We start from the raw sequence: 57671 nt of genomic DNA, 5'->3' as shown, positions 1-57671 counted from the left end.
CCGTAGCGGTGACTACACGGTCCTCGCCGCCCGGGGCTGCTCCCCACGTGAGAGCGCCGACAACGGCAGGGAGCGCCCAGAGAGCCAGTGCGATCTGCCAGCCCGCACTCTGGGACACCGGGACCGCGATACCGGCCGCCGCCGCTCCTGAGAGGGCCATCAGCATCATGGCCAGCCCGGTCATCGTGCCGAGGCGGGCGGCGTAGTGGCGTTTGATGACGGCGACGATCAGGACGTTGCCCAGCGCGATCCCGCTACCAGCCAGGATCGTTCCCGCATACAGCGCCACCGGCCACGGGAGGGCGCGCAACGCGGCCCCGGTGGCGATCAGGCCCAGCGCACAGCTGACAGCGCCCCGTTCCCCGGTCCGCCGGGCGAGGCGGGGCGCGAGGAAGGAGAAGAGGCCCAGGCACAGCACGGGCAGCGTGGTGAGTACATCGACGGCTGTCGCCGACAGTCGTAAGGCGTCCTTCAGGGCTGACAGGATCGGCGGGACTGAGGTGATCGCCGCCCGTAGATTGACGGCCAGCAAAATGACACCGGCCAGCAGCCACACCTGTCTTCGCCGTTCGGACACGGAGCGCATGGTCATGGGTTCCCCCCGGGAAAGGGCGACGGCCCCCGCCCCATCCGCGGGAATGGATGAGGCAGGGAGCCGCCGGGTCTTACGGAACGGTCGTAGAGGGTCAGACGGCGACGGAACGCATGGCCTGCTGTGCCTTCAGCTTGGAGTGGAACGGACAGGCCGCCAGGGACGCTGTGGACGCGGTCGCACCGGTGTCACCCAGCAGCTTCAGGAGTTCCTGCGAGAGCAGGTCGGGCCTGCCCTTGAGGGCGTCGGCCAGCTGCTGGTCGGTGGAGAACACCATCTGGGCCGCAATGTTGTCCTGAACGATACGGGCGAGGTTGTCGAGGGCCACGTCGACCGCGTTCGCGATCGAGGGAGCCTGACAGGGCAGGTCGATCAGGTGGCTGTCGGCCATCCCGGCATCCATGAAGTGCTTGATGATGATCGAGTTCTGGTTCAGCTCGCTGGTGGTCCACATCGACAGGACCACCACATACAGCTCGTGCCAGCGGTCGGCGCCGACCTTGGCCTTCCAGCGGGTGAAGAGATCCTTGACGGCCGCGATCTGGACCTTCGCCGCCCAGTACATGTTCTGCTTGATGTCGTCGCCGACCTTGCCGGTGAAATCCTCGAAGCCCTTCATGTCGAAGGTACGGCGCCGGATGATGTCGTTCGCGTACGTCATGCCCGCGTCCAGGATGTGCGCGCAGGACACCTGCAAGTCGGTGGGGAGCCCGGCCTGTTCGAGGGTGCGCCGTGCGGTGTCGAGGTCGGCGACGAACTTCGTCAGCGGGTCGACCCAGTCCGTCTTGCCCGGCCCCACGTACGCGGTCATCGCCAGATCCCGGGCGTACATGTCCTTCTGCCCGGCCGGCACGCGGGGGTCAAGGTATGGCGCGATGACGGAGAAGATCCCCAGCGGGACGTGTGCGATGGACTTCGCGAGTTGGAATATCTGGTCGATCGGTTCCTCAACGAACCGCTGACCGTCCAGGACCAGGGTGTACTTACCGCCCTGCATGCCGTTCTCCACCACGATGACCGGCGTCAGCTGCTGCGTCACCCCGACCCGCAGCTTGTCGTAGTTGGTGCGCATGTCGGTGTCGACCTGAAGGATGTTGCCGCGCGCGGTGACCTGGTCGCCGGCCGCGTCCCCGTTGCCTGCCGGAGCCGCCGCATCCGGAGCCGCCGCATCCGGAGCAGCCGCTCCGGCCGGCGAGGCTCCCGCGCCGGTCAGGAAAGTCGCCGCCGCCGCTGCGGTTGTGGTCGCCGCAATGAAGTTTCTTCGCGTGCTCATGCTCCCGTTTCCCCCCTGGGAATAGGACTGTTTTCCGGGTGATGCCGCCGCTGCTGGGCTCACAGGGACGCAAAAAAGACGATCGCCAGGAAAGGGCGATGGGTGGACCGGGCCGTACAAAGATCCCCAAGACCCCAGACCAGATACTTCCGTTATGCGGAAGATGTTTTCCGGACTGTGGCGGCGAGAGCGAGATTAATGGCCCGAACCGATCGTTCGATGCTCGAAAACAGCTGGATCTCCTGAATGGGAGGAAATGTCGAGTAAATCTCCACAAGTGGAGCGTTACGTCCCGCCATCGGCACGCCATATTCCGCTTCGTGGAATAACGTCTGGCCTTTTTCCGGTAAAAACGCCCACGCTGGTCCGTGCATGGGATAGGCAGCTATTCGAACATGCTCTACAGCTTCCACAGGTATGTGGCTGATCCTCGCCAGGAGTGCCGCACCCCTTCCACCACACGGCAAGACCGCTCCACGGAGAACCCCCGTTCCGAAGAACGGGGGTCCACGAGTGGCGGACGACGACAGCCAGGCCCCTCGCACGACCTCCGCGCCGGCCCTTCTTGGTGACCGCCGGGCCCGGCTCCTTCCTGTACGCGGCGACGACCGTCGTCCGGATGGGATGCCTTGGGGCGGGTTGCTGTTCGGGGCGATCAACGTCCTTGCTGCACAGCCCTGTCAGTGCTGCATGGCAGCATCCGCCTGATGACGAGAGAACATGAAGGACGCGGACTGGGTCTGCTCCGAGGTGACTTTCCCTTCTATACGCTCACGTTCGTGCGAGCCCTGGGGCCGTACGAGGTGCTGATGCGCCTGGGGGCAGACCCCGCGACCGTCGCCCTGCGCGAGGCGCATGAACTTGCGGACGCCTTTGGGGACGATCTCTACGACGAGGATGAGCCGGTGGTCAGGGCCGGTGTCACGGGGCCGTGGACGTGGGTCTGGGAGCAAGGTGGCGTCCACGGCCTTCATGAGCCGCTGCTCCAGGCTGTGTCCGTCGGCACCGAGGCCGTCGTACTGCATTACAACGAAAAGCCCATGTACTCCTTCATCCATGCCGTCGACGGTCAAGTCACCGTCGCCTTCGACACCTTGCAAGACGTCCACCCCACAGGGACCGACCCCCGGAGACTGGACGAACACATGCTGCCGCTCGGGCTCGGGCCCGGACTGCACCACGACGTCTACGGCGTCCTGGAGTTGGTGGAGAACGCCTTCGGGATCCGCCTCACCCGCGAGCATCTGGACGACGCGCCCCTTCTGAGCGGCCTGCTCCAGCCCTTGTCCGACTCGCCACCGGGATGAGAGGCGAGACGTGTAGGGCTACGCAGCAAGTCGCGGGTAGATGAGGCGCGGCACTCCGGCCAGAAGCATTTTCAGAGGAGCCCTGTCAGCGGCGGGCGAGGTTTTCGCCATGAGTGGCGCCCGTCCCGCAGCGGATTCCGCGCCTGCCGTGACTCACCGTACGGCGGTCCAGCGCCGACTGGGCTCGTGATCCTGAGGTCGGCCGCCCGCCTCAGGAGGTCTCACCTGGAGGCCGGCGGCGGAGCCGGGCTGCCGAACACTCCCACTGGCCGTGAGGACGCCCCTTGCCGGGTATGACCGCAGGCGGGGGAGTGCCGCCGGGTTTACGGTGAAGCGGAGCGCCCCCGAGGGTGCTCTTGAGCGGCCGGTCGTCTCCCGCACGTTGGCGACCGGCCGCAACGCTGCGCTGCCGTGCCACTCGCCCGCTGCCAGGGTGCCCCCGGCACGAATGGGGCGACGGGAGGAAGCCTCATCGAACCTGCTGATGATCTGCCGACGTTCACCGCAGTGTGCTGAGCCGTTGCCAGGCGCTCCCGGCGTCAACTCCCGGAATCACCAGCAGGTCGACCATGCGTAATCAACTCCATCGGAGAGATTCTTGGCCGGGACGGAAAGCCTCCGGAGAGAATGCCGAGTCACACACCCGGATTTCGGAGGGGATCAAGTGGGAGCAGTTGACCAAGCCGTGAAGCCTGCTCAGGTGAGGTTGCCGGAGATGCGGGCCGAGGTCATCTCGGCTCTCAGGGCGCTGTCGGACCCGGATTACCAGCGGCGGGTATGGATCGACCGGATCTACCCGAAGCTGAACTTCTACGACGACTTCACCCTCAACGTGAACATCCTCTACGACGACACCACCGTGCTTGCCGACCCTGACGGCGCCCTCGGCTACACGCTGGCGTCGGAGGCAGAGGTACGGGCGATGGGGGTGATGGCCGCCGCTCTGGACTCCGCGCTCAACACCGTCGGCCGCGGTGCATCGGATGCCGAGTTCATGGCCTCCGGGTCCTGGCCCGGCGTCGTAGCGTCCGCTCGGCACGCGCTGGCCACGCTGACTGAGTAGGAGCGAATTCGCTCGGCTCGCCCGCCACGAGCAGGCGGCCAAGCGGCTTCGCCCCGGTCTGGAACTTCCACGCGGTCGCGTCGATCGTCTGCCGGTGATCCCGCCACCGCGCGCCCCGCTTCGGCGGCACGTCCGAGGGGGTCAATGTTGCCTGACGCGGCACCGCCTGGGGCCGCCGACCCATCGGGCGGGCAGATGTCCCTGCGCGGGCCCGCGGAGCGTCCCGGTGCCGGACGATCCTGACACTCACCGCAGCAGAACCCGGATTCCGCGACAGCCTCGGGTCCTCGGCATCCGAGGCCAGACGCCTTCGCTTGGCCGCAGCCATCACCGAGAAAGGGACGGCGGTTTGAAGAACGGACCGGCCCACTGGCCTGGCTGGCCCAACTGACAACTCGTAGGGGTGAGCACACGCGGCCTCTCGCGGGACCGCGAGTCCGGCGCGGTAGGTGTCCAGGCGTCATATCCCTACCGTCAGGAGTTCACTAATGCGTACATTCGTCAGTCGCGCTCTGGCCGTCGCCGCTCTCGCCGCGGCGACGGTCGTCCCTCTCAGTGGTGTGGCCCAGGCGGCCACCCACTCGCCGACCGTTGCATCCGCGGGCTACATGCACGGTCAGGACCGCTGCGACCGCGGTCGTGGGGCCGAGCTCGCTCGGGGCGACCACGGACGCCGCTGCTCGCATGGCCGGGACGACCATCGCGGTGGCCTTCTTGGCGGGCTGCTCGGTGGGGTGCTCGGCGGCATCCTGTAGAGCCAAAGGACCGCACCTGCGTCCCGCGCGGCAGTTGTTCTGCGGCCACCGCGCGGGACTGTGCTGCGGGGCACCTTCCGCAGGCACTGGGGATATGGACCGTGCTCGCCCTTCAGCAGGCGCCGATCCGAAGTCCGTCGCCGCTCTGTATTGCGTGGCGGTGTCAGAAGTCCCGGTCGAGGCGCCCGTCGTCGACGACCGGACGCTCAACCTTCCGGCGAGCGCATGGTTGTCCCGGCGGTCAGTCGCCAGAGCCCGGCCACCTCGTAGTAGACGCCGTTGACCAGTTGTAGAAGCACCAGCGTGACCGGCCAGAGCAGGGCGCCGAGACCTGGCACCAGGTCCATCGGCAGGGTGTAGGCCATCACGACCCGCACGACGGCGTCGAGCAGCATCGCTACGCCCCAGATCGCAGTCGAGACCCGCCAGATCCGCCGGAAGGCCGGCTCTCGTTCCCACAGCACGTCCCAGGAGGTGCCGTCGGATCGGAACCGCCCCTCCAACAGCGGACGGCCGCCGTGGAAGAGCAGCGGGCGCCTGGCCCTGATCGAGATCAGGAACCAGAGCCCGGCCACGCCAGTCAGCCAACCGTCCTTGGCGAGCAGGAACCGGGGGCTGCCGCTGACCAGCGCGGCTGCGATGCCGAGCAGCATGGTCCCGGCGACGAACCCCGCCATGCCCTCGAGGCTGCGGGTGTGCAGCCACTGCACCACTGTGGTGAGCGCCGGCAGGAAGGCGCCGGCCAGTAGCGCAACGAAGACGCTGACGTCGGCGGCACGCAGGCCGTAGTACAACGCGATCGGAACCACGATGTCCCAAACAACACCGAGCAGCAGACGTCGTCCGCTCGGCCGCGGCGGCGCCTCGGAGGTCGTCGCCGCCGACGCCTTGCGCGTGGTCATGACGTTCTCCCGTCGCGAGTAGGGCCGAGGGGGCGACTCACCGACATCGCCGTCCATGTCCGAGCGTGGCGGCTGCGCCATCCGCACGACGGCGCCGATCGCAGACTTCAGGGTGATTCCGTGCTGGTCAACCGCTAAACCTGCCCAGGCCGTCGCAGATCTCGTCCTCCTCGCGCCCACAGTGCGCGGAGAGTTCAGCGATCGTGGCTTCCTGGGCTGGCTGGGCTGCAGTTGGCCTCCTCGGCCGTCGCCGACGGGGGTACTGACCAGCGGCAGGCGGGCCAGAGGCCTGCGCGCCGGTCGGGGTTCGTCACTGCGCGCGCTGCCGCCTGTCCAGGGGCATGCAAGCGGTGCTGCTGCTCAATGGCGGAACCGGACCGTTGAGGCTCGCCTACGCGGACAACGGGTCACTCGTGGCCGACTTCGAGATGATGGCATCACCGGAGTGTCAGCTGCTCTCCGATCGACTGCTCGCGGGCGGCGGCGACGACCAGGGCCGTGGCCGCGGCGTCCTGCGCTGCCACGCCGACCGACTTGTAGAGGGTGATCTGGTCAGGCGTGCTGCGTCCCGGTCTGCTGCCGGTGATGAGTTCGCCGAGCTCGGCGTGCACGTGATCGGCGGTGATGAGGCCGTCGCGGATCGGCACGAGCAGGTCATTGCTGCCCGCAGGAAGGGGGGCGAGTACGGCCTGGCGCGATTCGACGCACACCAGGGCCTCGGTGACCGTGGCGTCGTCGATCTCGCGGCCGGCCGGGTTGTATCCCACGGACGTGATGTGCACCCCGGGTGTCAGCCAGGAGCGGCGGATCACGGGTTCGACGGCGTGGGTCGTCGCGGCGGCGATGTCCGCGCCGTCGAGCGCCGCAGCGTAGGTGGGCACCGCCCGGACTTCGCCCTCCAGTACGGCTGAGAGCTCCGCGGCCAGGACAGCGGCTTTCGCCGGGTCCCGGCCCGCGACGCGGATCTGCTGGATCGGGCGGACCCGGCAGATCGCCTGGGCGTGGGACCGGGCCTGGACGCCGGTGCCCAGCACCGCCAGCACGGTCGCGTCCTCGCGGGCCAGCAGCCGCGCCGACAACGCGGAGCAGGCTGCGGTGCGCGCTGCGGTGATGGCCGTACCGTCCAGCAGTGCGGCGGGCTCGCCGGTGTCCGGGTCGAACGCCACGATCAGCGCCTGGTGTGTGGGCAACTGTGCCCCGTCGTTGTGGGGGAAGAGTGACACCAGCTTGGTCATCAGTACCTTGGCCGACGGGAGGAAGCCCGGCATGGCCGCCAGGAATCCATCGTGTTCGGGCACCAGGGCGGCGACGCGGTCGGGTACCGAGGCGCGGCCTGTGCTGAGGTCTGCCATCGCCGGGGCCAGGGCATCGATCAGCGAGTCCATGTCGAGCAGGGCCTCGACCTGCGAGCGGCCCAGAACAAGCATGCGCGCCTCAACCTTCTGAGTCCGGTCGTCCGGCCGACGACTCCACGGCCAAAGCGTCAACCGCAGCCCCTCATTGCCCCGGCTCCGACACGCCGTTGCTCGTGAGCACGTTGATCCGCTCGCGGCTGAGCACACAGGACCTGGCAAGGTTTCCGTGAAGCCGGGCTGTGCCACCGTGCACCGGTGACGCTCCGTCATGGGTGGCGGCAGGGCCAGCCAGTGTGAGGGCCTCGTACGGATGGTGGCTCCGCACTTGACGACGCTCCGCGCCTCACCTTCAGCCGGATTCAGCCGGGCCGGGCCGCCTGGGCCGGTCGTGCGGTGGTCCAGGCGGCCCGGTGGTGTTCAGGGGCTGACCGTGTTCCAGCGTTCGGCGGGGATGTCCTGACATGTGTAGAGGTTGGCGCGGCCGTGGTTGGCGTCCGGGGCCAGCAGGCACAGGTGGTTGGCTTCGTTGCGGTAGCGGATGCTGCCGTCCGGGTACGCCACGGCGAGCCAGCGCTGGCCGGCTCCGGCGACGCCGCGGGCGTCGTCACACCCGTACAGCAGGGCAGTCGTCTGCGTAGTGGCGTTCACGTCCTGGCTGCCCAGGCACTGGTTGTTGCCGCTGAGGCTCTGGATGCGGACCAGGTTGTCGTCCCGGCTGATCCGCTGGATGTTCCAGCCGAAGTCCTGCTTCTCGTAGAACAGCCAGTAGATCCACCACGAGCGGGGCGGTGTGGGCTGCGTGTAGACGAAGGTGCCGGGGACGTTGCCGGCCCTGCGGAGCCGGCCGCCGAGGAAGGAGGACTCCAGACGGACGTTGTCACCCGTGGTCTGCCAACTGGCGGGCGGAGAGGCGGCGTTGTCCCACCACAGCTGTCCGGCGTCCTGGGTGCAGGGTGCGGCGGTCACCGCAGTACCGCTCGGAGTGAGGCAGAATCCGGGTACGGCCACGTTCCGCCAGCGTTGCGGTCCGCCGTTGTCGCCGTTCCAGGCCGGGGGATCATCCAGGTGAGCGATGGTCCACTGCGCGCGCGGGTCGTCGCACCGTCCGGCCACGATCGGGGCGGACGCGGCCCGGCGGGCGCTGGGCGCGAGGGCGATGCAGTCGCCCGTACCGGTGTTCTGCAGATAGTGAGTGAGCGCGTCGGTGGTGAACATCTGGAAGGTCTGGCTGCCGTTGTAGCGGGCCTCCCCGACCGTGATCGTACGGTTCGGATTCTCCTGCAGCAGGCCGCCGGTCGGGGCCGCCAACACGCTGTGGAAGACGTGGGACGGGAGCGGCGCCCGAACCGGCGGCGGGGTGCGGGCGAACTCGACGGGCACATGGTCGGAGCCGCCGCCCCGGGGAACGGTCGCGGTGAACCCGCCCGGTGCACCGCGCGTGATCGCGTAGTCCAGCTCGCTCGGGGTGTCGCCGCCTATGTACGTCGGCTGACCCGTGCGCAGCAGGGCCTCATCCGCGCGCAGATGGAGCGACTGGTTGCGGGCCTCGTCGTTGGAACGGTTGAGGATGTTCACGTTGAAGTCGCCGGCCAGCACCCAGTTCCGGCCGTCGGCGGCTGCGAAGGCGCGGACCTGGCCGAGCAGTCCTTGTACGTCTTCTCCGCGGGCGTGGGTGTTCCAGTACCAGGTGCCGCCGAATCGCAGACCGAGCAGGGGCCGTGCCCGGTAGCGGTTGTTGGGGGCATTGGGGTCCGGGTTGTAGGCGGGGTTCTCGAGTACCCGGACGTCATCGGCCGGGGTGTCGGTGACGAACGCCAGGTTCATCTGGCCGCCGTCCCAGGTGTCCAGGTCCGTACCGGCGACCCGGCGCGGGTCGGTCTGCAGGAAGTACACGTAGCGGTTGCTGCCGTTCGGGCCGCCCGCCCAGGTCACGCGCTGGACGGAACTGGGCTGCGGGGCCCGGTTGGGTGTGAGCCGGATCTGGCGGAACTCGTTGCGGTCGTTGTCGTGCGCCGGCAACGGCGGCCCGGCACCCGCCTCCTGCAGCGCCACCAGCTGGTTGGTCGCGGCCAGCGGCGCGACCTCCGACGTCCACCGTGAACCGTTGTCGGACCCGTGCATGTTGTAGGTGGCAAACGGCGAAGTGCCGTCGCCGTTCACGGCCCGCGCTGTGCTGGTGGCCGAGACGATCCCCGCACAGGCCAGCAGGAAGGCCGTCAAGAGGGACACGAGCGGGCGTAAGCGCCGGGCTCCGCCTGGCGGACGGGAGTCGGCGCCGGTGCGCCGAAGAAGCCGATCAGCGTGCATCAACGTTCCCTTCGGTCGGGACACTTGAGAGCACCAGAGGACCCGCGGGCGACTGAAGCCGACCCGCGGGCCCGGCGTCCAGGCGATGCAGGACGCCACCGGGGAAAACGGCTCCGGCCTGGCAGTGGTTCACTGCTTTCTCGCCAACCGTCGCGTCACGAGCGACATCAGCCATTCACCGGCGGACCTGCGAGAACAGGAGCGCTACGAACCACCATCGGTCGCGGCAGCACTCTGGTAGCGGACCGTTTTCGGAGCCGGTGTGCGGCCTGACCTGGGGTATACGTCATCCGAGGCCGTGCCCGTCAGTGCCGCGCCGCCCTGTCCCACAACCCTGCCGCGCGCACCACGACGCCTGCGCCCTACCGAAACGGGGCTGGGTTCCTTCCGCACCGCGCCTGTCACTCTCGTGGGGCCGAGAGCAGGGGCAGCCCGGGTGGCCGAGGGCACGGGCGCGTTCGCGGGCGCCGTATCCGTATATGGCGCTCAGCCTTCGAGGACACGTACGTGCGTCCGTACGCGGCCGACGGCCACTTCGTCTCGCGCCGGACCGGGTCCGGACTGTGCGGAGGAACGGCTCCTGGGGTGGAGCCCACACCGTGGCGCGCTACGGCGCGGGGGAACTGGAGGGTGAGGGGGTGCCCACCCGACTCGGCCGGATATCCCTGGGGGAAGCCCTTCGATCAGAATCCTCGGTCGGCGGGCCTTGACCATGGGGGTGGCTGCGGGCCCGGAGCGGCGTTCCGGATGTTCACCGTGGGATGTCCATGTGGAGCCGGATGGTCGTGCCCTGCTCGCGGGTGGAGCGGATCTCGACCAGGTCGCAGAGCTGGTGAGCAAGCCAGAGGCCTCGGCCGCCCAGCTGGTCCGCGGCGGGGCGGGTGCGGCCGGCCAGGACGTCGGGGATGAAGCCGGCGTCCCGGAATTCGCACAGGAACGTCGCGTCCTGCGTCCATGTCCGCAAGGTTCCCTGGCCCCCGCCGTGGCGGATGCTGTTCGTGGCGATTTCGGTGGCGGCCACGGCCAGCTTGGAGAGTCCGTCCGCAGGCACCCCGGCATCCGCGGCGCACTGCGACACCTTGGACCGGACCGCCGACAGATCACCGCGTGTGTAGATCAGTTCCTGGTACGGGTCGCAGGGATCGGCCAGGGGATCGAAGGCGTACTCGTCCACGCCCAGATACCCCTCGTTGCGTACGGACCGCCCGTCCTGGCGGATCCCGGGGTGACAGCGCGAGAGGGACTGCAGGGCGTCCTCGTCGTTGTCCGCGGTGTCGTAGGGGCACAGCATCGACCAGGCCGAGTTGCGGGCGAAGGCCTGGTTGAGGAGCCATTCGTGGTAGCGCAGTTCGGACAGGTGTGCCGCGTTGCGCGCCTGGTGCCAGGCGGTCTCGCCGATGCCGCGCACCGGCCTGCCCCCTTCGCCGCGCTCGTTCATCCAGGCGGTCCAGGCCGCCAGGTGGCGGCCTGGGTTGGCCCCGGCCGCCGAAGCCTCGACGAAGGTGACGGCCGATTCGTCGCTGAGCTCCTCGCGGAGCAGTGATGCCTTGTCGGAGGGGACGGCGACGACGATGGCTTCTCCTGCCTCGAGCGCCTCCCGGATGAAACTCAGAGTGCCGGTCAGGAACTGCTTGTCACCGCGGTACGGGTACAGCTCATGCCGGAAGCCGGGCTCCTGCTCGGCGGACGTGTTCGCGGTCGGAGGCACGCTCATGCGCCCATCACCACCGGAAGGTGGGCCGATTCGTAGCCGGCGAGGTCCCAGCACAGGCGCACGGTCTCGTTCGCGCCCGTGACGACGATGCGGCGGTCCGGCAGCCACCGGGCGGCGTCGACGAGGGCATGCATGCCGGCCGCGTCCATCATTTCGAGAGTGTCGAACCGCAATGTCATGGCGGGCGTCTGCTTGATGGCCGCGCGCAACGCAGCGTTGAACGCCGGCGCGCCGTCCGAGTCGATCACCCCGTCCACGCTCCAACTGTCGGCACCTGTGCTGAACATCCGGAAGGCCGGAGGCTCGGCACGTGTGCCCACCTCGTGCGGGTGTACACAGGCCATATGCTCCAGCATAGGCCGCGTCCGCCGCGGCGACCTGTAGGCGCACACGACGATCGCACCGCTCTCCGACGCGAACTGGTCGAGTTTGAGCTCTTGGTCCAACAGCTCGTCCACCCCGCCCGGTGCCGCCTGAAGGACGCGCTCGGCGAGGACGCGCACCGAGCGGAAGCCTTCCCGTACCGCGGTGCGTGCCTCGCGGCGCACCGCGGCAAGAACCGTGGCCGTGTCCGCGGTGTCCGGGTAGTCGAGAACGACCGCGGCTGCCGGCATGGCGGGGCGGGGCGAGTGGGACGTCGCGCCGGTCACCCCGATGACGACGATCTTGTCTCCGTACAGGGCGCCGTCGGCAACGAAGCCCCGCGCATCGGCCAGGAGGGCTGTGTCGGGGCCGATACGCCAGCAGACGTGATCCCCCAGTTCGACCTCGTCGAGTGTCGCCAACGCCCGCGCCGCTCTCACTTGACCCCTCTCGGCCACCACTCGTCCCATGGGCAGAATACGCGCATGGCGTACGACGCAGACGCCCTGTCTAGGGTGGCGGGCCGGGTCGCCGTGCTGTGGGCCCCGTAGCGGGTGGCGGTTCGGTGAAGAGGTGCCATGTTCGGGTGGTGTCGAGAACGCATTGGACGGTGCTGGAGGCGTTGACCACCTGGATCCATCCGCCGGCGGGCCGAGAGCGACGGCGGTGGGCGAGCAGCGCGTCGAGTCCGGAGGAGTCCATGAACTCGAGTTCGGCCAGGTCGATTTCGACGGGCCGGTGGAGCAGGGGTGTCAGGGCCGCCTGAAGGAGGGGCACGGTTTGGAGGTCCAGTTCGCCGAGTACCCGGGCGAGGACGGGGTCAAGTCCGGCAACGACGTCTACGTGCAGCAGGGGTGGTGGGGTGTCAGCGATGTTTGGTGCCTTCCGTGAGAGGACGAGGGCGGTCAAAACCATGAGCCTAGCGGGATGCCGGAAGCGCGGAATCGCTCCGTTGGGCAGGAACGGTCGGTGAGCCCCGACCGGGCCCTTGCGGCAGGGTGCGGCGGGCTTCGCGCACGTCGCCCGCGAGTTCGTCGAGATCGCGCGGGTGTGCATCCCGAGGGCGATGTGGCGCTTCGTCGGGTGTGTGGGGGAGGGATGGGGAACCCGGAGCTGTTGCGAGGCGACCGGCGATCGAGTGGTCAGCGCAGGGAGCGGATCGCCGGGTTCGCGGCGACCAGGCCGGCACACGCGAGGACGGCGCCACCACAGAGCAGGAACAGCGTCGTCGTGCCGTAGGGGAGCAGGGCACCGGCGAGCACGTAGGAGAACGGGTCGAATGCCACCGTGGCCAGCACGACGAGGCTGAGTACCCGCCCCAGCAGGTGTCTCGGCACCCGTTCCTGCAGGGTGGCCACGATGATCACTCCGAGGAACCCGGATCCCACGCCGATGAGGGCGACGAGCGCCGTCGCCGCGGCGACCTGGGTGACGGCGGCGAGTCCGGCCATGCCTGCGCCGGTCGCCGCGACCCCGCCGACCACGGTCCAGCCGCGCCGGGCGGGCGGCCGCCATCCGGCCACGAGCGAGCCGGCCAGTGAGCCGGCCCCGAAACCGGAGAGCACGACGCCCAAGGAGCCTGCGCCGCCGAGACGCTGATCGGCGAGGACCGCGCCGCCCACGAGTACGGGGCCCACGACCGTGACGTTGATCAGGGTGACGGCCATCAGCATCCCCCGCACCAGCGGCTTCCGCCAGGCGTACCTCAAGCCCGCGCCGAGAGCCCGCGCGGTGCTGAGCCGCTCGCTGGCGAAGCCGTCCGGCCCGGCGCCGTCTTCGTTCCTGTCCTCGGTGCCCTGCCCGGCGCTGTGGTCGTTCCGCACCACGCGGGTGAGGGTGCTGAGGGCGACGGCGGCCAGCGCGGCGAGCGCCGCGATCCCACCAAGGGTCGCCTCGAAGCCGATGGTGGCGACGGCTCCGGCGGCCACCGCCGGGCCCACCAGATCACCTGTCGACTCCGCGCCCTGCACCAGCGCGTTGATCCGGGCGAGCTTCCCGGTCGGTACGACCGCGGGCAGCAGTGCCAGAGCGCCGGGGAAGTAGGCGGCGTCGGCGGCGCCCAGCAGGCCGCCGAGCAGTGCGACCGTCGTCACCGACGGAGTGGTGAGGGCGACCAGGGCACACAGGACGAGCAGGACGACGACCCTGAGCCAGGCGGCGAAGGCCGTGACACCGGCAGGACCGAGGCGGTCGACCAGCAAGCCCGCCGGCAGCAGCAGCACCGCTCGCGGCAGCGCCACGGCGAGGAGGACGAGCCCCGTGGCGAACCCGGGCTCCGACAGCTCAAGTACGAAGAGCGTCAGCCAGATCAGGAACAGCGCGTCGACCACCGCCGCCAGCCCCTGGCCCGCGACCAGCCGGTGCAGCTGCGGATCACCGAGGGGCGTGCGGGGGACAGCAGGAGCCGGCGGGTCGGCCGTCATGGCAGGCTCCCCTGGCTGACGCCTGACGGGTTCGCCGGGCAGAACAACGCTGGGTCTTCGCGCGCCCGCTCCCTGGTCAACTGCATGAACACATCCGCTCTCGGATTCCGGTGGTATGCGCCGCCCGATCGGCCGGCGTACGGCTGTCACCCCAGCATTCGGGCCGGGCGTCGCTAGGCGATGTGCGTGCCGCCGTCGACGGTCAGAGTGGTGCCGGTGATGTAGGACGCCGCGTCGGAAACCAGGAAGACCAGCGCCGCAGCCAGTTCCTCGGGCCGCCCGACTCGGCCCGAGAGGACCCGGGGCAGCATCGCCTCGACATAGCCTTCCTCGTATCCGTCCGTCATCGCGGAGGCGAAGAGCCCGGGCGCGAGGGCGTTCACGCGAATGCCCTTGCTGGGGGTCCACTGCTGGGCGAGATCGCGGGTGAGCCCGAGGAGTCCGGCCTTCGACGCCGTGTACGCGGCCTGTGGCAGCCCGCCCGTGACCAGAGCGAGGATGCTGGAGACGTTGACGATGGCGCTGCCCGGCAGCATCACCGCGCCCGCGGCCTGCGCCATCCAGTAGGAGCCGTTGAGATTGACGTCGATGACCTCGCGGAACTGCTCCGGCGTCTCCTCCAACGCCGGCCGTTCCCCGCTGATCCCGGCGTTGTTGACGAGAATGTCCACCCGACCGAACGCCCGCACGGCCGCGTCGATCAGCGCCCGGCAGTCCTCGGGCTCGGCAATGTCGGTGCGTACGGCGACCGCCCGGCGGCCGAGCTTCTCCACGGCCGTGCGCACCGCCTCCAGCCGGTCGGTGCGCCGCGCCCCGAGCACGACGTCGGCGCCGGCTTCGGCGAGCGCGGTGGCGAAGGCGATGCCGAGACCGGAGGAAGCGCCGGTGATCACGGCGACGCGGGCGTCGAGCCGGAAGCGATCGAGAACGCTCACGACTGCCCGTCCCGTGGGGGAAGTGTTCTGCGCACTGTGTACCTCTCGGAGCGGGTCGTGTTCGGTGCCACCATCGCCAGAAGGCCGATGTCGGTATCGCCGGTGGAGGACTTCGCGGTGGTCACCTCGGCGGAGTCGGCGTGAGCGACCTCTTCGGCACTCTCCGCGGGTGCGTTGTGGCTGTCAGTGGTGTTCACCTCGGGGTCCTCCCTGTTGGTTGGGAGCGGTGTGAGCGGGCCCGAATGGGGCAGGCCCGTTGGCCGTCGGCGGGTGTGGAGACCTCAGTGGGGACGTCAGAGCCCGAGGCGCCGGCGGTAGGTGAGGAGGGTGCGCAGGAAGCCGTCCATCTGTTCGTCGGTGTGGCCTGCGTGCGGGAACAGGCGCAGGAGCGCCTGGTTGCGGGCGACGGCAGGGTAGGAGAAGACAGGGACGAGGTAGCCGTCCTCGACGAACCACTCGCGCATCTGCAGGGCGGCGGCGTCGTTTCCGATCGGCACCGAGAGCATGTACGACTCGGTAGGTGTCGTCGGCGTGCCGGCCTCGTGCATCTGGCGGCGCAGCCGGGCGGCGTGTGCCAAGTAGTCGTCCACGATGTCGGGTTGGCGGGCGAGGGCGTCGATGGTGCGTGCGGCGGCGTAAGCGGTGGGTGGCTGGATGGCGGCCGTGAACATCGAGGTGCCGGAGAGCAGTTCGAAGGCGTCGATGGCTGCCGCGGGCCCTGCGAGCGCGCCGCCTTCCAGACCGACGGCCTTCGACAGGGACACCATGACGAAGTCGGCCCGCTCCCGGATCGCGGCTGCCTCGCGGGCGTAGGGCCGGTTCTCGGGCCCGTACACCATGAAGCCGTTCGCGTCGTCGATCATGCTGATGGCGCCGTGCCGGTCGCACTCGTCGAGGATCTCCACGATCGGCCCCATGGTGCCGTCGGCCGAGTAGATGCTCTCGGCGATCACCACGGTCTTGCGGGCCCGGACCCGGTTCAGGATGCGCGCGAGGTCGGAGACGTCGTTGTGCCGGAAGGCGTGGACGTTGCGGCCGTAGGCGAGCCCTTCCAGGCCCTTCCAGATGCTCCAGTGCATGTCACGGTCGACGACGAAGACGGTGTCGTGGTTGTGCACCTCGATCCCGGTGTCGAAGTGCGCGGAGCTGCTCATGGCGTGGACGAACCCGATGTTCGCCAGCAGTCCCGTGGCGAAGGTGATGGCCTGTTCCTTGCCGGTGTGGCGGGCGATCGTCTCCTCGAGGACTTGGTGGGGGCGGCAGATCCCCTGGGTCATCCGGGATCCGCTGGTGCTCAGGCCGTGGGCGAGCGCTCCCTCCGCGAAATGACGGCGTACGGGGATGTGGCGCTCCAGGTCGAGGAAGCTGATGCTGGCGAAGTTGACCAGCTCGCGGCCGTTGCGGACGATGGTCGGTCCGACGGGACCGTCCACCACCGGCGGACGGTAGGCGGTTTCGTGGGTGTTCGCTTCGACGAAGGCGGCGAAGGCCCATGGGGCCAGCCGGTCCGCTGAAGGCGCGGCGGTGTGGGACGTGGTCATGATGAGGTCTCTCCTGCACGAGGGGCGTGGGGCGGCAGAGGCTCCAGGACTGCGGCGAGATGGCCGAGGGAGGCCGTACCGGCCAGTTCGTCCGACGTGATCCCGGTGAAGCCGAACTCTTCGAGCAGCGCCAGCAGCCGGGGGACGGCGACCAGGGTGACACCGTGGTCGGCGAGGCAGCGGTTCATGTCCATGGAGTCAGTGCTGTCGGGGGGCATGGGCGGCATGCCGTCGGGGCCGACGGCGGCGGCCACGGCGGTGGCCAGTGCCCGTTCGGCGTCGGTGGCGGGTAGGCGTGACGGGGTGGCCGGGCAGCTCGACGCGAGGCCTGACGGCGACAGGACGTAGCGGTCCGGGGCGGCGATGCCGGGCATTTCACCGAGGTGGTCCAGGACGTGGAGATGCAGGTCGTCGGGGGTGACTTGGGGGGTGGTGCGGGCGTGCACGACCAGTTGGGGGTCCACGTGCCCGCCGCTGGGCTTCACCGTCACGTCGAGCACTCCGCGATGGCCGCGCACCACCCCCTCGACCTCGGGCAGCCACACCCACCCCCGCGGGGCGCGCCACCAGCCGGCGGCGGGCGGTGCCGACGGCCCTCGCGGGACCGGACACTCGGCACCGGCGGCGAGCGCGCGCAGCATCCCGCACAGCCGTACCGGCAAGGCCGTGGCCTGCCCGGCGTCGAGCAGATGGTCCCCGACGGTGACATCGAGGACGACGGCCCCCGTGTCGAGGCCGAGGTCGACGTAGAGCGTTTCGCAGGGCTCGCCGGGGGAGCTGGTGATCCACGTGGTGGGCCTGTCCGACGGGGTGTCGAGCCCCGGGACCAGGTACTCCGGGGCCAGGTATTCGCGTGGCCAGGAGTAGCAGTTGTACTCGATGGTGGGTACGGACACGACGCCGCGGCGGCGGTCCATGCGCGCCTGGGCGGCCACCAGCTCCGCGGGGCGGTACTGGCCATGCCGGTAGGCCGCGGCGGAGGCGGCCGCGACCGAGGCGACCACCTCGCCGAACCCCGCGCCAGGTCGCAGGTCGATCTGCACCGGAACCGTCAGGGCCCGGACGCCGACGCTGCCCCGCAGGGCGGCCCGGGCCCGGTTGGAGACCACCACGGACGCGAGGAAGCGATGTTCGCCGGTGCGGGTGGCGACGTCGTGGGCCAGCACCGCGAGCACCACGGCCTCCGGACTGGTCCCATGGCGCCGGGCGACGCGGTGGAGATCGTCGTACGCGGCCGCGGAGCGGTACTGGAGGCGGTGGCGCCCCGCACCGTGGTCGGTCCCGCCGAACGGGGCCAGCACGTTGGCCGGATTGCTCTCCAGACGTGTGAGCCACTCACGCTCCGCCGCACGAGCGCGCTCCAGGGGCTGGGCGGCGACCAGGTCGAGCGGTTGCATCACGGGGTCCGTCGGTGCGTCGCCGCCGCGCAGTTGATCGTGCAGTTGGTCGAGCAGGACCGCCAGTCCCCATCCGTCGATCACCACGTGGTGGGCGGCCATCAGGACTGCCCGCGGCTTTCCCGCCTCAAGGAGCACCCTGGCGCGCCAGGGCGGATTGCGCTCGGGGTCGATCGGGCAGGCGGCCAGCGCCGCGGTGGCGGCCTCCAGGGTGTCGGCGTCGACGGTGGGGACGTCGACGCAGTCCACGGGCAGCGGGGCCCAGTCCGCGCGGTGGACGTGCTGGACCGGGCGGAGCGGGTCGACGGTGGTGCGCAGCGCCTCATGGCGGGCGGTGAGGGACGCGAGCGCCTCGTGGACGTCGGCGAGGGTTGCCTGGGGCGGTATGTGGCAGTGGTCGGCGAGCGGCGTCGGGTTCACCCGCCGTGGTGGGGGAATGGTGCGTTCGAACCAGTGCCACTGCTGAATCCAGGTCAGTGGCCCGCTGCGGGTGACGGTGGCGGGGCTCGGGGGCGGTTCCGGAGTGTTCATGGCCGGGACCTCATACCGTCTGGACGACGAGAGCGGCATTGTGGCCGCCGAAGCCGAACGAGGTGCTGAGGGCGATCCGCAGGTGCTCGTGGTGCTGCGTCCGGTGCGGCACGAAGTTGATGTCCGGGTCGATCGGCTCGTGGCAGTTGATGGTCGGCGGGACGTCACCGGTGCGTAGGGCCTGGATCGACGCCACGAGCTCGACCGCTCCGGCGGCGCCGATCATGTGCCCGGTCATCGACTTGGTGGAGCTGACCGGGATCCGGGTCACACGCTCGCCCAGGACCTTGTGCAGGACGGCCGTCTCGGTGGCGTCGTTCAGCAGCGTTCCGGTGCCGTGCGCGTTGACGTAGTCCACGTCCTCCCCGGCTATCCCGGCGTCGCGCAGCGCTTTCTCGACGGCGAGGCAGGCGCCCCGTCCCTCCGGGTGGGGAGCGGTCCAGTGGTGAGCGTCGGAACTCGCTCCGTAGCCCTTGAGTTCGGCCAGAGCCGTCGCCCCTCGCCTGGCCGCTGCTTCGGCGGCCTCCAGCACGAGCACGGCGGCTCCCTCACTCATCACGAAGCCGTCGCGGTGCGCGTCGAACGGCCGGCATGCCGCGGTCGGGTCGTCGTTGCGTCGGGACAGTGCGCGGGCGTTGCCGCTGCCCGCGAGGTCGACGGCGGTGACGCAGGCGTCGGCGCCGCCGACGAGGACGACGTCCGCCTCCCCATGGCTGATCATGCGCATCCCCGCGCCCACCGCATCCGCGCCGCTGGCGCACGCCGTGCTCTGGGCGCGGCTGGGCCCCTGGGTGCCCAGCCGCATGCTGATCTCACCGGCCGCGCTGTCCATGGCGGTGGTGACCTGGGCGAAGGGGCTGATGGCCCGTGGCCCCTTGTCGCGCAGGGTGTTCGCGGCGCGGTAGATCGACCCCACCGGGCCGTAACCGCTGCCGATGATCACGGCGGCTCGTGGCGCCAGGCGCTCGTCGACGACGAGCCCGGCGTGCTCGCACGCCTCCAGCGCCGCGGCGAGAGCGTACTGCGCGTACGGGTCGGCGCGACGGCTGACCGTCGGCGGCATGTAGCGGTCGGGTGTGAATCCGCGGACCTGCCCGCCGATGCGGACGTTGAGGCCGGTCACGTCGATCGCGTCCACCGTGTCGATGCCGCTGCGCCCGGCCAGCATCGCCGTCCATGTCTCGTCGACGCTGTGGCCCAGCGGCGTCACCGCCCCGTACCCGGTGACCATCACCCGGCGCCGGGCTCGGCCGCGCCCGGCGTCACCCTGCTCCCGCACGTCTGTCACTGGGGAACCACCTTGGCGTCGCGCAGGGGCGGGCAGATGTCGTCGGGGGCGACCGGCACCATCAGTACGGCCGTGCCTTCCTGCGCGCAGAACCGCCGTGCGGCCAGGATCTCCTCGGTCAGAGCGGCCTTGTCGCGCAGCACGCGGTAGTGGATGTCCGGCCCGTCCATGACGGGCGGCGGCGCGCCCGGGCGGAGGAAGGAATGGCGTTCGGCATCGAGGCCGAGACGGGCGCGTTGGGCGTCCAGCCAGCCGTAGCCGCCGTTGCACAGCACCACGTACAGAACGCCGCCGTGGGCTGGAGCCGCGGCGGCGATGTCCGCGCGGGCCGCGAGGAACGCTCCGTCCCCGATGAACGCGGTGACCTCGTGATCCGGGGCGGCCCGCTTGACCCCGATGGCCGCGGCCGCTCCGAAGCCCAAGGGGGTCTGCTCCGACGGCACGATGGACCCGCCACCGGCGTGGAAAGGGAAGCAGTAGGACCACATGTCCTGCAGCCCGTTCTCCTGGACCAGGATGTGGGACGTGCCGGCGGTGGCGTCGAGCGCGGCGAGCAGCTCAGCGATGCGGATCCCCGGCAGTGTCGCCGCTTGGGTCAATTCCGCCGCCACGTCGAGCGACATGGTGTTGCGGGCGACGACGATGGCGTTCGCCCACAGCTCGGTGGCGTCTGCGGGGTCGGCCTTGCTGTCGTCCAGGGCCCGCGTCCAGCCGAGCACGGCGTGCCGGGCGTCTCCGAGTACGCGGGGGCCCGGGAACTCGGCCGACAGCCCGCCCGGGTCGACGTTCACCTGCACCACCGTGACCGGGGGCATCGGCGTTCCGCCTTCGACGACCGTCTCCTCCAGCCGCCCGGCCAGCGACACCACCAGGTCGCACGATGACCACAGCTCACGGGCCGGGGCCGTGGAATAGAGGCCGGCCACGCCGCAGAACAGCGGGTGGCGCTCGTCCACGACGCCACGGCCGGACGCGGTGGTGAAGAGCGCGGCGTCGAGGCGCTCGGCGAAGCGCTCGACCACACCGTCGTCGTTGCGGTGCCGCATGCCGCCGCCTACCAGCACCACCGGACGCCGGCTCGCGCGGATCGCCTCCCACGCGGGCCCCGGCGTCACAGGGCCGGGCTCAAGGACCAGCGGTTCGGGCAGCGTTGGCTGCGGTCCGGTGATGAGGATCTCCGCCGTGCGGACGTCATCGGGCACCTCCAGGTACACGGGCCCCGACGGCGGCCCCACGGCGCGGGTCAGCGCCGTCACCGTCGCGGGGACGACGCGGTCCGGATGCCCTACCCGGTGCGCCCACCTCACCAGGGGCGCTGTCACGGCGACTTGGTCGAGCTCCTGGAACCCGCCGCTGCCCCGGCGCCGTTCGGCGACACCGGCCGCGAGCACCAGGACCGGCACGCCGGACTCCCGCGCCTCAAGGAGCCCGGTGGCCGCATGCGTGACGGCGGGCCCCTTGCCCAGGGCACAGACGGCAAGCCGACCTGACTGCAGTGCGTAGCCCGTTGCCATGTACATCGCATTGCGCTGGTCCCGGCACGGCACGACGTCCAGACCGGCGCGATCGAGGGCGCGTAGCAACTCCAGGTCGTCGCCGGGCAACCCGAAACACGTGTCCACCCCGTGGGCGACCAGCAGGTCGACGACGGCCGACCACGCGTCGGGGTACCGCTTGCCCACCCGGGTCACGAGCCGTCCACCGCGGTCGGGGCGGCCATCGGAAGATTCCGTGCCACGGCCTGGGACATGAGCAGCGGTTCGGCGTGCCGCTCGCCGCCGTAGGAAAGGTAGTTCGCCCTCATCCCGTACCCGCCGAACGGGCGGTTGCCGTCGTCGGCGTCGAGCAGTGTGTGGTTGACAGAGGTGTGGTGCCGCTTGGACAGAACGTTCACCGTCTCCGGATCGTTGCCGTAGACCATCGCGCCCAGCGCGCGTTCGTTGAAGAACGGGCCGGCCAGGCGTTCCCGCAATCGCCGCGCACTGGGATAGGCCACCACGTTGAACACCGGGGCGAACATCTCGTCCAGAGGGATCTTGTCGTCGAAGCCCCACAGAAGCACGGTCGGATCGATCCGGCGGGCGGGCAGGTCGATGCGCCCGCCGTGCCGGATATGACCCACGTGACGCACCAGGTAGTCCGAGCAGTTCACCAGCGCCGAGTCGTAGAAGATGGGACCGTAGTCGGCGCCGGGATCGCGGTTCTCCCCGAACCGCAGCGAAGCCAGTTCCGCGGACAAACGGTCAATGAATTCCTCGGTACGCCCCTGTGGCACATACACGACGTCGGGGCCGAAACAGTCCTGGCCCGAGTTGTAGAGCCGGATGGTCGTGAGATCGTGCACGGCACGAGAAAGATCGGCGTCGGGTGCGATCACAAAGGGATTGACACCCCGGCCGAAGAACAGAAAGAGCTGGTCTCCCTCCAGGTCTTCGCGAATGATTTCGGCATTGGAGTAGTTTCCGGTGAAGACGATGAGGTCCGCCCCGCGCACCGGACCCGTCACAAACTTTCGCTGACTGAGCTCGGACATCTCGATGGGCAAGCCATGGACCGGCGCCAGCAGCTCATGCAGGCGCTGCGCCTGGCTCTTTATCTCCGAGGACGGCCGGAAGGCGATGCGGTCGCTGTAGAGAGACGCCACGAGCAGGTAGAGCGCGTAGGAATAGAGCGGAATGTTGGAGGGCATGAAGATGGCGGCCAGGGGCACGCGCCCGGGCCGCATCCGGAGGATCTCCTCCTCGGCACCGTCGAGCGTGGCGAGAAATGCGCGGATTTCCGCACGGGCGGTCTGGTGGGGCGATATGTCGGTCAGAATGTCCAACACCGCGTCATCGTGGGTGGCCACGTAACGGCGCACCGTGCGCAGCGCGTCGACGCGCTCGGCGAAGGGGATGCGGTAGTCGGGCACACCGACGGCCGCCCCGGACTTGGCGAGGTCCGGGGTCAGGGTCCGCGGCGTGGAGAGCGAAGTCATGGCGATCTTCTCCAGAACGGCCAGGTCAGGCTTTCCCGTGCTGGTCAGGGGCAACGCGGGAAGCACGACGATGCGGTCGGGCTGCTCATAGCCGGCGAGTACGCGGCGTAGCAGGTGTCTCCAGTGCGCGGCCTCATGGCCGTCCGGGTCCTCGATCACATACACCAGACGGCAGCCCGCACGCTGGTCGGGGACGGCGACGACAGCCGTTCGCGCGCCGGCCGCCTCGGCCCGTTCGGCGAGGTGGTCCGGATAGAGTGTGTGGCCGTCGCGGTGCACTGCGTGTTTGCGCCCGACCGGGAACACGTGGCCGGCGTCGTCGACCCATCCGATGTCGCCGGGGCGGTGGACGGGACCCGGCACCGGAACGATCTCACCGTCCGCGCCCAGATGACCGGTCATCAGGCCGTCACTGCGTACGACGAGTTCGCCGAGCCGGCCGTGAGGAAGCGGCTGGCCGTGGTCGTCGTGGACCTCGACAGCCACGCCGGGCAGGGGAGTGCCGCAGCCGACCGGATCGGCGTGGGACGCCAGCGCGATGTTGCCCACCTCGGTCGCCCCGTACCCGTCGAGCAGGTGACGCCCCGTGCGGGCGTGGAACCGGGCTGCCAGGCCGCGCCCCAGCGGCGCGCCGCCCACACACCAGGCCCGCACCCCCTCCAGCGAATGCGCGAGAGCGGGGCGGCGGTCGAGCAGGTTGAGCAGGCTGTAGTAGGTCGAGGGAGCGCCGTCCACCACGGAGAGGCCGTGCGCCACGCCCAACTCGAGCGCATGGTCCAGGCGCGTAGTCGGCCCGTAGACCACGAGCGTGCCGCCGCCCAGCCACCAGCACAGGACCAGCGACAGACCGTATTGGTGGGAGTACGGCAGGACGGGCAGGAACACGTCGTCGGGCCGGTATCCCATCCGTTCCGCGCTGAGAGCGAGGTTGTCGAGGATCGAACGACCGGATCGCACAATGCCCTTGGGGCTGCCCGTCGTGCCCGACGACCACGTGATCGCGGCATCCGGACGCCGAGCCCAGGACGCCACATCGAGCACGGCCCCCGGGGCCGAAGCAGGCTGCGCCGCCGCGGTCCCATCCGCAGCGTCGCCGGTGTCGAACACCACGCGTGCTTGAACGCGCATCCGTGCCAGCTGTGCCGGCGCGGCCCTATGGTCGGCCAGGACCACGGAAGCGTCGAGGTGAATGAGCGCGAGCAGATCGACGACCCATTCCGGGGAATTGGCCGTGCTCATCATGACTCGTGCTGCGGATGTGATACCGCGGCGTACGAAGATTTCGACGGCACTGAAGATGCGGTCCGTGATTTCCTCTGTCTCCCAGACGTGTCCTTCCGGTGAGACCAAGCGTCTAGAAATCGACAATGCGTACACCTTGACGCCGAGCATGTTCAGCGTTCTGTATGTGCATGTATGTCAACTCGCAATCCCGCGAAAGGTCGCCCCTGTTGAGCACGATGCATATCGAGTGACTATCCCATGCCGCTGGAACGGTGTCGAGCACGTCATCAACTCCCCATGACGCGTATGGGGCTGCTGGTAGTGAAGTGACGGAAGAGGTATGCGGCGAGCGGTTAATTCCGGTCGATCAATTCATGGCGGTAGCGGCGGTCGTGCACAAGGGAATATGTCTCCGGCCTGGTATGAATCGCGTGCTGCGCGCAGCACGGACATGCACATCAACTTGCTCCTTCAAGCCATTGGTGATTGGTCTGTCCGCTCTGCTGGTCCGGAGCCGTGGCAGGGACTACTGGACCTGATCGCGTCTACTCGGACTGTTTGCCGGACAGCGTGAGGGTGTCTTCGATGGTCCTGGCGAGGTGAGATGTCCCCAGGGTCGCGGCTTGATGAAGGCCGGGTGGCCCGCCCGGGGTGGTATCGAAGGGATCGCCTGGTCGGCCTCGCCTGTCGAGCACACACCTGGTTCGGCGGTAGCGGAGGATCGGGGGCTGTTGCTGACGACCGCTGGTTGTATCCGGTTGAATCGGCCTTGTTGCCGGCTATGGCATCTGGACGTAGGGGAACCGGAGATGGTCATGCGTGTTCTGATGGGCCGGTACGAGCTCCTGTCGGTGGTGGGCCGGGGCGGGATGGGAGAGGTGTGGCAGGGGCGCGACCGTGTGATCGGACGGCGGGTCGCGGTCAAGCTCATGCCCGGCGGCACGGAAGGTTCCGGTACGGATCTGTTTTTTCGTGAGGCGCGCACCGCGGGCGGGCTCAGCCACCGCGGGGTCGTGACCCTCTACGACATGGGCCAGGATCCGGTGGACGGAACGCTGTTCCTGGTCATGGAGTACGTGAGCGGCCGGGATCTGGGCGCGGTATTGCGGCAGGAGGGGCTGCCTGCTGTCGAGTTGGCGGTGAACTGGGCTCTCCAGATCGTGTCCGCACTGGATGCGGCGCATACCGCGGGGATCGTGCATCGCGACCTCAAACCGGCCAATCTGATGCTGACTCCGGCAGGCGAGGTGAAGGTCCTGGATTTCGGGATCGCTCGCTTCATCGAGGGCACTGACCAATCGAGTGCGGTGATGGGCACCCTCGCCTACATGGCGCCGGAGCGGTTCGAGGGGCGCTCCGGCGACGCTCGCTGCGACCTGTATGCCCTCGGCTGCGTCCTGTATGAACTGCTGACCGGCAACACGCCGTTCCAGGCTGCTGATCCGGTCGCGATGATGACCGCTCACCTCACCAACGCACCTGTGCCTCCGGGCGAACTGCGGGCTGGTGTTCCTGCGGCACTCGAGCACCTGGTGCTGTCCCTCCTGGCGAAGGCTCCCGCAGACCGCCCTGCAACAGCCATCGATGTCCATCTCGCTTTGCGTGCTCTGGGCAACTCCGATCAGCCGCGCGCAGGCGCCCCCCTCGCGACGGTCCCCGGGGGCGTTCTGCTGGCCCCGGCGGGGCCAACGCCTCAAGCTCCGGCGCCGGGTGCCGGGCCGGCCTCGTCGGCCGACGTGTCCTACCTGCCGATGCAGCCGCCCTCTCATCCACCGGCTGCGGCCCGGCCGTATGACGAAGGGACAGGAGGGCCGGGTTCTCTGGGTCGGCGTCGTGTGCTGAGGCTCGGCCTGGGGACGGCGGCGCTGGCCGCCACTGGTACCGGCGTGGCGTTGCTGCCGTGGGACAGCGCCAACGGGGGCAGTGACGGGGCGTCCTCCAACAAGCCGGTGAGTGCTCTGGACGGCGGCACTCTCATCTGGCGCTTTCCCGCCTCTACCAGAGTCTCTTACAGTCCCGTGCTGGGGAGCGGCGTGCTCTATGCCAGACGCGACGGGATCATCTACGCGATCGACTCCATAACTGGTCGTGAGCGATGGCGAGTCGGGGCCCCCGACGCGAACACGGTCGAAAGAGTGGACGCCACCGACCGCCTGGTGTACACCGTCGGCAAGGCCAGCGAACTGATGGCGCTCAAGACCGATACAGGCGGAACGGCTTGGACCTTCGCTGCACGGAGCGCCATCGACAACGTCACCGTTGCGGATGGGGTTGTCTATGCCGTCAGTCTCGACAAGAACGTCTACGCACTCGACGCGGTCACAGGTGTCAAGAAGTGGAGCTTCGCGACGGGCGACTTCCTTCTCTCCTCCCCGAAGTTTGACCGCGACACCCTCTACGTCGGCGGCGATGACGCGACCCTCTACGCCGTGGACGCCGCGACCGGAAAGAAGAAGTGGGCTTTCCAAGGCGGCCGACCGTTTCGTGCGACCCCCGACGTGGCTGACGGAATCGTGTTTGCCGTCAACAACGACCAGATCCTGTATGCCCTGGACGCGGTCACCGGTGCCAAGAAGTGGACGGCCCCGCTGCACGGCTCCACCCCTGCCAACGACAATGACCGCCCCTCGTGCCCCACCGCGGCATTGGGGATGGTCCTGGTCGGAGGATACGACGGTCTTGTGCACGCCTTCGATGCGAAGACCGGTGCGCGGAAGTGGACCTACGGTGCCGCCTCAGGTGCCTTCTCGCCCACCACGCCCGCTGTGTCCCGGCTTGCCTCCACGGTTTATGTGGGAGACCGCCAGGACGGAACCATTCACGCCCTGGACATGGCGTCTGGTAGCAGGCAGTGGTCCTACAAGACCGGCGCCGGCATGGGCGGGGCTCTCGACGCATATGGGCCGATCGCCACACCGAGTTACCTGTTTGTCGCCAACCGGGACGGCTTTATCGCTCTGGCAACCGGCTTCGGCACCCACTGACGGGACAACCTCTTCGACCGCTCCGTTTGTGCAGCCACCCCTTGAAACCAATCGGCCAGCGCACCAGGCCCGAGGCCTCGCCGAGCAGCCATGGCGGCTCTGGGGTTTCGTGTACTCGGGCTCAAAGGCCGGCCTCCAATTTCCCGACGCACACTCGAGAAGGGGCTCGGACGGGGACACGGCTGCGGTACCCGTCCTTCGCTCGCCTCTGGCCGGTGGGGGAGTCCGCCTTGCCCGGCAGACGCGTTCGAGCAGATGTCGTGGTGCGGCGGCGGCCTCGACCGTGCAGGGGCTCATCGCCCGCGCGCGTACAAAATACCTGCGATGGCGCTGGCGGTGTTGGTGAGGACAGTCAGAGCCCAGGAAGGGATTCGCTGGATCACCAGGTGAACGCCGCCCACGCGGAGTTCGAGCTGGGGGCGAGCAGTTCCTGCGGGGCGTGGTGTCATCGCGGCCTCCGGTCCGGTTGGAAGACTCCGGCATCGGAGCCCACCAGGGACGACACTGGCCCTGCGGGACTTGCACTTCTGGGGCTGTGCCGCGACGAGTTGCCGTAATCGCATCGCCGACCTCCAAGCGGCGCACCTCCACCGGCCTACGGCCCGCCCGGCCGGGACCCGGACCAGGGACGCCGGGATGCTCGAGAAGTACTCCGTCCGGCTTTGGGCCCGGCGGCTCGGCACCGCCCAGACGGTCCGGGATGCCCGCATCCGCAAGTTGCTGCGTCCATAGCCGGCCCTACCCGGCGTCCTGGGCCTCGATCAGGTCGAGGTCGCGGACGCAGAAGCCGTGGTGCTCGAAGGTCTCGTTGAGCACCGTGCCGAGGCACTGCCGCACCAAGCGGCCCCGGGCGTACGGCGGCCAGACATCGTCGTCGGGAACCGGCGCTCGGGCTGCGAGCTGCTGAGGGGCGATCTCGTCGAGCCAGGCCTCGAGCTCGGCGGCCTGTGCGTCACGCACGCTCACGATCTCGTCGAGGGACGGATCGAGCGAGAGGTCAAGTCCGTGCGCTCCACGGTAGGGCGCGACGGTCGGCCCGATGCCCATCGGCGTGAACAGCTCCGTCGAACCCAGGCAGCAGCGGCGGAACCACGAGTCGTGGACGAAGACCAGGTGGCGCATCGTCTCCACCGCCGACCACTCGTCGTTCACGCTGCGGCGCTCGATGCCGGGCGTGCGACGGATTCGCTCGATTGTGGCAGCCCAGCTGGCGTGGAGCTGACGCGATGCCTCGCGCAGATCGGCCAGGTCCTCGGAGCGGATCAGCGCCCGCACCGGATGACGCCGGTCAAGTTCTGCCTCGACGTACTCGGTGACCTCGACACCGTTTACCACGAGGTTGGTGACGAGCCCGTCGATCACGGCATCCCGCATGACGACGCCGGTCAGGCGTGCCCCGGTCAGATCGCACTCGCGGAACTCCGCGCCGTGCAGATCCTCGTCAACATACCGCGTCATGCTCCGCATCCTACGAGGTCGCGCAGATAGGCGTCAGGCGGTCTTGGCTTGCTGACGGGGACGGGCCCAGGTTCCGTGATCACGGACTTACGGCGTTCCGCGATCATGGGTCTGTGTCTGTGCTGTCCTCGTGGCTGACCGAACCGCTGTGGTGTCGGCGGGCCTGCTGGCGGTGGCTGCGGGCGTCGACGCGTCGCAGGCGGGAGCGGCTGCTCGAAGGGCAGCGGTCAGGTAGCGGTGAACGATGTCCAGTTCACCCGGGGTGAAGTCCTCGGCGGCATCGACGAGGTTGGCGATGAGTGAGCCGAAGAAGGACCAGCCCAGTTCCACGGCTTTCTGCTCGACCGTCAGCATGACGCGCCGCCGGTCGTGTTCATCGCGTTTGCGACGGACGAGCCCCAGGCGCTCCAGCCGATCGAGCAGGGCGGTAGTGCCCGCCGAGTTGAGCCGCAGCGCCGAACCGAGCCGTCCCGGGGTGACGCCGGTGCCCGCACGTTCGGCGTCCAGCAGGTGGATGAGGGCCCGCAGATCGGTGGGGTGCAGGCCGTTTCGCGTGGCGAACTCCGCGCCGCGTAGATCGAATTCAACGGTCACCGCGCGCAGGAGATGGACCAGCCGCATCGCCTGGTCGATGTCATCACTCACCGGGCTAGTATCTCGCCGAGCGAGAGAATTGGTCAACGAGATGATTCCCGGAGGGTTCACGGTGTCCGTATCCCCAGAGTTCTTCGCGGCCTACGACGCACTGCTCGCCCGCTGGCCCACGGGCACCACCGAAATCGACGTACCCACCCCGTACGGCACCACCCGCGTCCATGCCTACGGCCCGGCCGGAGCCGCCCCCGTCCTCCTGCTGCACGGCGGCGGTTCCACCGGCGCGGTCTGGTTCGCCAATGCTCCGGCACTCGGCACGCATCACCGGGTGCTGGCCGTCGACATCCTCGGCGACGCCGGACGCAGCATCCCCAGCGGGCGCCCGCTGCGCACGACCACCGACCTGATGGCCTGGTTGGACGCCCTGCTCGACGGTCTCAGCGTGTCCCGCGCGCACCTGCTCGGTCATTCCTATGGCGGCTGGATGGCCCTCACTTACGCCCTGCACGCCCCAGGGCGGGTCGATCGGCTGGTACTGCTCGACCCGACCCAGTGCTTCGCCAACTTCCGCCCGGGTTTTCTGCTGCGCTCGCTGCCGCTACTGCTCCACCCGACCCAAGCCCGCGCAAGCGCGTACCTGGACCGCGAGACGGCGGGTACGCACACCGACCTCGGCTGGAAGCGGCTCTATGCCTTGGCGGTCTCGGGCTTCGCGAACCGGAAACTGGTCGTCGGCCGCCGCCCGGACCCCACGGCGCTGAGCGCCCCGCTCCTGGTCCTTCTCGCCGGCCGCAGCGACGCCCATGACGCCGCGAAAGTCGCGGTCCGCGCCCGAAAGGCCGTACCGGCCGCCCGGATCGAGATCCTCACCGAGCTCACCCACTTCGCCATGCCCACCGCCGAGCCCGCGCAGACGAACCGCCGGATCACCGACTTCCTGGCAGACAACCACGGCAAGCAAACCGCCCTGGGCGCGGATTGAGGAAGACCGAGCGGAGCGGCACGGCGAAGAGGAGTTCGGCGTGTATCCCGGGACGCTGAACAGCTGGGTGTAGCGGTGGCGGCGCGACGGCTCGGCTCCCTCCGAAGGGGGACTCATCCTATTCAGGCGGCTTCCCGAGGTCTCGCCTGACCGACAAGCGTCGCACCGATTGATGATTCACGGAATGTGGGCCGGGACCCGGGTTTGGGAGGCACCGTCATCCACGGTCGGGTAATGTTCACGAGCTCTGTTCGGAAGCCCGTTAAGGGCCAAGTCGACAGCCTGCCCGGTGGATCCGTTCGCTACAGCTGATACCAGTCGTCTCCGCCGACGCGCAGTGAACGGCCCAGGTAGTCGCGCAGGTTGGTGGCCACCCATCTGCGGCTGTCGCTCTCGTGTTCCCAGACGAACACGTCCGGGCGCCGCGGCTTCTGCACGAAGGCGAACTGATCGCCGCCTCCATTGTCGCCGAAGAACAGGAGGGCATCGAAAGACATATAGAGCTGGGCGAAGGTCCCGTCGGACCAGAAGTGGAGGTTCTGCTCGACGATCTGGTCGATGGTCCAAACAGTGTCCACGTGAGAGTGGCCGAGCACCCCGTTGCTCTCCGACAGCAGATGCCTAAGGTCCGTCGGCAGAGCCCGCCCCAGCCGCCTCTCGGCCTCGACGATCTCGGACGCCCGGGCCGGCTCCCGAAGCCCTGCATCAGGAAAGATTTCCTGCACTGCCTGTCTCCACATGACAGCGAGCTTAGCCAAGGGCGACGTCACCTCTGGTGCACGTCCGCAGCACCCATGATCGCCAACTGCTGCCCAAACCGCGGCCCACTCGCTGGTGTTTCGCGTGAACGAAGCCAGGTCGTACCGGCTGCGCACCCGGGACGACTGCGCCCCGCACGCCGGACACACGGCCCGCACCACAGCCGCCCGGGCCCGCACTGCTACCAATTCGCCTTCAGACGCGACGTTTTCGACCACGACACTTTCGACCCGGTGGAACCACACGTACTGGAGGAGGACATCACCCACGGCCGTTCATGGTCGCCGTTTCGGTGATTCTCCGGGGCACTGGCACTGACAGTGATGCAGAACCGCCGATGTCCCGTCGATGAGTCGGCCCGAGACCGTGTCCCGGGGGATAGGTAGGTTGGTGTCACCGTCTAAAGGAGATACACCATGCTTGACCGTCGCAGAGTTCTGTTCGTGACCGACCTCGCCTACCAAGCCAGGGGGCGGCGCTACTGCGACGAGGACATCTTCCTGACCTCCCGGCTGCGCGACGACTTCGACATCGCCTTGTGCCACCCGCTGGAGGCCGCCGCGCTGATGGACGCCTTCGACGTGGTGGTGGTCCGCAACAGCGGGCCCGTGCTCTACTACCAGAAGGAGTACGACACCTTCCGGGAGCAGGTCGCGGCCCGCGGCACCCTGATCTACAACCCGCTGTCCGGACGGGGCGACATGGCCGGTAAGCAGTACCTGCTGGACCTGACCGCCGCCGGGTATCCGGTCATCCCCACCATCGACCAACCCGGTGACCTGCACCTGCTGCCCGAGGTCGGCCACTACGCGGTCAAGCCGAGGGCAGGTGCGGACTCCATCGGCCTGGCCTTCGTGCCCCGGGAGGAACTGGGAGGTCTCGCCTACGGTGACATCCTTGTCCAGCCTCGTATCGATTTCCGCTACGAGGTGTCCTTCTTCTACGTCGACGACGCGTTCCAGTACGCCCTTCATGCCCCTGATCCGGAGCGGCGCTGGGTCCTGGAGCCCTATGAGCCCACCGACGCCGACCTCACCTTCGCCCGGCGCTTCGTTGACTGGAACACCCTCGATCACGGCATCCAGCGCGTGGACGCCTGCCGCACCCGGGATGGCGAGCTGCTCCTCGTCGAGCTGGAGGACCTCAACCCCTTCCTGTCCCTGGACCTGGTCTCCGACCGGACCCGTGACTCCTTCGTGGCGAGCATGACGGCATCCCTCCACTGTTTCCTGGAGGCTCACCCCCGCGCCTGATGTGGCTGATGGGTCCGGTGTGATGCGCTCAAGGAAGCGATGTCACATCAGGGCCTGGGCCGGAACGCGGAGTGAGCCGGACGAGTTGGGGAGATGGTGACCTCTGCCCTGGCCCGTACAGCTTTCTCGCACCGTGCCGCACTGGCATCTCCCGGCGTCGGCTCGGTTCGCTGATCGCGGAGTGGGCGCCGGGATGGATGGCGCGGTAGAACTCGCGGCTGCCTCGGCACCGGTCGCCGTCCGTACGGAGCCGCCGGCGCGGGCACGGTCATTTGGCTGCCTTCCAGCGTCCCCGTGACGGGAAGACGGTCAACCCGTCGGAATTCCGCAAGCGCGTGCTCGCGGCTTGACCCGCGAGGCCCGAGCAACGGTCCAGCCCTGGCGCCCCATTCCCGGTACGGGACCTCTTCGGCCTCACGGCCATCGGCGGCTCACGCTTTGGGCCTGATGCGCGCCGCCGACGGAAGGCGAGTCCGTCCGGATCTCCCGGAGCGCCCCTCAGGTGGCGGATCCTGCCGCGGCGCCGGTCTTGAGGTCGGGCCCCCAACGCTTGAGTGATTCTTCGAGGTCGAGCGCGCCTGGGCGGGCCTCCTCGGTCACGGAGGGCCAGTCCTCGCGCGGTACACGCCACATGACCTCGAACTCGTTGCCGTCGGGGTCCTTGGCATAGAAGGATTTCGACACGAGGTGGTCGGTCGAGCCGACGAGGGCGCCGCGCTCGTTGAGCTTGGCGGCGACGGCGGCCAGCTCGCCGAGTGTGCCGACCTCCCAGGCCAGGTGGTAGAGACCGACGCGTCCCTGCTCGGGACCTGGCGCGTCCGGTCCGACGGAGAACAGGCCGAGATCATGGTCGTTGAGTGTGTCCTCGGCGCTGAGGAATGCGGCCCGGCCGGGGATGTCGACGTCGAGGCTGAAGCCGAAGACGTCGGTGTAGAACTCGACGGCTCTCGTGACGTTGCGTACATAGAGCACCGCGTGGTTGAGGCGACGCACAGGCATGGGGGGTCTCCCTGGAGCGGCGAAACGTGAGGCGGTGGCCTCGTCTGCGACCATAGAACAATGTGAGACTTCAAGTAAATGCCCTGAATCTGCGACTGGTCAATTACGCAAAGTTATGTTCGTGTGCTGCTCAGCCCGAGACTCGCATCCGCCGCGCGCCTTGGCGGTTTCGATCCGGGGCGGGGCAGGGGTGACGCCGAGCCCGGTCGGTCGTCGGTCGGTCGGCCCAGGAGAGACGCAGCCGGCCCGGCGTCCGCAGCCCGTGCCCGTCGCTGACCGAGCGCACCGCGCATTTGCGCGGCAAGTCGGCGGCCGCCCGCGGACGGACGGATGGAGGCGCCCGTAGGCCGAGCTCCCTTGTCCTGGCGCGGCGTCAACTATGAGCTGGAGGCGAGGTCCTGAAGGCCGACGACCCGCAGCAGTTCGAGGCGCTGATGCGTGTCGGTGCCCGGTCGCGCCGAGTGCACGATGAGCTGCTGGCTGTGCCCGTCGCTGAGCAGTACCTCGCAGTCGAGATCGAGGGTGCCGACCACGGGGTGGAGGAACCGCTTCGGTGACGGGCGGCGCACGACGACATCGTGCGACTGCCAGTACGCCTCGAACTCCTTGGAAGCAGCGCGGAGTTCATCGACGAGCGCAGCCGGTCCGGGATCGTCGGGGCGGGCCGCGGTGACCGCCCGCAGGCTTGCCACGTGGGAGCGGGCGTGCTGCTCGTGGTTCTCGGGCGGGAACAAGGCACGGCTACCGGGGATCGTGAACCAGCGCCGGATCAGATTGGTCCCCACGTGGTCTCCGGTGAGAGCCACCGACATCGTGTTCTGCGCGAGCACCTCGCCCCAGTCGCTCAGCACCGACGCGGGCAGATCGGTCAGGCGGTCGAGGATCATCAGAAGGCCGGGGCGGACATGGCCAGAGGAGCCCCCGGGGCGCGGCGGCTCCTCGCCCGCCAGGTGGAACAGGTGGTCGCGCTCGACGTCCGTGAGCCGCAGGGCGCGGGCGAGCGCGGTGAGCATCTGCCGCGACGGATGGGAGCCGCGGCGCTGTTCGAGGCGGGTGTAGTAGTCCGTTGACATCCCGGCGAGCTGGGCCACCTCCTCGCGGCGCAGGCCCGGGGTGCGACGCCTGGGGCCGGCGCCCAGGCCCACGTCGGAGGGGGTCAGCCGGGTGCGGGAGCGGCGCAGGAAGTCGGCGAGTTCGATTCGGTCCACCCGGTCAGGGTCCCTCGGATCCGGGCTCGTATCCAGGGAGAGCCGGTCCCTGGATGGGCGCGTCTCTCCCGCCGCGCCCGCCGTGCCCGCACGCTGGGGACATCGCTACGACAACGAGGAGGCGGCCATGCTGACATTGGTGACAGGCGCTACGGGCCAGGTCGGGAGCCGGTTCGTGCCGCGGCTGCTGCAGAACGCGGCACCCGGTGACGAGGTGCGGGTGCTGGTGCGGGACAGCACGCGCGGCGAGCCGTTCGCCGAGCTCGGCGCCCAGGTGGTGGTGGGTGATCTGCGGGACACGGACGTGCTGGGCAAGGCCACGGACGGTGTGGACGCGGTGGTGAACGTGGCGGCCGCGTTCAGGGGAGTGCCGGACGAGGAGGCCCGAGCGGTCAACCGGGACGCGGCCGTCGAACTCGGCCGAGCCGCCGTCGCCTCGGGCGTACGCCGGTTCGTGCAGGTCAGCACCGGGCTCGTTTACGGCAGGGGACGTGGAAAGGCGCTGGTCGAAACCGACGAGACAGTGCCGGGCGGCCACTTCTGGGGTGCCTACCCCGAGTCCAAGGGGGAGGCGGAACGAGCGCTCGGCGCACTGGACGGCCTCGATGACCTCCGCATCGGACGGCTGCCCTTCGTCTACGGCGACGGCGACCCCCATCTGTCCGTCGCGCTGCGGTGGGCGCCCGACTGGCCGGCCATGCAGCGCCTGCACCTGGGCCACCACATCGACGTGGCCCAGGGCCTGCGGCGGTTGCTGTACGCGCCCGGCGCGCACGGTGTGTACAACATCGCCGACGACGCACCTCTCACCACGGTCGACCTCTTCCAGTTCCACGGTCTGCCCGTGCCGCCGGAGGCATACGAGAAGGAGGCCCCGGACCCCTGGAGCGGCGTGATGTCCACGACCCGCATCCGGCACGAACTGGGCTACCGCCCGTTCATCCCCTCGCTGTGGGCGGCCCGGGACGCGGGCGTGCTGTAGCGGCTCTCCGGGGCAGGACGGCTGCTGCTGAGCGCGCCGTGCCGGTCGCCCGGGGGTGCCGTGCCCGGCCCGGCACGCGGGGTGCCGGGCCGGGGCTGATGGCCGGTCAGAAGTCCCAGGCCTGGCTTGCCGCGCCGTTGCAGCTCCAGCTCACGAGGAGCTGGCCGTTCTCGGGTCGGCCGCCGAGGATGTCCAGGCACTTCCCGTTCATACGGTTACGGATCTCGTCGCCGATGCGGAACCACTTCTGGTTGATGCCGCCGTCGCAGTCCCACATGCTCGCCGAGCCCTGGTCGCCCTGGGCGAAGGCATAGATCTCCAGGCACTTTCCGTTGAGGTTGGAGCGGATCTGCTCGCCGTCCCAGCGCCATTGCTGGTTGGTATTGCCGTGACAGTCCCACGTCACCGTGGAAGCGCCGTTCTCCTGATGGAACGCGAAGACGTCCGCGCACCTCCCGTTCAGCTTGGACTTGAGCAGCGGTGCCGCGGCGAACGCGGGCGACGCCGACAACGTCCCGCCGGCCACAAGACCGGTCGCGGCCACCAACAGCATCAGTCGTCTCAGAACCCTCATGGTGCTCCTCCGTATCGCTCTTGCGCGGTTGCGCTGAGTCAGGTCTAGCCCCCGGTGGATGTCCGGCGCCGGGACGCGGATTGCGGACATCAAAAGCTGGACAACCACCACGCAGCACGGCAGGCAGGACTCCGGGAGGGAAGCGATGCCACGCCCCGAACGCCCGCTCGACCCGGACGGCAGCCCGCTGACGCGGTTCGCCGCCGACCTGCGGAAGCTGCGTGAAGCAGCGGGTCTGCCGCCGTACCGGACCTTGGCGAAGCAGGCGCACTACGCGTCCACGACCCTGTCGGACGCCGCGGGCGGCCGCGCCTTCCCGAGCCTCGCCGTGACGCTCGCGTACGTGGAGGCGTGCCGGGGCGACCGCACGCAATGGGAGACGCGCTGGCACGCGGTCGCCGCCGAGATCGCGGCCGACGCCACCGGCGCCGGCCCGGCCGAGACCAGTACGCCGTACGCAGGCCTCTCGGCGTTCCAGCCGGAGGACGCCGACCGGTTCTTCGGGCGGGAGCGGCTGACCGACGAGGTACTCGCGAAGATCCGGGACCACCGGTTCCTGGCGGTCTTCGGGCCCTCCGGGTCGGGCAAGTCCTCGCTGCTGCGGGCAGGCCTGGTCGCCCGTGCACGGGCCACCGATGGGCCGGTCATGCTGTTCACGCCGGGCCCGCACCCCGTGGAGGAGTGCGCGATCCGGCTGGCCGCGAGGACGGGTGAAGCGCCGGGCACGCTGCTGACCGAGCTCCGGGGCGACCCCGGGGCGCTGCACCTGCGGATCCGGCAGACCATGACGGACTGCCCGACCGACGTCGACACGCTGATCGTGGTCGACCAGTTCGAGGAGGTCTTCACCCTCTGCCGGGACGGCGGCGAACGGGCCGCGTTCATCAGCATGCTGACCGCCGCAGCCACGGCACCCACCAGCCGGGCCCGGGTGGTCCTCGGCGTACGCGCCGACTTCTACGAGCACTGCGTGCAGCAACCCCGCTTGGTCGAGGCGATGCGTGACGCACAGATCGCGGTCGGCCCGATGAGCAGCCAGGAACTGCGCGAGGCCATCACGCGGCCGGCCGCGCTCGCGGGGTGCACGGTGACCGGCGCCCTCCTCGCGGCGGTGGTCGCGGACGCGACCGGTCAGCCCGGCGCGCTGCCCCTGGTCTCACACGCGATGGTCGAGACCTGGCGTCGCCGCAGCGGCAACCGCCTCACCCTCGACGGATACCTGGCGGCGGGCGGCATCCAGCACGCCCTCGCACAGACCGCCGAGGCCGCCTACCGGGCGCTGACGCCCGCCCAGCAGGACCTCGCCCGGTCCCTCTTCCTGCGCCTCACCGCGCTCGGCGACGGAACGCAGGACACCCGGCGCCGGATCACCCGGGACGAGCTGGACCAAGGACCCGACACTGCCGTCGTGCTCGAATCCCTCGCCGGGCAACGTCTGGTGGTCCTGGACGAGGAGTGCGTCGAGATCACCCACGAGGCGATCATCCGGTGCTGGCCGCGTCTGCGCAGCTGGCTGACCGAGGACCGGGACCGGCTGGTCGTGCAGCGGCAACTCACCGACGCGAGCGCCGACTGGGAGGCCCACGACCACGATCCCCACGCCCTGTACCGAGGGGCCCGCCTGTCGGCGGCACTGGACCTGGCCGCCGGCGACGGCAGCCACCTGACCGCCAAGGAACGGTGCTTCCTCGATGCGAGCCGCCAGGCACAGGCCGACGAGCTGGCGGCGGCCAGACGGCGCACGGTCCGTCTTCGTCAACTGGTCGCCCTGCTCACCGTGTTGGCGTTCGTGGCGGTGACCGCAGGCGTCCTCGCCATCGGCTCACGCGGGTCAGCCATCCAGCAGCGCAATGTCGCCATCGCACGCAAGGCCGCGGCGGACGCCGCCGGGGTACGCCAGCAGAACCCCGCGCTCGCCGCGCAACTCACCCTGGCCGCACACCGGTTGGCCGACACCCGCGACGTACGTGACCAGCTGATGAGCGCGTTCTCGACCCCGTACACGAGCAGGATCACCGGCCACACCTCTGACGTGGTCTCCCTTTCCTTCGCTCCTGGGGATGCGGTGCTGGCCACCGCGAGCTGGGACCGGACGGTCCGGCTCTGGGACGTCCGGGACCCGCATCGCCCCCTACAGCTCGCGGTGTTGACCCAGCCCGACCGGCTGGTCTCAGTGGCGTTCGGCGATGGCGGCATGGTCCTCGCCACGGCGAGCGAACGCTCCGTGCGTCTCTGGGACGTGTCCAACCGCCGAGCTCCAGGCCAACTGAGCACACTTCCACAGCAACTCGCCGCACCAACGTGGGTGGCCGCCAGACCCGGCGGCGTCATCGCCACCGGCCACATCGACGGGACGACACGGCTGTGGAGTGTGGGCGATCCCCGGAGGCCAAGCCTCCTCGCCACTCTGCCGGGCCACACGGACGCGGTGACCTCGGTGGCGTTCAGCGCGGACGGCCGCACGCTCGCGACCACCGGCGACACCACCGTCCGGCTGTGGAACGTCATCGACCCCGCGAATCCCCGGCCCCTCGACGTCCTGCGCGGACACACCAATACGGTGACCTCGGCCGCCTTCAGCCCCGACGGCCGTACCCTGGCCACCGGGAGCTGGGACCACACCGCACGCCTCTGGGACCTCGGCGACGCCCCGCGAACCCGGGCCCCCGCGATCCTGCACGGCCACCCCGCCATCGTCTGGTCGGTGGCGTTCGCGCCGGACGGCCGGACGCTCGTCTCGATCGGCGGTTCCACCCTGTTCTGGGACGTCGCCCACCCGGCGGACCCGAAGCGGATCAACATGGTCCAAGGCGGCGCCTATCAGGCCGCCTTCAGCCCGGACGGCCGTACCCTCGCCGACTCCGACCGGCTGCTCGACCTCAAGGACCTGACTTCCGCAACCCACGACGACGTGGTCACGTCCGTGTCGTTCGACCCCGGTGGCCATCTCCTGGCCAGTGCCAGCTGGGACGGCACCGCGCGTCTTTGGCAGGTCGTCGGCGGGCGGGCCCTGTGGCCGCTGGCCGTGCTGCGCGGGCACACCAAGTTCGTACGGTCCGTGGTGTTCAGCCCGGACGGACGCACCCTCGTCACTTGCAGCGAGGACACCACCCTCCGCGTCTGGGACGTAGGTGACCCCCGCACGCCCCGACTGATCTCGCTCCTCACCCCCGAGGCCGGCGAAGTGGGAGGCGCTCGATTCGGCCCCGACGGTCACCTGCTGGTGGTCTGGGCCCAACGGGAGACTGGGCTTTGGGACTTGAGTGACCCGGGCCGGCCGCGGCGGCTGGGCCGGTTGCCCGCGGTCGAGCCGGACGGCACGATGGCCTCGATCCGCCCCGATGGCCACACGCTGGCGACGAGCACGGGTGAGTCCGGCTCGCTGCGGTTCTGGGACATCGGCGACCCGCGCAGCCCCCGGGAGTTGCCGTCGCCGTTCCGCTCCGAACCGCTGGCCGCCGGAGTGTTCAGCCCCGACAACCGGAGGCTGGCCGCCATCCACCGGGCGGACCAGGCGATCTGGCTCATCGACGTCGAAGACCCGGCCCGCCCGGTGGAGGTGAAGCACCTGCCAGGTCCCGTCTCATGGCTCTACACACTCGCCTTCGCCGCGGACGGCCGCCAACTGGCGGCGGGTGCGGCGGACGGGAGGGCCTTGCTGTGGGACCTGAACGGAGATCCTGTTCCCACCGTCCTCACCGGCCACTTTGGCCCCGTACCGACGGTGGCATTCAGCCCGGACGGACACACCCTGGCCACCGGAGGCAACGACTTCACCATCCGGACGTGGGAGACCCGCCTGGACAAGGTCATCGCCCGCATCTGCGACAGTGCGCACCCCCGTCTCACCCGGGCGGAGTGGGCCCAGTACTTCACAGCGGTCGACTTCGACCCACCCTGCCCCGGCACCTGACACGGGGTGGTCGGTACGCCTCATGGGAAAGTACCTCCAGTCGGTGACCAGCCGGTGGTGATCACACTGTCCGTGCGGCGGTGGTACTGCTTGTCGGCCAGCCGGCATTCGTAGCAGCTGTGCACATGGGTCGACGGAAGCTCGCGGTCCACAGAGTGAACCGACCGGCCCTTCTCTGCGCGTTGTGCGACAGGTCGGGAGGCGCCGGGCTATTGGGGTGTGCGTTTCGGCCACGTCCGCTGCATCGCTGCGGCGTCGAGGAGGGCTCTGTGGCATCGTGACGAGTCCGGCCCGCCAGGCTCCCCCGTCTTGGCGGGCCGGACTCCTGCCGCAGCAAGGGGGAGATCAGCCCGTGTTGGGCGACGGGCCGCTGACTTGCATGGGTCGGCCTGGATGGAGAATGGGCGCGTGCTTCCTCCCCGACTGCTGTGGTGTGATCCGCGGCCCATCCCCCGGTTCAATCGGCAGGAGCCGGTGACCCTGATCGTCCGAGATCCCGGCTTCTACGAGCAGGGCGATGCGGACGACTGCTCACGGTACGGGTACTTCTGCCAGGCGCATGAGCACCCCTACTGGCACGAGTCCTGCGGGGACGGTCCGCATCTGATCGCCCTGCACTGCCAGGAGCACGGGCCGGAGAACATGTGGCCGCAGCCACTCATGCTGATGTTCCCGGAAGGGTTCGACCCTTCGCTGAGCGACGCAGAGCTGGCCTGGGTACGGGCGGAGGACGACGCTGTCTAGGCTGGGGCAGTGTGCCGGCGCGGGCGGTGGAGCCGTCCTCGCGGTAGGGGGGGTGTCACCTCGCCGACAGCCCAGCGGTACCCGTGGGCGTCGGCAGTGCTGTCCAGGCCTGGAACGGGCGTTGGCCCTCGCAGTCTGCGACAGGTCCACCAAGTCCTGGGGCCACGATGGGGGACTGTCCAGAAGATCTTGTGCGTTTTAGGCTGCCGGGAGCGGGGCCGGTGCTCCGTGCTCGCTCGTTGTCGTGAGATCAGGGGCTCGTCGTGATCACTTCCATCGTCGGTTTCTCTCTGTTCGCCCTGGTGGTGACGGTGGCTCCAGGCCCGGACACACTCTTGGTGCTGCGTAATTGCATGCGCGGGGGCCGTCTGTCGGGTGGTGCGACGGCGCTCGGTGCGGCGGCGGGATCGCTTGCCTGGGCCGTCGCGGCCGCTGTGGGGCTGGCTGCGGTGCTGCAGCGTTGGGACACGGCCTTCACCGTGGTCCGCCTGGTCGGCGCCGCGTATCTGATGTTCCTGGGCGTGCAGAGCCTGTGGGCATGCCGTCGTGGTGCGGCGGGCGGAGCGGAGATGCCGGGGGAACCGGTGGGGTCTGCTCCGGCTGTCGGGCGGGCTTTCCGGCAGGGGCTGTTGAGCTGTCTGCTCAACCCCAAGGTGGGCATCTTCTTCGTGTCGGTGGTCCCGCAGTTCCTCCCCAGCGGCCAAGGGACGCTGTCTGCGACTCTGGCTTTCGGTGTCATTGATGCGGCTATCGCTGCTGTGTGGTTGATGCTGGTCACACTGTTCGCAGCCCGGATGCTGACGTGGCTGCGCCGTCCGCGTGTGAACACGGTGATGGAGCGGATCGCGGCCGGCGTTCTGGTGCTTCTGGGCCTGGGGACTGCGGCCGAGACGGTCTAGGCGGGCGCGGAGCCCTCAGCTCCGGAGCCACACTCGGATGGTGCGCGACGGTGGCGGTGCCGTGCCGCTTGGTGAATCTCATGGCCACGGCCTGGGAGCATTCGAGAATGTTGCTCGTCCGCTCGGCGTCCCGCCGCGCACGACCGGTGGGCCCTTTGCGAGGGGTAGGGGCTGCCGCCGCGAATGCCGTCGATGACGCTGCCGTGCTGGGCCGGTGCCGCAAGGAACAGACCGCGCTCTGGGCGGATTGGTACTCGCTCGAACCGTTTCTCCGGTCCCGTCCCGCGCCAGAGCCAGGGCCAGGCGGATCGTCGCGCTGCAGTCGTAGCGGTCGGCGGCCGCGCGGATCCGGGCGTCGGTGTGCCCCCGGTCGGTGTCCGCCCATGCGAGGGCCTCGGCGCCTTGCTGGTCCCCTGCTCGCTCCTTCTCAAAGGCCGCGCGGATCCGGGCGCTGGGGCTGCTGAGGCCGGCGGCGGGGTGGCGGGGGAGTGGGCCCTTCCGCACGGCAGCCAGCACATGAGTGGAATCCGTCCGCATTCGGCGGTGGCGCTTGCCCAGGCCAGCTGTATCACGGAGGCCATCGCGAGCCGGGCAGGTGACAGCCCCTGCCGGACGCCGGGCACCACACAGTGCCCTACCAACGGAAGCCTGCAGGCTGAGACTTCAGCACAACCAATGAAGAGCACCCACGACGTCCCGAAAGTGAGACAGGGCCGATCGTCGTACAGTCCCCACACCCAGGGATGGCGGCACCCCAGTCCGGCCACTGCGCCGTCACCTCCATACCGATCCTGCCGGGGCGTCAGGCTCCGGGTGCTCGGAGCAGTTACCCGTTCGGCTCAGCTCCGCGTACCAGTGGGGGCCCGACTTCGGGGTGCGCTCCAGGGACGCGCAGTCCATGGATGTCTCACGCATCAGTTGACATGCGGTGGTCTGGGCCTCAAGGGCTCGCCCTGGTCGTTGCCCGCACGGTGGTTGGTCGTTGCGCCATACCCGTGAAGATCAACGCCAGGGAAGAACACCATGGAGTGGATCAATTACCCCAATAGCTCAGGCGAAGTCGACTTGGGAGACGCGAGCCCGGTAGAACCGCGGTGTGTACCCGTAGCTGGCGTCGAGTCCCTGCGACCTCGTGCGCAGGCCGTGGGCGTCGAAGAAGTCGACGTGGTCGTTCCACCAGGCGCCCTGGCGGGTCGAGTCGGTGGCCTCGATCGCCTGGATCCAGAAGCTCTCGCCGGAGGCGACCCGGGCGAAGGACTTCACCCCGTTGGTCGGGAGCGGCTCTGCCGGCCCGATCCAGTGTGGATTTACCCCCGGGTTGCTCGTCGGTCGTCTGCTGCTCGTCGGGTGCCATGGAGTGACCTTGCCGGTCGACTTGGAGACCTGGTTGACAGTGGAGCCGTCGGTCATCAGCAGGTAGTCGGACCCACTCAGGTCGGTGTCCAGGCTATGGCCGTTGGTGACCGTGATCGTCTGCTCGCTCTTGAGTGCGAAGTCCTCGTAGGAAGTGCCCGACCAGCTGTACCTGATCAGGCACTTGGCGCCGAGGGCCCAGAGGAAGGCCCCGTCGTACCAGACGCCGTGCGCACCCTCGTAGGCGAATGAGAGGGCCTTCTTCAGGGTGGACACGTCGTCCGTCCGACCGGGTGCCGGTGCGTAGACGGTGAGGAGGCCGGGCTCGCTGGAGGCGACCACAATGGCCCCGATGCCCGGGATCCGTTCAATCCCGTGCGGGTTGCCGAAGGGGGTCTCGTGCCAGAGCAAAGGGGCGTTCGGCGCGTTGAGGTCGCCGATGCCGACGATCCCGACCTTCCCGTACGAGGCGGTGACCAGGGCGACCGTGCCGTGCGCCGTGGTGTTGCGGAACTTGATGTCGGAGAGGTTCCTCCAGGTGGCGCGGTTGTCAGCCGTGTCGGCCGGCGGCGTCCAGAGCCACTTGCGGTTGGCCGGGGTCCAGGTCGTATCCGCAGAGTCGTGAAGCAGGATCTGGTTCTTGAACTGCTCGCAGAGGGCGATGTGGTTCGAGCCGGCCGCCTGGGCCGCGGAGGCGGGCAGTGCCAGTGTGGCCAGCGGTCCCCCAACAGCGGTGGCGGCCAGGCCTTTGAGCAGTGAACGGCGGTGCATGTGATTCCCCCGGAGAGCTGATGATTCTTTGCCGCGTGAATTTATCGCATGCAGGTTCGGTTCCATCGTGGAAGGGGCAAGAAGCGCCTCTGCCCGGCCGGTTTCGAGGGGGCTGTCCAAGGCAGCCTCGACCCACGGGCGTTTTATGCTGGCGCCCTGTAACTCTCCCCTTGTCTGGGCAGGTTGCTACTGAGACAGACGGGTCCCGGGGAGAACGGCTTAGGCAGGAACTGGACCACCCGGTTCACCAACGAGTGGATCACCAGGCTTGAGGTCTACCGACTTACCGGAGACGTACTCTGGTCGATCGCGCATGCCAGTCGGTGACAGCGGGCGGCACGCTCTACGACTACACCGACCAGGAGGGCATGGACGCCAAGTTGGCCGTCCTCCAACAGCTCGGGGTCACACACGTGTCGGTGTGGACGCTGGGTGGAAACCCGTGGTTCTCGGCGTCGGCACTGCGCCACACCACCCGCTGAACCGTGGCCGCTCCCGTACCCACCGCGGCGCTCCTTTGCGCCCGTGTGGGGGCGGGGCGAGGTGACCCTGGTGGGGACTGTGCGTGGTGGGCCTGTGCGGGAACGCAGCCCGGATGCCAGTGGACCACGCGTGTCCGGTGCCGGTGTTCCACACCGCACTCCTGGCAATTGATGGTGAGCACGCGACCAGGTACTGCACGCACTTACGTGACATGGCCGGGTTGGGCGCCGGGGTCGAGGATCTGCGCGCCAACAGCCACTGGCGCCAACGAGACCGTGCCGACCGTCATCGTGGCGCGTCCGGCTCACACCACCCCCGATCGAGGCCTGGGTGCGCGAGCAGCCCTCCCGTTCCGCGTGATTCAGGACTCGCCTGTGCGCTGTAGCCGCCGGTTGACCCGCATCCTTATCCGCACGCTGCTGACCGTCGACGTGATGGCCTTCACGCGTCCCGGCGATGTGATGCGCCAGGGCGGCACCTGTCCGGCTCGGGGCCCACTTCCTGCCCATCCCCGAAGAAGCCGTGAGGCTCTCATCACGTCACGCGCGGTGCGCTCGGCCACGGGTCAGGTCAGCTCCTCGGCCAGCAGATCCATGAGCAGTCCGTCCTGCCAGGTGCCCGTCTGGTGGTTGTGCCAGTACGCGCGCATGATCCCCACGGGCTTGAATCCGACCTTGCCGTAGCTGCGGATCGCCGCGGTGTTGGCGGCGGCGGGGTCAATAGTGAGCCGATGATGGCCGCGTTCGTGCATCAGCCACCGGGCCAGGATGCGTACGGCGTCGGTGCCGATTCCCTTCCCGTGATGCCGGGCTGTCAGGAAGATGTCGATGCCCGCGTGCCGGAAATCGGGGTCAGTCTCCTCCTCGAACTGGATCGCTCCGACAACCTCGCCTTCGAGGACAACGGCGAGCATGTCCTCGAAGCCGTTCGGGTGTGACCACCACGCCGCGACTTCCGGCTCCCGCACGATCCTGTCAAGAACCGCCCCGTCGTCGTCGGCCACGGACCGCAGTACGACCTTGTCCCCACGCAGCTCCATGCACCCATTATCCCGGGGCAGGGCAGGGCAGGGCAGGGCAGGGCAGGGCAGGGCAGGGCAGGGCGGTTCCGAAGTATGGCCCGCCCAGAGTCGACCATGTCGCAAACCTTCGTCGGCCCTGATGGGCGGCCGCAGGAGCGCCGACGAGTCCGACGATGCCGAACAGGTCGATCTGGCTCGCTCAGATGCCTCGGTCTGTCCGCACCGTGGTGCAGACCGTGCTCCGTATCGTTCGTCGGCCCTCGCAACGTCACGCGGGTACCGAGGAGTTGGAACGATCCGTGACCGGCCTGGATCCCCGCAGTAAGACCCGGGGATCGAACCGCTCCCACACCTCCTGGCCTGTACTTTCACCGAAGACCGACTGTGGACGCCCGGTGGTGGTCTGGATGACGCGGCCGAGATCTCTGATCAACTGCGTTCCGCTCGCGAGGGGGCGGTGGCAACAACCACCGGTCTTGCGGATGGGATTGAGCCGTGGCGAGCCCAGGTGGGCCCCCGTCTCTCTCCGTTGCCCGCGCGTTGAACGTTCGACTGGCTTCAGTGAAGAATCTTCTCCTTGGCCCGCCGGAACTCCTCGTCGGAGATGTCGCCCCTGGACCGTATATCCGAGAGCTTCGCCAGTTGCTCCACCTCGGTCCCGGGCCCGGCGCCGGTGCCGGCTGTCTTGCGTACGTAATCGTCGAAGACCTCCTGCCGGGCTCGCGCATGCCGCACCTCGCGTCGGCCCATGTCCTTGCCGCGGGCCAGCACATAGACGAACACGCCGAGGAAGGGCAGCACGATCACGAACAGGAGCCATCCCGTCTTGCCCACTCCGCTGAGCGTGTCGTCCCGAAAGACGTCGCCGATGATCCGGAAGAGCAGAACGATCCACAGGACCCATAGAAAGATCCACACGGTTGTCCAGAATGCTCCGAGGACCGGGTAGTCATAGGCCAGATTCATGTTGCCGCTCCTTTTTCTCTCCTCCGTCAGGCAGCACGTGCAACCCGAAGGCTCCCACGCGCGATCCGAAAGCTTCGCCGATGCTGGGCGCGCTTACCGTGCGGACGATGCCGACTACCGGGCCAATGGCCAGGAGGGGATCCAGGGGTGCCAGCGCCGCGCTGCGGATAGCAAGTGGGTCTTCGGGGCCGGACCGGGCATCGGTGTCTCCCTTCGGCCGACCTGGTTCCGCCGCCGCCAGATTGGCGAGTACTGCGTCCCCCGCGCGATGCAGTAGGTGCGCGCGCTGCACGGCGAGTCCGTCGATGTATCACCCGGATGGAATGATACACGACGCTGTGTGACTCGGAAGACTCCCATGACGTCGTCGACCGACGAGGGTGCGGCCCCCGCGCTGCCAAATCAGGACCTCGGGAGGTGCCCCCGCGCGAAGTGGGCGGTTTCCGATCCTGCTGAATGCGGCCCTACCCGCAATTTTAGTGGACATTCCGGTCACGAACATCTCGATCAATCGGGTCGCGGTGCACAGCGACACGAGGGGTACGGCTTTCCCGGCCAGCAACCCACCGGACCATGCCGAGCTGGCCGTTGACGGGCTGGCAGGCGCAGGTATTGCCATCGAGGCAGCTCCGAGCTTGGCGGCGCCCCGGACGCACTGATGGGAGTCACGGTCGCCCGCCGGTGATGCCGTTCAGCGCGCCAATCGGCGGGAGCAGCGCCGGAGGGGCTCATCGATGAGTGAAAGTGGTGGCACCAGGCTGACCGATGGCCTGCGAAACCGCGTAGCGAAACGAGCGACGGCGATTACCGCCGTTGAGCGGCTCCTCCTCACCACGGCAGGCCTGCTGACGGCCTATTACCTGCTGCGCTGAACCAGAGGCCCTCCGGGGTGTCGTAGCCGCAAGGAGCCGTGCCTACGGGTGAAGCGCCCCTGCCCGCCGCTGTCCGGCATGGGGCTGGCGACTGGACAACCCGATTTTCCCGCACGGGCCAGCAGGCGTGATCATGGATCTCTGCTACGCCTCGCCGCTGGCTTGGGGGCCCTGGTCGTTGCCGTCACGATCGCCTGCGTTCTGCGCCGCCGGGGGTGCAGCTCTCCTCGTGGGCTGCATCGGGCTGTCCGCTTGGTGCGGGGTCCTGCCCGGCTCTCCGCTGCGCTCCCCCCATAGCAACCGCCACCGCGGCTTCCGTTGCGTTCTGGTCTCACGGGTGCCCGAGCACGCGGAAGTTGTTGCCGTCTGGGTCGGCCAGCCGCACGGGGCCGTCCCCGCCCTGGTCGGGTACGAGACGCTTCGCCCCGAGGGACAGCAGGCGCTCGACTTCCGCTCGCTGATCGCCGTCCGGCGCGAGTTCGAGGTGCAGGTCTTTGCCGGGGTCCGGCATGAGCGGCGGACCGCCCCACGTGATCTTCGTACCACCGTTCGGCGACTGGATGGCGGTCTCTTCGTTCTGGTCCCAGACCAGCGGCCAGCCCAGCGCCTCGCTCCAGAAGTAGCCCACGGCCTGCGAACCATCACACGCGAGCGCTCCGATGGAGGCGCACCCGGCGAGGAAGTTGTTGCCCGGCTCGATGACACAGAACTCGTTGCCCTCGGGATCGGCGAGCACCACATGGGATGCGTTCGGTCCCTGGCCGACGTCGGCGTGCTGCGCGCCGAGGCCGAGCGCCCTGGCCACGGTCTCCTGCTGGTCTTCCAGGGAGGAACTGGTCAGGTCGAAGTGCAGCCGGTTCTGGGCGATCTTCCGCTTCTGGGAGCGACGGAAGCCCAGACGGTAGCCGACAGAGTTCCCGGACAGCAGGGTGACACCGTCGGAAGAATCATCGGCTTCCTCCCAGCCCAGGAGGCCAGACCAGAAATGCGCCAGGCGCTCGGGTTGGTGTGCGTCGAAGGAGATCGCGGAGAGTCGACTGCTCATTGCGCCACACATCCTCGGTCCGTTGAGTGCCTGTCGACAGCACGTCATGTCAGCGCCTCGAACGAGGATCCTAGAGGCGGCCCGGCCCCGATTGCAGGCGAGTATTCCGTCGCTCCATCGCACCGCGATGTTGGACAGCTGCTCCACGCCTTCCGGGGACAGGGCCTGTGCGCAGAGCGCTGATCGCTGGTCCAGGCACACATGGCGAAATTCCCGCTTCTTCTGGTCGGACCGAGCACGCCGGTGAGTTGGTCTCACCTGAGCCTCACCGAGGTCACCCACCGTCCCTGGTTATTGCCCCGGTGTACGACGTCGCCCGCCGTGGTGGGCAGCGTCCCATCGGCGGCCAAGTCCATCCGGACCAGGTGGAAGCCGACTCTCGTCCAGGACACGCTGAGGTGCTGGACCGGCGTCCGCACCACCTGCCACCAGCCCGTGAGCCCGGAGAACCGCCGACCGGTCACGTCGCCCCGGAGCCACTATGGTTCAGCGGGGTCCGAGGTGACGTACCGGCCGAGCGGTGTGACGGGTGAGAGACGCACCCGTCACGGTTTTCCGTGGCTCTCAGGCACCGGATCGCGAGCCCTTCAGTGACCGGATGACGTTCAGCGTCAAGTCGATCTCTTCGGGGAAGTTGACGATTCCCGCCGACAGACGTACGTGAGGGACCCCGTACGGCGTGCTGTTGGCGATGACCCGGTTCTCGCGGAGGATCTGTGCCACCTCCTGCGGTGCGTGGCCCTCCACGTCGAAAGTGACGATGCCCGCGGACAGTTCGGGGTCGAGCGGTGTGTAGAGCGTTACATGGTCCATGGCAGCCAGCCCTTCCTTGATCTGGCTGTTCAGTTCGGCGATCCGGTCCTGGATCCGCTTGCGTCCGATCTGCCGGACGAAGCGGAACGCCTCGGCGGCGGCCCACTGGTGCTCGTAGGAGAAGAACCCCCCCGGACTGACCCACGCGGCTTCCGTGGGGCCGACCGGCCGGCGGTCCTGTCGCCACGCCGCTGAGGTCTCTTTGCTCATCAGACTGGGAATCGTCGGCTGGAGCAGCGCCCAGTTCTCCGGTTTCGCCCACATGATTCCCGTCCCGCGCGGGCCCAGAATCCACTTGTGCGTTCCGGCGGAGAAGAAATCGCATCCCATCTGCGCGACGTCCTCGTCGGCTACGCCGAAGCCGTGGACCCCGTCCACCACCAGCAGGATGCGGTCGGCTTCGTCGCGGTTCCGGTTCAGGTCGGCGATGACGTCGGCGATCCTTGACATCGGCAGGCGCACGCCGGTGTTGGAGTGCACCCAGGCGACGCCGAACACACGGGTGTTGGGACGCACGGCGGCACGCAACCGTGCGATGGCCTCGTCGACGGAGAAGTCGAACGACGAGTCGTAGAGCGAGATGGAGCGCATGGTCGCGCCCCACTTGTCGGCCGCCAGGCGGATCGCCTCGTGGTGCGGATAGAACTCGTGCGTGGTGGTCAGGATCTCTTGGCCCGGCTTCAACCGCAGGCCGTTGTAGGTCAGAGCAAGTCCCATGGTGGTGCTGCTGGTCAGGGCGATCTCGTTGGACTGTCCGCCGACGTACTCGGCGGCCTCGGCGCAGACGGAACGCCATAGCTTGTCCTCTTCCCGGGCGAACATGTTGTCGTCGAGGAAGCTGTGCGGGTTCTCGTCGAACGCGCGGCGGTAGTTCGTGATGGCGTCACGGACGGGCGTCGGGTTCGAGGCGAGATAGAAATTCGACAGGTGTACAAGGTCGGGTGACAAAAGGAATTGCGCACGGACGGATTTCCAGTCACCCGGATCGAAGGGCTGTGCTGCGGGCTCCTGTGTGACCTGCGTGAAAGTCGCGCGGTCGGAGTCGACCAGGCTTGCGGGGTTCGAAAGAGACACGATCACTCCTCTTGACTGGGAATGGGCTGCATCTGCGCGGGCGCCGGATCACTCGGCGCCTTGTCGGGCTTGCCGGTTGCGTAGGGGTGATGGGGCGGGAGTTATCAGGAAATCCTGGAGGGGTCCGCAACCGGCCCGACCTGCTGCGGTTCACCCCTCCGCTTCGCCTCCTCGCCCCCGTGTGCGTTCGCCGTCCCGGGACCGGCCTTCGAAGTCCTGGAGCGCAGACGTGCGTCGGTTGCCCAGACGATCAGTGCGCAGAACGCGAATGCGGCTCCGAGGAGACTGGAGGCGGCCCAGCCGTGGGAGGCGAAGACGGAGGTGGTGGCGGCCGCGCCGAGGGCGGAGCCGAGGGAGTAGAAGACCATGTAGCCGCCGATGACGCTGCTGGTGCGCTCCGGGTGGGCGGTGGTGAGCACGTGCTGGTTGCTCACGTGCACGACCTGGACCGCGAAGTCGAGCACGACGATGCCGATGACGAGCAGCCACAGGGACCAGGACAACTGCGCGGTCGCGGCCCAGGAGACGATGAGCAGGGTCAGCGCGAGGCCGCTGATGGGGATCGCCCTTCCTGCGTCCGCCCACCGTCCCGCACGTGCCGCGCCCAGGGCGCCGGCGAGTCCGACGATGCCGAACAGGCCGATCTGGCTTTCGCTCAGATGCCACGGTGCGTTCGCCAGCGGCAGGGAAAGGCCGCTCCACAGGGTGCCGAACGACGCGAACAGGAAGAACGCGATGAGACCGCGCATCAGGAAGGGACGCTGCTTGAACAGCCCGCCGAACGAGACGACTGCCTGTCGGTAGCCCGCGGTCCGGCGCGAGTCGTCGTCGGACGGCAGGGCACGCAGGACGAGGGCGGCGAGGGCGATCGCGAGCACACCGAGGGCGATGTACATGCTCCGCCAGCCCCACACCTGCGCGAGCACGCCGGTGACGAACCGCGCGCCCAGGATGCCCACCACCACGCCCGACGTCACGACACCGATGTTGCGTCCGCGCTCGGCGGGCGGCGAGACCGACGCAGCGTAGGCCACCGTGGTCTGCACCACGACCGCGAACATTCCGGCCAGCGCGAGCCCGGCGAAGGCGGCCCACGCGGCCGAAGCCGCAGCGGCCAGGAACAGGCCTGCCGCGGTGACGGTCATGTGCACCGCGATGAGCCGCCGCCGGTTGGCGACCACGTCGCCGAGCGGCACCAGCAGGATCAGACCGGCCAGATAGCCGAACTGACCGGTCGAAACGATCCACCCGGCGTGCTGTGCCGACACGCCGAGGCTGTCGCCCATGGGCACCAGCACTGTTTGCGCAGCGTAGATGCTCGCCACCGCGACACCGCACACGGTCGCGAGGAGTAACCGTCGCCAGACGTCCATCGCACTCCTTAACGAGATGAGTAGCAAAGTGAAACCAATTTGACCGTAGGGCATCATGGTCTCAATCTGCAACTCTTCGGGAGGTGTCATGCCGAGCCCCGCCACGGGAAGTCCGAGCCCTGCCTGGACCGATCCCGACTGCCCCGTAGCCCGCGCGCTCGACCTCGTCGGTGACCGGTGGAGTCTCCTGGTCATCCGGGACGCCATGGACGGGGCGCGGTCGTTCACCGAGTTCCAGCGACGGACCGGCATCGCCCGCAACATCCTCACCGACCGCCTGCGCAAGCTCATCGACCACGGGGTCCTGACCCAGCGGACCGCGCCCTCGGGCCGCCGCCTGCAGTACGTCCTCACCGACGCCGGACGCGACCTCTTCCCCGTGCTCCTCACCTTGCGCCAGTGGGGCGAGCGCCACGCTTTCGAACCCAGCGAGCCCCACTCGACGCTCGTCGACCAGCACGGCGCCCGTGTACCGCAGGTCCTGCCGACCGATGCCGACGGTGCCCTCATCGACGCCGACACCACGCACGTGCGGAAGACCGGCGGTGAACGAAACCGGTGAGGCGGCCGGCGATGCGGTCAGCGGCTGCGCCCCGGCACGCACAACGACGCGGTGTGCTGGGCCGGTTCACGGGCGGCCCCCGCGGGCCAGACGACCTCCACGGCGATGCCGCGGGCACGGGCGTACGCGACCATGTGGGCCGTGGCGTCCTGCCCGCTGGACGGTGAACCGTCCCAGACCGCCAGCAGCCGGCTGCAGCCGCTGACCAGCCGTTCGTCCGCGCTTACACAGGCGTCCCGGTCCATCGGGTCGAAGGGAAGCATCCATATGTGCTCGGCCAGGGCCAGCAACTCCCGGTGTGCCCGTCGGTCGTGAAGGGGAGTGGCGGCCAAGGCATCGCCCCGTTCGGGGAGCAGGACCACCAGGCGTTGCCCCATCTCGCGCACCACCCGCCCGAACACCATGGGCAGGCAGGCGCCGACGCGGACCAGTGCCGTCGCGTCCGGTGGCAGGTGCCGCAGGCGTTCCCGTAGTTCGGCCTTCACCAGATCCCGTGTGGCCGAGGTCAGGTCGGCATGTCCTACTGCCGTGATCATCCGATCGCTCGCTTTCTCACCGTGTGGTGCGCTTTGCGGGTATGCGTCCTGGCCGTGCCTGTTCAGCGGGGGCGGTCCGCGCGGGTCAGCTCCGCGCGCAGCAGGTCCAGGCCCATGGGCCCCAGCCCCAGGGCGTGCTGGTGGAACCGCTTGAGGTCGAAGGCGGAGCCGTCGCGGCCGCGGGCCGCCTCCCGTGCCTCCAGCCACACCTTCTCGCCCAGCTTGTAGGCGAGGGCCTGTCCCGGGCGTCCCAGATACCGGTCGATCTCGAACGCGACGAACCCTGGTGGGCCGAGTCCGCAGTGTTCCGTGAGAAACGCGCGGCCCAGCCGCGGCGTCCACCGCTCTCCCTCGTGGAACCCGGTGCCCGCGGGGATGGGGAGCCGCAGGTGCAGGCCGATGTCCAGGACGACCCGCGCGGCGCGCAGCAGTTGCCCGGTGGCCAGCATCCCCAGCCGGTGGGCCGGATCGGCGAGGTAGCCGAGTTCGTCCATCAGCTGCTCGGCGTACAGGCCCCATCCCTCGACGTGTCCGGGATGCAGTTCGCACGACAACCGCTGGAACCGGTTGAGCACGGAGGTGTTGAGCGTCGTCAGGCCCAGTTGAAGGTGGTGGCCAGGAACGCCTTCGTGGAACATCGTGCTCGGCACGGTCCACGTCCGGATCGGCGCATCTGGCTCGGGCCTGGTCCACCAGACGGTGCCGGGACGCGACAGGTCCTCGCTGGGCGCCAGATAGAAGGCGGGCCCGTCGGCGGGACCGATCCGGCAGTCGATCCGGCGCAGAGGCTCGGGGATCGTGAAGTGCGTTCCATCGAGGTCGGCGATGGCGGCGTCGGCGAGTTCCTGGAGCCAGTCGCGGAACTGAGCCCTGTCCGTCATCTGGTGGCGCGGGTCGTCATCGAGCCCCGCCAACACGGCCGGCACCGGTTCACCGGGCGCGATCTGTGCCGCCGTCACCGCCATGTCCCGCTGTATCCGGCCGAGTTCCTCCCAGCCCCAGGCGTAGGTCTCCCGCAGATCCAGCCGAGTGCCGAGGAACTCCCGCACGCCGAGCTGGTAGCGCTCCTCACCCACCGCGTCCAGTTGCGGCGCCTGTGGCGCGAGCTCCCGCGACAGGTACGCCGCCATTCCCGCCAGCGCCTGGTTCGCGGTCGCCGCGGCCTGCTCCAGCGCGCCCCGCGCCGCACCGTCGCCGTGCCCGGCGGGCAACGCAGCCAGATACTGCCGCATGTCACGGCACTCCCGGGCGTTGCGCATCACCTGACGGTAGGGTGCGACCCGGCCGCCGCGTCGCGCCGCCTCCAGACTCTCCCGCAGGCCGGCCAGCGCCTGCGGGACTGCCGACAGCCGCGCCGTGAGCGGCTCCCACGCGGTGTCGCGGCCCCGATCCAGCAGGCCCACCGCTTGCCGCACACGCTGGATGGGCCCGTCGAGGGTGTCCAGCAGCGTGCCGTACGCGTCGGTGTCGGCCAGCGCCGCCTGCACGGCGAGCCGCTCACGCAGCACCGCTGCCGCCACGCGCTCCGCCTCCCCGGCCACGGGCGCGTCATCGACCGCCTTCAGCATGCGACGTGCCGACGCCGCCCGCTCGTGCACGGCCTGGGGGCCGAAATCGGTGAGCCGGCTCTCCTGACCGGCGATGCCCATCGCCCCGGCGAGGCAGGGGTCCAGTCGGGCCAGCTCGTCCACGTAGTGATCCGCGAGCTCGTTGAGTGCTGTCATGATCGGGACCGGCTCGGCGACGGCAGCCCGGCAGCGGTGGCGGTGACCGCGCACGTCAGGTGCTGCATCCTCATGCGGGCACCTGCTGCGACGCCGTGAGGGCGGCCGGGCGTGTGCGGACCGAGAGCGAGGCGAACAGATCGCTGATCCAGCGCCGGCCGCGCTCGGCGGTCTCGCTCGCGACGATCCCGGCGAGCACCGTCTCGCCGGCCTGGTAGGTGATGTGGTCGGGCAGCGGCGAGCCGGGCGGCAGTTCCTTCCAGGCGACCACCGACGGGTCGTTTCGGAACGCCGCTGTCCCGTCGAGGCCCTGGAACTCCCCTCCGCCCAGGTGGTGGCCGGGGCAGACGAACCAGCCGTACAGGCGCCGGTCGGCCGGCGGTTCGGGCAGAGTTCCGCTGACGCGCTCGCCGAGCAGAGCGCGCAGCTCGTAGGAGGGCAGATGGACACCGGTCGCCAGCTCGACGGCCGCCACCACATCAGCTCCCCCCACCCGGTTGCCGACCTCGAGAAAGACCAGTTCTCCCCGGTGGGCGATCGCCTCCAGATGGAAACTGCCGTCCTCGACGCGCACCGCCGCCAGGGCGCGGGACACCCAGGCGCGCTCCTCCTCGGACAGTGCGAGCTGGAACGACCCCAGTGGCTTGCCCTGTGCGTAGTGCAGACAAGTGCCGACGTACTCACTCGCGCTGAGGACGAGCACGTCGCCCCCCTGCACCAGACCGTCGAAGTGCCTGATCGGGCCGGAGACGAATTCCTCCACCTCGAAGTCCGCCACGTCGCTGCCCGTGTCGAGCCGGGATATGCCGGTCCGGCCCTGGGTGATGGCCGCGGCGGCCTGCTGGGGCGTGTCGAAGACGAGGACGTCCTCGCTGGACGCACCGCGATGCGGCTTCAGTACGGTCCGGCCATTCCAGGGGGCCCGGACAGTTGGATCGAGGAAGCGGGGGAGCGCGAGAAAGCGGGGTACGCGCAGCCCCGCGTCCTCAACTGCCTGCTTCATCAGGACCTTGTCCCGGGCGAGCGCCACCTGGTGGGGCGGCGCGCCGGGAACGCCCAGGTGCTCGCGCAGCAAGGCGGCGTCCAGCAGCTCGTACTCCGATACCGAGATGATCCGGTCGAAGTGGCGGGGCCGGTGCGCGAGCCAGTCCCGCGCCTCCTCGAAGGCCGAGCGCAGACCCGCACGGCTCACCCGCTCGCAGCGCAGGTCTGGTGGGAGCGTGGCCAGAGCCTGGTCGGTCCCGAAATAGGTGACGTCGTGGCGGTCGTGCTCGATCCCCCGGTGGTATTCGATCTTGAAGTAGGGGACGCGGTGCAGAATGAGAATCTTCATTGGGCCTTCCTGAGGGAAGCGGGGAGGCGAAGGGCGCGGTCCAGGGCGTCCGACCATGCCTCGCGCAGGGCGTGGACGACGGTGCGGATGTCGGTGCGGCCGCCGCGCAGCACCACGCAGCCCTGTGCCGCGAAGTCCGCGTTGTCGCGGGCGATCGCATGCAGATCGCGGCGCTCGGCCGACAGCCAGGAGAACTCCGTCACGGCCAGTTCCCCCTCGGCCAGGCCGAGGCGGTCCGCGGTGGCCTGGACGGCGTTCGCGAACGGGTCCGTGCCGGACATGACGTCGTCGGGGGAGAAGGCGCGGTCAGTGGTGACACCGAGCAGCACTGTCGCAGCCGAACACTCGGGGACGAGCTCCTGCGCACCGGCATCCATGTCGAAGGCCGCGTCGACCCAGCGGCGGTGCAGGTCGATGCCGTAGACCCAGCGGGCCAGCGACCAGATCTTCATGCCGCCGGGCCGCCGATTGGGCTCCACCACCGCGGCGCGCAGCCCGTCGTCGCTCAGCTTGATCTCGTTGTGGAAGGGGCCCTCACACTGCCCGACGAGCAGGTTCGCCTGACGTCCGGCCCGTTCCAGCGTCGCGCGTTCGTGGTCGGCGAGCCGGGCGGGCAGGACCTGGGCGATCTCGACGGGATACCGACCGACCGCGTTGATCTTCTCGGTGATGAACGCCAGCGAGCCCAGGCCGTCGAAGGAGTACTCCCTTCGGTACGGAATGCGCTCCTCGCAGATCACGCCGCCTTCCAGATAGGGAAGGACTTCGGCGAACACGGCCGTGAGGTCGTCGCCCGGCCGGACCACGACAACGCCCCGGTTGTTGCCCTCCGCCGCGGGCTTGACCACGAAACCCTGGGGGTGGTCACGGGCGAATCCCCGCAGCTGGTCGAGCGAGGCGATCTCGGCGAACGCGGGGACCATCATCCGCTGACCCTCCAGCAGATCGGCCACGCGCGCCTCGGCGAGGCGGTAGCGGTACTTGGAGAACGCGCCCTCGGCCAGCCGCGACGAGTCGACCGGGACGCCCAGCCGCTCCAGCAGCTCGGCCCCGCTGCGCACGGCGTTGTCGGAGAAGACGATGCCCGCCCTGATCCGCTCACGCCGGTCGCCGAGCAGTTTCTCGCCCATCTCGGCGAAGTCGTCGCGCAGCGGATCGAGATCGATCACCTCGTCGGCGATGGAGCGGTCGGCCTCTGTGGGGTCGGCGCGGATGAGGATCACCTGCGCGCCGTGGTGTTCGTAGGCGTGGTCCCGCAGGCGGCGCACCTCGTCGATGCGGCTCAGGTTGTAGTCCACGATGAGGAGGATCGGCCTGGTCATCCGCGCTCCCTTTCGTACACGATCTCGATGGCGTTCTCGGAGGCGGGCAGCAGTCGGGGAAGGAGTGCGTCGCGGTCCGCTCGGTCCATGCGCCAGAGCACCTGGCCGAGGAACACTTCGCGCGAGGACGAGTGCACGACGTCGCCGGGCTTGAGCAGGACGTGAGACAGGACCGGCTGAAGAGGGAGGTCGTCGTTCAGACCGACGGCGCGGATCGTTCCGGGGTGGGCGAAGAAGACCCGGAAGAACGTCGCGTTGCGGCCCTGCGTCGTGCCGTCCGCCGTGAACGAAAGGCGCTTGAGCTCCTTGCTGAAGTCGTCCGGTCGGCCGGAAGCGAGCAGGCAGTCCAGCCAGAGGTCGAGCAGGCCGGGTCCGCCGGTCAGCGCCGCCACGCTGGGCGAGATCAGGCTGCCGCCCACGCGCGGGTTGACCTCGATCAGATCCCAGCCGGACGCGGCGTGCCGCGCCTCGACGTGGAAGCAGCCCCAGTCGAGGTCGAGGACGTCCAGCACGCTCGTCACCCAGCGGATCCCGGCGGCGATCTCTTCCTGCGAGAGGCTGGTGGGCGGGCTGACGCAGGCGTTTTCCAGCACGGTCCCCGCCGTCTCCGTGACGTGACACTTCTCGTGCACCGCCACGACGTGGGGCTCGGTGTCGACGGCGATCACCTCGAAGCTGAACTCCCGCCCCGGCACGTAGTTTTCGACCAGGAACTCCATGCCACCGCCGAGACCGTGACGCGAGTCGGCGCCTGGTCCCACGCCCTCGTCCACGACGGGGTGGGCGTCGTGCGGGCCCGGTCCGAGGGGGCCGGCGGCCCCGGGTTGGGCGGTGAAGACGCTGGAGTAGACCGTGTCGGACCGGGCCTCGGCGGCGATGCGTTCCACGTCGGCCCAGGTCGTTTCGGCCGTGAGGGGAAACGTCCCGAAGGAGGCTATGCCGCTGACCGGCTTCACGAAGTAGCGGGCGTCCTCGCGTTGGCGTTCAGCGAGCGTCCGGGGCGTCAGGGCGTACGCCCGGCCACGGCTGAGCCCGGCGTCGGCCAGCCGGTTGCGCAGCGTCAACTTGTCCCGCAGGTCCAGGACCTGCTTCTCGTCCAGGTCCCGCACACCCAGACGGGCGTTGGC

At 69.2% G+C, this 57671-nt stretch carries 48 protein-coding genes (2 of these 48 cut by a window edge); 14 read left to right on the top strand and 34 right to left on the bottom strand.

Annotated elements, in window-relative coordinates; genetic code table 11:
* Both AC07F3_RS34015 and AC07F3_RS34010 read right to left on the bottom strand, forming a co-directional pair.
* A protein-coding gene (locus AC07F3_RS34015; protein ID WP_479118426.1) for a CynX/NimT family MFS transporter crosses the window boundary here: on the bottom strand, positions 1 to 592 show its beginning. Its footprint begins 713 nt before the window's first position; 592 of the gene's 1305 nt are visible here — the first part of the coding sequence; it begins with the start codon at positions 590 to 592; the stop codon falls past the left edge of the window.
* A 94-nt stretch (positions 593 to 686) separates the two neighbouring features.
* Positions 687 to 1865, bottom strand: coding sequence for a hypothetical protein (locus AC07F3_RS34010; RefSeq protein WP_479118425.1), 1179 nt, complete (start codon positions 1863 to 1865; stop codon positions 687 to 689).
* Between the two features lie 707 nt (positions 1866 to 2572).
* Here AC07F3_RS34010 and AC07F3_RS34005 point away from each other — a divergent pair.
* The 3 genes from AC07F3_RS34005 to AC07F3_RS33995 all read left to right on the top strand — a co-directional run bounded on the left by AC07F3_RS34005 (position 2573) and on the right by AC07F3_RS33995 (position 4990).
* Entirely contained in the window at positions 2573 to 3172 is a 600-nt protein-coding gene (locus tag AC07F3_RS34005; RefSeq protein ID WP_479118423.1) for a DUF6461 domain-containing protein, read from the top strand.
* Between the two features lie 700 nt (positions 3173 to 3872).
* Positions 3873 to 4235, top strand: coding sequence for an SCO4402 family protein (locus tag AC07F3_RS34000; RefSeq protein ID WP_479118422.1), 363 nt, complete (start codon positions 3873 to 3875; stop codon positions 4233 to 4235).
* A 488-nt stretch (positions 4236 to 4723) separates the two neighbouring features.
* Complete coding sequence (locus AC07F3_RS33995) at positions 4724 to 4990, top strand: hypothetical protein (RefSeq protein ID WP_479118420.1); 267 nt, start codon at positions 4724 to 4726, stop codon at positions 4988 to 4990.
* Positions 4991 to 5196: 206 nt separating this feature from the next.
* On the opposite strand, the gene AC07F3_RS33990 is transcribed toward AC07F3_RS33995, so the two are convergent.
* From AC07F3_RS33990 to AC07F3_RS33965, 6 genes are all read right to left on the bottom strand, one after another.
* Positions 5197 to 5892, bottom strand: a complete 696-nt coding sequence (locus AC07F3_RS33990) for a VC0807 family protein (RefSeq protein ID WP_479118419.1) — start codon at positions 5890 to 5892, stop codon at positions 5197 to 5199.
* Between the two features lie 437 nt (positions 5893 to 6329).
* Entirely contained in the window at positions 6330 to 7319 is a 990-nt protein-coding gene (locus AC07F3_RS33985) for an ornithine cyclodeaminase family protein (RefSeq protein ID WP_479118418.1), read from the bottom strand.
* 345 nt (positions 7320 to 7664) lie between these two features.
* Positions 7665 to 9476 (bottom strand): ricin-type beta-trefoil lectin domain protein, encoded by a 1812-nt coding sequence (locus tag AC07F3_RS33980; RefSeq protein ID WP_479118417.1) that lies wholly within the window; start codon positions 9474 to 9476, stop codon positions 7665 to 7667.
* Positions 9477 to 10305: 829 nt separating this feature from the next.
* Positions 10306 to 11268, bottom strand: a complete 963-nt coding sequence (locus AC07F3_RS33975; protein ID WP_479118416.1) for an anti-sigma factor RsbA family regulatory protein — start codon at positions 11266 to 11268, stop codon at positions 10306 to 10308.
* Entirely contained in the window at positions 11265 to 12053 is a 789-nt protein-coding gene (locus AC07F3_RS33970; protein WP_479118415.1) for an MEDS domain-containing protein, read from the bottom strand. Before AC07F3_RS33970 ends, AC07F3_RS33975 begins: the two co-directional genes overlap by 4 nt.
* A gap of 88 nt (positions 12054 to 12141) precedes the next feature.
* Positions 12142 to 12387, bottom strand: a complete 246-nt coding sequence (locus AC07F3_RS33965; protein ID WP_479118525.1) for an STAS domain-containing protein — start codon at positions 12385 to 12387, stop codon at positions 12142 to 12144.
* Between AC07F3_RS33965 and AC07F3_RS33960 the strand changes: the two genes are divergently transcribed.
* Positions 12298 to 12522, top strand: a complete 225-nt coding sequence (locus AC07F3_RS33960; protein WP_479118529.1) for a hypothetical protein — start codon at positions 12298 to 12300, stop codon at positions 12520 to 12522. The genes AC07F3_RS33965 and AC07F3_RS33960 overlap by 90 nt on opposite strands.
* 251 nt (positions 12523 to 12773) lie before the next feature.
* On the opposite strand, the gene AC07F3_RS33955 is transcribed toward AC07F3_RS33960, so the two are convergent.
* The 8 genes from AC07F3_RS33955 to AC07F3_RS33920 form a co-directional block, all read right to left on the bottom strand.
* Positions 12774 to 14054, bottom strand: coding sequence for an MFS transporter (locus AC07F3_RS33955; protein WP_479118414.1), 1281 nt, complete (start codon positions 14052 to 14054; stop codon positions 12774 to 12776).
* 173 nt (positions 14055 to 14227) lie between these two features.
* Positions 14228 to 14989 carry an SDR family NAD(P)-dependent oxidoreductase gene (locus AC07F3_RS33950; RefSeq protein ID WP_479118413.1) on the bottom strand — a complete coding sequence of 254 codons (762 nt, stop codon included), beginning with the start codon at positions 14987 to 14989 and terminating at the stop codon, positions 14228 to 14230.
* Positions 14986 to 15186 (bottom strand): hypothetical protein, encoded by a 201-nt coding sequence (locus AC07F3_RS33945; protein ID WP_479118411.1) that lies wholly within the window; start codon positions 15184 to 15186, stop codon positions 14986 to 14988. Before AC07F3_RS33945 ends, AC07F3_RS33950 begins: the two co-directional genes overlap by 4 nt.
* Positions 15187 to 15282: 96 nt before the next feature.
* Entirely contained in the window at positions 15283 to 16530 is a 1248-nt protein-coding gene (locus AC07F3_RS33940) for an aminotransferase class I/II-fold pyridoxal phosphate-dependent enzyme (RefSeq protein WP_479118410.1), read from the bottom strand.
* Positions 16527 to 18458, bottom strand: coding sequence for a condensation domain-containing protein (locus tag AC07F3_RS33935; RefSeq protein ID WP_479118409.1), 1932 nt, complete (start codon positions 18456 to 18458; stop codon positions 16527 to 16529). The genes AC07F3_RS33940 and AC07F3_RS33935 overlap by 4 nt, the downstream gene beginning before the upstream one ends.
* A 10-nt stretch (positions 18459 to 18468) precedes the next feature.
* The gene (gene fabF / locus AC07F3_RS33930; RefSeq protein WP_479118408.1) at positions 18469 to 19746 is read right to left on the bottom strand and encodes a beta-ketoacyl-ACP synthase II; all 1278 of its coding nucleotides are present in this window, start codon (positions 19744 to 19746) and stop codon (positions 18469 to 18471) included.
* On the bottom strand, positions 19743 to 21437 hold the full coding sequence (locus tag AC07F3_RS33925; RefSeq protein ID WP_479118406.1) for a thiamine pyrophosphate-binding protein: 1695 nt from the start codon (positions 21435 to 21437) through the stop codon (positions 19743 to 19745). Before AC07F3_RS33925 ends, fabF begins: the two co-directional genes overlap by 4 nt.
* Positions 21434 to 24115, bottom strand: coding sequence for an aldehyde dehydrogenase family protein (locus AC07F3_RS33920; protein ID WP_479118404.1), 2682 nt, complete (start codon positions 24113 to 24115; stop codon positions 21434 to 21436). Before AC07F3_RS33920 ends, AC07F3_RS33925 begins: the two co-directional genes overlap by 4 nt.
* A 647-nt stretch (positions 24116 to 24762) precedes the next feature.
* Here AC07F3_RS33920 and AC07F3_RS33915 point away from each other — a divergent pair.
* Positions 24763 to 26931: a protein kinase domain-containing protein gene (locus tag AC07F3_RS33915; RefSeq protein WP_479118403.1), complete on the top strand. Its 2169-nt coding sequence runs from the start codon at positions 24763 to 24765 to the stop codon at positions 26929 to 26931.
* Between the two features lie 738 nt (positions 26932 to 27669).
* On the opposite strand, the gene AC07F3_RS33910 is transcribed toward AC07F3_RS33915, so the two are convergent.
* Together AC07F3_RS33910 and AC07F3_RS33905 are read right to left on the bottom strand one after the other, a co-directional pair.
* Positions 27670 to 28389 carry a DinB family protein gene (locus tag AC07F3_RS33910; protein WP_479118402.1) on the bottom strand — a complete coding sequence of 240 codons (720 nt, stop codon included), beginning with the start codon at positions 28387 to 28389 and terminating at the stop codon, positions 27670 to 27672.
* Between the two features lie 87 nt (positions 28390 to 28476).
* Positions 28477 to 29010 carry a MarR family winged helix-turn-helix transcriptional regulator gene (locus AC07F3_RS33905; RefSeq protein ID WP_479118523.1) on the bottom strand — a complete coding sequence of 178 codons (534 nt, stop codon included), beginning with the start codon at positions 29008 to 29010 and terminating at the stop codon, positions 28477 to 28479.
* Between the two features lie 85 nt (positions 29011 to 29095).
* Here AC07F3_RS33905 and AC07F3_RS33900 point away from each other — a divergent pair, with 85 nt between their 5' ends.
* Positions 29096 to 29965 carry an alpha/beta fold hydrolase gene (locus AC07F3_RS33900; RefSeq protein WP_479118401.1) on the top strand — a complete coding sequence of 290 codons (870 nt, stop codon included), beginning with the start codon at positions 29096 to 29098 and terminating at the stop codon, positions 29963 to 29965.
* Positions 29966 to 30267: 302 nt separating this feature from the next.
* On the opposite strand, the gene AC07F3_RS33895 is transcribed toward AC07F3_RS33900, so the two are convergent.
* Positions 30268 to 30690: an SMI1/KNR4 family protein gene (locus AC07F3_RS33895; protein ID WP_479118400.1), complete on the bottom strand. Its 423-nt coding sequence runs from the start codon at positions 30688 to 30690 to the stop codon at positions 30268 to 30270.
* Between the two features lie 450 nt (positions 30691 to 31140).
* Between AC07F3_RS33895 and AC07F3_RS33890 the strand changes: the two genes are divergently transcribed.
* Positions 31141 to 31977 carry an ATP-grasp domain-containing protein gene (locus tag AC07F3_RS33890; protein WP_479118399.1) on the top strand — a complete coding sequence of 279 codons (837 nt, stop codon included), beginning with the start codon at positions 31141 to 31143 and terminating at the stop codon, positions 31975 to 31977.
* A 498-nt stretch (positions 31978 to 32475) separates the two neighbouring features.
* Here the strand turns inward: AC07F3_RS33890 and AC07F3_RS33885 are convergent, their stop codons facing one another.
* Together AC07F3_RS33885 and AC07F3_RS33880 are read right to left on the bottom strand one after the other, a co-directional pair.
* Positions 32476 to 32976 (bottom strand): VOC family protein, encoded by a 501-nt coding sequence (locus AC07F3_RS33885; protein WP_479118398.1) that lies wholly within the window; start codon positions 32974 to 32976, stop codon positions 32476 to 32478.
* 377 nt (positions 32977 to 33353) lie between these two features.
* The gene (locus AC07F3_RS33880; protein WP_479118397.1) at positions 33354 to 34184 is read right to left on the bottom strand and encodes a helix-turn-helix transcriptional regulator; all 831 of its coding nucleotides are present in this window, start codon (positions 34182 to 34184) and stop codon (positions 33354 to 33356) included.
* Positions 34185 to 34311: 127 nt separating this feature from the next.
* Here AC07F3_RS33880 and AC07F3_RS33875 point away from each other — a divergent pair, with 127 nt between their 5' ends.
* Complete coding sequence (locus tag AC07F3_RS33875; RefSeq protein WP_479118395.1) at positions 34312 to 35166, top strand: NAD-dependent epimerase/dehydratase family protein; 855 nt, start codon at positions 34312 to 34314, stop codon at positions 35164 to 35166.
* A 106-nt stretch (positions 35167 to 35272) separates the two neighbouring features.
* Here AC07F3_RS33875 and AC07F3_RS33870 read toward each other — a convergent pair whose 3' ends face one another.
* Positions 35273 to 35740, bottom strand: coding sequence for an RICIN domain-containing protein (locus AC07F3_RS33870; protein ID WP_479118394.1), 468 nt, complete (start codon positions 35738 to 35740; stop codon positions 35273 to 35275).
* Between the two features lie 145 nt (positions 35741 to 35885).
* On the opposite strand from AC07F3_RS33870, the gene AC07F3_RS33865 reads away from it, so the two are divergent.
* From AC07F3_RS33865 to AC07F3_RS33855, 3 genes are all read left to right on the top strand, one after another.
* A complete protein-coding gene (locus tag AC07F3_RS33865) occupies positions 35886 to 39653 on the top strand; it encodes an nSTAND1 domain-containing NTPase (RefSeq protein ID WP_479118392.1) in 3768 nt (1255 codons plus the stop codon).
* A 474-nt stretch (positions 39654 to 40127) separates the two neighbouring features.
* Positions 40128 to 40397 (top strand): hypothetical protein, encoded by a 270-nt coding sequence (locus AC07F3_RS33860; RefSeq protein WP_479118390.1) that lies wholly within the window; start codon positions 40128 to 40130, stop codon positions 40395 to 40397.
* Between the two features lie 263 nt (positions 40398 to 40660).
* Positions 40661 to 41296: a LysE family translocator gene (locus AC07F3_RS33855; RefSeq protein WP_479118389.1), complete on the top strand. Its 636-nt coding sequence runs from the start codon at positions 40661 to 40663 to the stop codon at positions 41294 to 41296.
* A 1050-nt stretch (positions 41297 to 42346) separates the two neighbouring features.
* Here the strand turns inward: AC07F3_RS33855 and AC07F3_RS33850 are convergent.
* Positions 42347 to 43420, bottom strand: a complete 1074-nt coding sequence (locus AC07F3_RS33850) for a hypothetical protein (protein ID WP_479118388.1) — start codon at positions 43418 to 43420, stop codon at positions 42347 to 42349.
* Between the two features lie 323 nt (positions 43421 to 43743).
* Between AC07F3_RS33850 and AC07F3_RS33845 the strand changes: the two genes are divergently transcribed.
* Positions 43744 to 43902 carry a hypothetical protein gene (locus AC07F3_RS33845; RefSeq protein ID WP_479118387.1) on the top strand — a complete coding sequence of 53 codons (159 nt, stop codon included), beginning with the start codon at positions 43744 to 43746 and terminating at the stop codon, positions 43900 to 43902.
* A gap of 566 nt (positions 43903 to 44468) precedes the next feature.
* Here the strand turns inward: AC07F3_RS33845 and aac(6') are convergent.
* Complete coding sequence (gene aac(6'), locus AC07F3_RS33840; protein WP_479118385.1) at positions 44469 to 44942, bottom strand: aminoglycoside 6'-N-acetyltransferase; 474 nt, start codon at positions 44940 to 44942, stop codon at positions 44469 to 44471.
* A 540-nt stretch (positions 44943 to 45482) separates the two neighbouring features.
* The gene (locus AC07F3_RS33835; RefSeq protein WP_479118384.1) at positions 45483 to 45890 is read right to left on the bottom strand and encodes an SHOCT domain-containing protein; all 408 of its coding nucleotides are present in this window, start codon (positions 45888 to 45890) and stop codon (positions 45483 to 45485) included.
* 734 nt (positions 45891 to 46624) lie between these two features.
* On the opposite strand from AC07F3_RS33835, the gene AC07F3_RS33830 reads away from it, so the two are divergent.
* Complete coding sequence (locus AC07F3_RS33830) at positions 46625 to 46762, top strand: hypothetical protein (protein WP_479118383.1); 138 nt, start codon at positions 46625 to 46627, stop codon at positions 46760 to 46762.
* Between the two features lie 331 nt (positions 46763 to 47093).
* Here the strand turns inward: AC07F3_RS33830 and AC07F3_RS33825 are convergent, their stop codons facing one another.
* The 4 genes from AC07F3_RS33825 to AC07F3_RS33810 all read right to left on the bottom strand — a co-directional run bounded on the left by AC07F3_RS33825 (position 47094) and on the right by AC07F3_RS33810 (position 51067).
* The gene (locus AC07F3_RS33825) at positions 47094 to 47807 is read right to left on the bottom strand and encodes a VOC family protein (protein WP_479118382.1); all 714 of its coding nucleotides are present in this window, start codon (positions 47805 to 47807) and stop codon (positions 47094 to 47096) included.
* Between the two features lie 254 nt (positions 47808 to 48061).
* Positions 48062 to 48271, bottom strand: a complete 210-nt coding sequence (locus AC07F3_RS33820; protein ID WP_479118381.1) for a hypothetical protein — start codon at positions 48269 to 48271, stop codon at positions 48062 to 48064.
* Positions 48272 to 48371: 100 nt separating this feature from the next.
* Positions 48372 to 49694 carry an aminotransferase class V-fold PLP-dependent enzyme gene (locus tag AC07F3_RS33815; RefSeq protein ID WP_479118380.1) on the bottom strand — a complete coding sequence of 441 codons (1323 nt, stop codon included), beginning with the start codon at positions 49692 to 49694 and terminating at the stop codon, positions 48372 to 48374.
* Positions 49695 to 49798: 104 nt separating this feature from the next.
* Positions 49799 to 51067 carry an MFS transporter gene (locus AC07F3_RS33810; protein ID WP_479118379.1) on the bottom strand — a complete coding sequence of 423 codons (1269 nt, stop codon included), beginning with the start codon at positions 51065 to 51067 and terminating at the stop codon, positions 49799 to 49801.
* 88 nt (positions 51068 to 51155) lie between these two features.
* Here AC07F3_RS33810 and AC07F3_RS33805 point away from each other — a divergent pair, with 88 nt between their 5' ends.
* Entirely contained in the window at positions 51156 to 51629 is a 474-nt protein-coding gene (locus AC07F3_RS33805; protein ID WP_479118378.1) for a winged helix-turn-helix transcriptional regulator, read from the top strand.
* A 17-nt stretch (positions 51630 to 51646) separates the two neighbouring features.
* Here the strand turns inward: AC07F3_RS33805 and AC07F3_RS33800 are convergent, their stop codons facing one another.
* The 5 genes from AC07F3_RS33800 to AC07F3_RS33780 all read right to left on the bottom strand — a co-directional run.
* The gene (locus AC07F3_RS33800) at positions 51647 to 52165 is read right to left on the bottom strand and encodes a hypothetical protein (protein WP_479118377.1); all 519 of its coding nucleotides are present in this window, start codon (positions 52163 to 52165) and stop codon (positions 51647 to 51649) included.
* A 62-nt stretch (positions 52166 to 52227) separates the two neighbouring features.
* Positions 52228 to 53889 (bottom strand): DUF885 domain-containing protein, encoded by a 1662-nt coding sequence (locus AC07F3_RS33795; RefSeq protein ID WP_479118375.1) that lies wholly within the window; start codon positions 53887 to 53889, stop codon positions 52228 to 52230.
* A 70-nt stretch (positions 53890 to 53959) separates the two neighbouring features.
* Positions 53960 to 55222: an ATP-grasp domain-containing protein gene (locus AC07F3_RS33790; protein WP_479118374.1), complete on the bottom strand. Its 1263-nt coding sequence runs from the start codon at positions 55220 to 55222 to the stop codon at positions 53960 to 53962.
* Positions 55219 to 56544 (bottom strand): ATP-grasp domain-containing protein, encoded by a 1326-nt coding sequence (locus tag AC07F3_RS33785; protein WP_479118372.1) that lies wholly within the window; start codon positions 56542 to 56544, stop codon positions 55219 to 55221. The genes AC07F3_RS33790 and AC07F3_RS33785 overlap by 4 nt, the downstream gene beginning before the upstream one ends.
* Positions 56541 to 57671, bottom strand: the 3' portion of a protein-coding gene (locus AC07F3_RS33780; RefSeq protein ID WP_479118371.1) for an ATP-grasp domain-containing protein. The gene runs 309 nt beyond the window's last position; only the last 1131 of its 1440 coding nucleotides appear in the window; its start codon lies off the right edge, out of view; the stop codon is at positions 56541 to 56543. Before AC07F3_RS33780 ends, AC07F3_RS33785 begins: the two co-directional genes overlap by 4 nt.

It is taken from the genome of Streptomyces sp. NPDC045846, from assembly GCF_056431605.1.
The sequence above is the reverse complement of the archived record's forward strand: the minus strand, read 5'-3'. Positions and strand labels throughout refer to the sequence as shown.

Coding starts and splice junctions, on each gene's coding strand:
- AC07F3_RS33850 (WP_479118388.1), bottom strand. CDS start 43,420: ATGCACCGCCGTTCACTGCTCAAAGGCCTGGCCGCCACCGCTGTTGGG.
- AC07F3_RS33785 (WP_479118372.1), bottom strand. CDS start 56,544: ATGACCAGGCCGATCCTCCTCATCGTGGACTACAACCTGAGCCGCATC.
- AC07F3_RS33890 (WP_479118399.1), top strand. CDS start 31,141: ATGCTTGACCGTCGCAGAGTTCTGTTCGTGACCGACCTCGCCTACCAA.
- AC07F3_RS33910 (WP_479118402.1), bottom strand. CDS start 28,389: ATGACGCGGTATGTTGACGAGGATCTGCACGGCGCGGAGTTCCGCGAG.
- AC07F3_RS33790 (WP_479118374.1), bottom strand. CDS start 55,222: ATGAAGATTCTCATTCTGCACCGCGTCCCCTACTTCAAGATCGAATAC.
- AC07F3_RS33830 (WP_479118383.1), top strand. CDS start 46,625: ATGAGTGAAAGTGGTGGCACCAGGCTGACCGATGGCCTGCGAAACCGC.
- AC07F3_RS34010 (WP_479118425.1), bottom strand. CDS start 1,865: ATGAGCACGCGAAGAAACTTCATTGCGGCGACCACAACCGCAGCGGCG.
- AC07F3_RS33955 (WP_479118414.1), bottom strand. CDS start 14,054: ATGACGGCCGACCCGCCGGCTCCTGCTGTCCCCCGCACGCCCCTCGGT.
- AC07F3_RS33805 (WP_479118378.1), top strand. CDS start 51,156: ATGCCGAGCCCCGCCACGGGAAGTCCGAGCCCTGCCTGGACCGATCCC.
- AC07F3_RS33795 (WP_479118375.1), bottom strand. CDS start 53,889: ATGACAGCACTCAACGAGCTCGCGGATCACTACGTGGACGAGCTGGCC.
- AC07F3_RS33935 (WP_479118409.1), bottom strand. CDS start 18,458: ATGAACACTCCGGAACCGCCCCCGAGCCCCGCCACCGTCACCCGCAGC.
- AC07F3_RS33905 (WP_479118523.1), bottom strand. CDS start 29,010: ATGCGGCTGGTCCATCTCCTGCGCGCGGTGACCGTTGAATTCGATCTA.
- AC07F3_RS33865 (WP_479118392.1), top strand. CDS start 35,886: ATGCCACGCCCCGAACGCCCGCTCGACCCGGACGGCAGCCCGCTGACG.
- AC07F3_RS33985 (WP_479118418.1), bottom strand. CDS start 7,319: ATGCTTGTTCTGGGCCGCTCGCAGGTCGAGGCCCTGCTCGACATGGAC.
- AC07F3_RS33875 (WP_479118395.1), top strand. CDS start 34,312: ATGCTGACATTGGTGACAGGCGCTACGGGCCAGGTCGGGAGCCGGTTC.
- AC07F3_RS34005 (WP_479118423.1), top strand. CDS start 2,573: ATGACGAGAGAACATGAAGGACGCGGACTGGGTCTGCTCCGAGGTGAC.
- AC07F3_RS33885 (WP_479118398.1), bottom strand. CDS start 32,976: ATGCCTGTGCGTCGCCTCAACCACGCGGTGCTCTATGTACGCAACGTC.
- AC07F3_RS33990 (WP_479118419.1), bottom strand. CDS start 5,892: ATGACCACGCGCAAGGCGTCGGCGGCGACGACCTCCGAGGCGCCGCCG.
- AC07F3_RS33940 (WP_479118410.1), bottom strand. CDS start 16,530: ATGACCACGTCCCACACCGCCGCGCCTTCAGCGGACCGGCTGGCCCCA.
- AC07F3_RS33835 (WP_479118384.1), bottom strand. CDS start 45,890: ATGAATCTGGCCTATGACTACCCGGTCCTCGGAGCATTCTGGACAACC.
- AC07F3_RS33810 (WP_479118379.1), bottom strand. CDS start 51,067: ATGGACGTCTGGCGACGGTTACTCCTCGCGACCGTGTGCGGTGTCGCG.
- AC07F3_RS33800 (WP_479118377.1), bottom strand. CDS start 52,165: ATGATCACGGCAGTAGGACATGCCGACCTGACCTCGGCCACACGGGAT.
- AC07F3_RS33825 (WP_479118382.1), bottom strand. CDS start 47,807: ATGAGCAGTCGACTCTCCGCGATCTCCTTCGACGCACACCAACCCGAG.
- AC07F3_RS33870 (WP_479118394.1), bottom strand. CDS start 35,740: ATGAGGGTTCTGAGACGACTGATGCTGTTGGTGGCCGCGACCGGTCTT.
- AC07F3_RS33975 (WP_479118416.1), bottom strand. CDS start 11,268: ATGAGCGTGCCTCCGACCGCGAACACGTCCGCCGAGCAGGAGCCCGGC.
- AC07F3_RS33915 (WP_479118403.1), top strand. CDS start 24,763: ATGCGTGTTCTGATGGGCCGGTACGAGCTCCTGTCGGTGGTGGGCCGG.
- AC07F3_RS33995 (WP_479118420.1), top strand. CDS start 4,724: ATGCGTACATTCGTCAGTCGCGCTCTGGCCGTCGCCGCTCTCGCCGCG.
- AC07F3_RS33920 (WP_479118404.1), bottom strand. CDS start 24,115: ATGCTCGGCGTCAAGGTGTACGCATTGTCGATTTCTAGACGCTTGGTC.